Consider the following 55809-nt stretch of genomic DNA (forward strand, 5'->3'; position numbering starts at 1 on the left):
TAATAGCGGGAGGTGGGGTGGGTTGCACTGATTGTTTTTAGATACAGGATTTTTGGGGATCAGCCTTTGATTGATGGCATCAACTCAATCCTTGATCCTGACACCTAACTCCGCAGCAACAAACCGGTCAATGCGATCCCCGTCACTCTCGCCTCAGCCGCTTCACGGTCAGATACAGCGATTCAGTGAAAGCCTCGCTGTCATTTGAGTGGTGGCAGCGTCGATGGCAGTTTGGGCAGAGCGCCACAGCATTGCTGGTTCGATCAGACCCTTTATTTGCCAAGTGCTTAACATGGTGGACTTCAAGATAGGGTGAGTCATTTTTGGTGAACGGCGCAGGTTGCTTACATCCCTCGCATATACCTTTAGCCTTCTTTCGAACCCAAGCTCTAACTTTCGGGTCACGGATGTAGGCAGTGCCTGGTGATTGAGCACGCTTGGGCTTCAGAATCCCAGCCGGTTCATCTCCAAGTGGCAGTTTTTCCAGTGCTACCGCCCTTTGCTCCAGCGTTTCCTCGTCAGCAGTAGGAGCTGTCGGGTCTCCAGGCTTCACACCCTTTTCAATCAGCACAGCTCGAATTGACTGCTCAACATTTGAGCCAACGTTTCGGGCGGGTTTATATCCTTTGATAAATTCTCGATGCATTTTCATCAGAACGGCGGAGATGTTCTGCATCCGGAATTCGACCGAGCCTTTTGTTCGATTCGGTAGTGACGTTTCACGCAGGGCAAGATTCTCTGCGGTCTTAACAAATTTTTGACCGCGTTTCTCTAGCGCGAGCATTCTCAGATAGGCATCTACAGCGGCCCTAACCTCAGCAATGCTCCAATCGCTATCTTTGTTCGTTGTGCTCATAAAATCGCCGAGGGCTAAAAACCCTCGGACGATACTGAGTGGCCATCACTGCTGTCTAGGAAAACTCCTACAGATGTTAGCGATAGATCTCGCAAGCGATCCTACAAACACAACACCTAGCCCATCGAATGCTTTGACGACTGAAACATCTGCGAAACCTTTCGCCACCAAGGCTTAGGAACCGTTGCTCGCTTCTGTGTCTGATTTTGCAACAGATACGGCATGTCTCGGAGTCGAATCCAACTCTCATCCTGCCAGTGCAGGAGACTCACTGACATCTCCGGCCAATTTAGAAGACTCAACATAGGTCGATCCGAGTTCTCTGAGGATGCGGAATCGCGTAAGGCTGGCACCACCTGATGGGTCAGCCATTCGCGCAGCAAACGATTCCCAGGGACGTAGTGGTACACCAACAGTGCATACACGCCGGATTCACTGAGCATTAACTGCTTGTCAGGTTGCCGGTAATACTCAATCCACAAAAAACGATGCTGGTCCTTGTCCAGTTTGCTGACCATGCGATCACTGAGATGGACGCCCATCAAACGACCGATATCGCGTGCGCAAAACCATGGCTGGTTTTCGAGGAGGAGGGCGTGGAGAGAAAGCTTGTGTAGGGTGAAGAGTTTTGAATTGTGGGGTTCAGACATGGCGGGCCTCCTGTGCTGGAAGCATGCAGTCAGTGCTGATGTTGAAGCTGATTTCCTTCGTGCCGAAGGAGACATTCTTAGGCATATCCTTTTACCTCTGTGTGATGTCAGCTTTCTTAGGGCTGGGTGCCGGGAGCTAAGAAACCCCACACAGAGGGCCGGACATATTCCCCTTTCGGGTCTTGTATTCGCCCACTCCCGGCATAACAGAGTTTTTTATGCGCACGGGGAAACCGTAGGCACAAAAAAGCCGCGACTATCGGGTGCGGGCAATCCGCTGTGTGAGGTGTTTCTTAGGCACCTACGTGAAGCCTATGGGGGTAAGCAGGCGAGGTCAATCTTCAAATAGATTTAAAATTCTGATGTCCGGAATTTGACGATTTTCAGCGACTCTTCGTAGGTTGAAACCACTGGCGGTTGTTAATCAGACAGGAGCGCTTGTCAGCATCGCGGTGTACTTATAGAGACGTTTCCTATGCTTTTCGCTGAGGATGGTAGGCGCGCAGAGAAATGTAGAACGATTCGGGTCCGAAATGCTGATTTTTCCAAATCAAAATCTGCGACAGCACCATAGTGGCACAAGAGTGGCGGCTCAGTGTATTCTCGTCCAAAGATCACAGGATCTAAAAGCTCACAGGGAGAGGGCGTTATGTAATTAGCTCAATGATTGCTGTAGAAGCACCTTCGTTTTTAGTAATTGGCGAGTTTCTTGACAGGAGTGAATGTATGGATGCGATTATCGAGTTTTTTAAATCTGACCTTGGTGTGTCTATTTCTTGGATCTGTACTGTGGTTAGCACCGGTTTCTGTTTTTTTAAAACTAAAGAAAATAAGTCCTTAAAAGTTCAAATAAAAGGTTTGGAGATTAAGGTGAATAATTTAGGGGATGATACTGTTACCCAGTCCGGTGATGGGAATGTTTATACTAAGCAGAATTCTGGCGGAATGAAAATTAATATGTGATGTTACAGTGCTTTGGGGTTGGCGATGAGTGGCGTTACGAAAACAGTAGCTATAACACACTTGGCTGGGAACGTTAATATAGGCGATGCGCCTGAGTATCAGATTAACTCTGCTATTAATGAGTTGCTTATATGCCTCGCAAGTAAGGCGTCTCCATACGTTCGGCTTGACAGAAAGCCAACTGCGGAGACGGTAAGGAAAATTCAACATAATAACCTTCGTGCTAAATCTAATATAATAAAGCAGTACCTTGAGCACTCCTCAAAAATAGAGGAGGCATATGTGGATGTGGATGTGCTCATCCCTTTTGGCAAGGATATGATCCTGCAGAACCTTAATGGTTTTTATTGCTCTGCACTGGATGAGTTGAATATAGAGTATGTGTGTGAGTCTGTTGATATGGATAAGATTCGTGTCAACTCTATTTTCATTATTGACTTTGTGATAAGTAAGTTGCGTAACTTTGTTTACGAGTCGATGAATAAGCCGGCGTATAAAGAAAGCGTGGAGTTGGGGATTAATGTGGTTGTAGCTCACGCTTTTATTGAATGCGTAGTAATGGAGAATCCTGATGCTCCCTAGTCCAGGCTGTGATCCCGAAATTAACGTAGTGGTACTTGGTGCAAAGGTTTTAAAAAAGATCTCATTTGAGAGTGTAGAAATTGACTGGTTGTTAGAGAGTTTTTCTACTGAGGTTGGGGTTTCAGTAGATCATGTTATTTTAAGTCTAGATTGGCTTTACATGATTGGTGCGGTTTATATCGAAGGTGAAAGGATTCGCGCATATGAAATTAATTAGTATCGAGATAAAGGTTGATGGTGAGTCTAGGAGGATAGTTAATTTTCATGACGGGCTCAATCTTGTAACGAATCGGAGAGGTATAGGGCGGTCAGGGAATAGCGTGGGTAAATCTACGCTATCAAGAGTCTTTGATTTTTTGTTTCTAGGTTCAATTGACTCAATTTATATAGATGAGGAGTTTAAGCGTCCGAATCAAGAAATTGAGGATTTATTTGCCACGCATGATGTTGTTGCAGAGCTGGCATTTTTAGGGGTTGATGGAAAGCTACATCAGTTGGAGCGAAATTTTTCAATTGGTGATAAAAATTCTCGCTACATCTTTGATGGTGAGATGGTTGATGCGAAAGAGTATGAGAGCAATATACAAAAATATTGTTTCGATATTTTTACGCGTAGGCCAACCGTGCGATCTGTTGCTGCAAAGTTTGTCAGGAATGATAGCCATCGCATGCTCAATACAACTCACTTTTTAGATGTGCGTGCTGCTGGTAAAGAATACAGTGAGTTGTATTTGTATCTTTTTGGTTTCCAAAATACGGAGTTGCTTACTCAGAAGCGGGATGCAAGTAACGCGGTTGGCCGGCGAAAGCGGCAATCTCAAGCTCTCAATGCTTTGGTCAAAGAGCAAAAGCCGGCGACTGAAATTGGCAATGTTAAAAAGCTGGCAATCAAGTTGGAGGATGAGCTTCTCAAGTTTGATTATTCGCCTGAATATTCAAACCCGGTAGATCTTTTGCAGGAGATTCAAAGGGCAGAGGATGACGCTTTAAGTCGGCTACTGGCAGTTGATAGGAAGTTATTAAATATCGCTAAGACTGTCGAAATGCTAGATGCTGAGGAAGGTGGGTATCTAGGCTCTGAGTTGAGGGCGATTTATGAATATGCGGGTGTTAATGTTGATGGTGCGATTAGGGATCTAGAGTCAGTTGTCGGTCTTCATGAAACACTGGTTGGCCGGAAGAAGCAGTTTTTGGAAGTTGGTTTGTCTGGTTTGAAAGATGAAAAAGATGACTATAGTGATATTCTTAAAGTTCTTCAAGAGAGGAAGTTGAGAGTTTTTTCTGATATGAGGTCTACTGACAGCATAGCAAATATCACAGAGAAGTTGCGGGAGCTGGGAAGGGTTAAAGTAGAACTCGGAAAGCTTGAAGGATTGATGCTTCAACAAGGAAAGGCTAAAAGCGAATTGGCATTGGCGGAAGAGTTGCTGTCGTCAATTGTTGAAGAGATTGTTAAAGAGCTTAAAACTGTTTACGAGTTTGAAAGGGTTTTGGATTTAGAGTTTAAAGCTATCACTCGGGTCGTTCATGGAGAAGAGTATGGGGTTGACTTTGAGTTTGACGAGACCTCAGGTACTAGCTCTGTAGTTATAGAAAATGAAGTGACGAATCCAGAGGGGGGTAAAAAGAAAGCAGAAGTTATTGCTTTTGACTTTGCTTATATAAAAGCTGTTAATTTGTTAGGTGTAAAGCGTCCTAAGTTTGTGTTTCACGATAGTATTGAGGATATTGATCAGAAATAAATAGAAGAAATATTTATTTTGTCGAAGCAATTGCCAGGTCAGCAAATACTTTCCATGCTTTCTGATAAGTTTAGTGATGAAGTTTATAAGAGGTACGAGAGGGATGTGGTTCTATATTTGGATGATGGCGATAGATTTTTCAAAATATAGTATATAAAAAGGGGCTCTTAATGAGCCCCTTTTTAGATGATTAGTTCTGGCTTATTAATCCCAGCTCAACGCACCACCAGTTTGGTATTCAATCACACGAGTCTCAAAGAAATTCTTCTCTTTCTTCAAGTCCATAATCTCGCTCATCCAAGGGAACGGATTAGTGGTCCCTGGGTACTCTTCCTTCAAACCGATCTGCGACAGACGACGGTTAGCGATGAACTTCAGGTAGTCCTCCATCATCGCTGCGTTCATGCCCAGTACGCCGCGAGGCATGGTGTCACGCGCGTATTCGATTTCCAGCTGAGTGCCTTGCAGGATCATCTGCGAAGCTTCTTCCTTCATTTCGGCATCCCACAGGTGTGGGTTTTCGATTTTGATCTGGTTGATCACGTCGATGCCGAAGTTCAGGTGCATGGATTCGTCGCGCAGGATGTACTGGAACTGCTCGGCGACGCCGGTCATTTTGTTGCGGCGGCCCATGGAGAGGATCTGGGTGAAGCCGCAGTAGAAGAAGATGCCTTCCAGAACGCAGTAGTAGGCGATCAGGTTGCGCAGCAGTTCTTTGTCGGTCTCGACGGTGCCGGTGTTGAATTCCGGGTCGGAGATGGCGCGGGTGTATTTCAGGCCCCAGGCGGCTTTTTTCGCGACCGACGGGATCTCGTGGTACATGTTGAAGATCTCGCCTTCATCCATGCCCAGCGATTCGATGCAGTACTGGTAGGCGTGGGTGTGGATCGCCTCTTCGAAGGCCTGGCGCAGGATGTACTGGCGGCATTCCGGGTTGGTGATCAGGCGGTACACGGCCAGGGCCAGGTTGTTGGCAACCAGGGAGTCGGCGGTGGAGAAGAAGCCGAGGTTGCGCATCACGATGCGGCGCTCGTCGTCGGTCAGGCCTTCCGGGTTTTTCCAGAGGGCGATGTCGGCGGTCATGTTGACTTCTTGCGGCATCCAGTGGTTTGCGCAGCCGTCCAGGTATTTCTGCCAGGCCCAGTCGTACTTGAATGGCACGAGCTGGTTGAGGTCGGCGCGGCAGTTGATCATGCGCTTTTCGTCAACGGCGACACGGGCGGCGGAGCCTTCGAGTTCGGCGAGGCCTTCGGCGACGTCGAGGGAATCCAGTGCAGCCTTGGCGCGGGCCACGGCGGCCGAGTCTTCGGCGGTCACGGCGCGGGCTTCGAGGGCGGCGGCACCGCCGGCGCTGTCGAGGCGGTCCATGTTGGCTTCGCTAGCGTGGCCGGCGTTGGCGCCTTTCACTGCTGCTACTTCACTGTCTTCTTTGTCGAATTCGTCCCAGCTCAGCATGACGTGTCGTCTCCTGCGTGAGGGCCTGTGCCCGTGTGAAAACTGATTGTTGGTTTTTCACACGGCCGTACAGGCCGCGTTGGATGTCGTTTTTTGCAGCGGTGCTACGCAGGCAATAAACAGAAAATTTTTACGGGTTTCCGAGAGCCTCTGACGGGCGCAGGTCAGCGTTGTCGCTGCTGCGGGGCTTCAGAATGGCTTTGATCCCTGTAAGGGAATATTGCTGACCCGATTAGGGCGGCATTATAGGGAAAAAAACACGGGCGTGGGGGAGGGCGAAACAGCGCAGGGCGGTCGAGCGCGCGGGTGATTTCGATCGGAGCGAGGGTTTACAGGGCTTTCGCCGGGATTGGCCCCGGAGAAAATTTTTTCATTAATTTTTTGGCGTGTGATTGATTGCTCAAAAAACGAGCAAAAAACCGCGTTTTTCACTATATCTTGTGTTTTGCAACCCTTTTGCGCCGCTTCAAACACAACTGAGCCCGACCGAAGCCGGGCTGGAATCGACCCTCGATGTAGCGCTGAGTGATCCGATTCGGTGCAGTCTCAACGCATCAATTGGTGCAGCCGTTGCCCATGATGCTGTAACGCAGGATGTGACGCTGACCCTTGGAGTCGTCGTATTCCATTTTCGCCGGAACAACTTCGCAGACATTCGGAACTTCGCTCATGGAAACAACTTTGGCGATGTCCAGGTGAGTGGAGTAAGTGTATTCCTCGATAGCCGGTTGTTGCTGGGCGACATCAGTCGGAACCTCGTCTGCCATGGCGGTTGCGCACAGACTGCTGAGGGCCAGAACCAATAAAGCTTTCATTTGAAATTTACCTTCTTGAGGTCGAGTGGGGTCACGCAACCTTTTTGGGGTTGCGTGTGGAACTTCATCGTTTTGCTTTGTTACTTCAGAACTGGATTAACGGCCTTCGTGGGGGCTGTAACCTTGTTAATCGCTTTGCCTTGTCGGCGAGGTGAATTTTAGGGAGGTGGGGCAGGGGTAAACAGACCCGGTTTTGATAAACACCTTTGGCAGATTTGGTAACAATCCTTGGAGATGGTGTTACCAGCGCTGCGGCTTTCTCGGGAAACCGGGTCGTCTGAATCGCTGGCAGGCCAGCTCCCACGAGGGTTGCGGGGTTTGCTTCAGGGGTGTCTGTGGCATTTCTGGATGTTTTGTAGGGGCTTGTTACTACCATCGTCGAATGGTTCTATACGGGCGCCCCGGCTACAACAGGGTCATACAAAAACAACTATTACACCGAGGTAGGAAAGATGAGTGCGGCTTCCCTGTATCCCGTTCGTCCCGAGGTTCTGGCCAATACGCTGACCGACGAGGCGACCTACAAAGCCATGTACCAACAGTCGGTCGTCAACCCTGACGGCTTCTGGCGCGAACAAGCCAAGCGCCTCGACTGGATCAAGCCTTTCACCACGGTGAAACAGACTTCGTTCGACGATCACCATGTCGACATCAAGTGGTTTGCCGACGGCACCCTGAACGTTTCCTACAACTGCCTCGACCGTCATCTGGCCGAGCGCGGCGATCAGGTCGCCATCATCTGGGAAGGCGACGATCCTTCCGAAAGCCGCAACATCACCTACCGCGAACTGCACGAACAAGTGTGCAAACTCGCCAACGCCCTGCGTGGCCAGGACGTGCACCGCGGCGACGTGGTGACCATTTATATGCCGATGATTCCCGAAGCCGTGGTCGCCATGCTGGCCTGCACCCGGATCGGCGCGATTCACTCGGTAGTATTTGGCGGTTTCTCGCCGGAAGCCCTGGCCGGTCGCATCATCGACTGCCGCTCGAAAGTGGTGATCACCGCTGACGAAGGCATCCGTGCCGGCAAGAAGATTTCCCTCAAGGCCAACGTCGACGACGCCCTGACCAACCCGGAAACCAGCAGCATCCAGAAAGTTATCGTGTGCAAGCGCACCGGCGGTGACATCAAGTGGAACCAGCATCGCGACATCTGGTACGAAGACCTGATGAAAGTGGCGGGCACGGTCTGCGCGCCGAAAGAGATGGGTGCCGAAGAAGCGCTGTTCATCCTTTATACCTCCGGCTCAACCGGCAAGCCGAAGGGCGTGCAGCACACCACTGGCGGCTACCTGTTGTACGCAGCGATGACTCACGAGCGCGTGTTCGACTACCGTCCGGGCGAAATCTACTGGTGCACCGCCGACGTCGGCTGGGTCACCGGTCACTCCTACATCGTCTACGGCCCGCTGGCCAACGGCGCGACCACGCTGCTGTTCGAAGGCGTGCCGAACTACCCGGACATCACCCGGGTGGCGAAGATCGTCGACAAGCACAAGGTCAACATCCTCTACACCGCGCCGACCGCGATCCGCGCGATGATGGCCTCCGGCACCGCCGCCGTTGAAGGCGCGGACGGCAGCAGCCTGCGTCTGCTCGGTTCGGTGGGCGAGCCGATCAACCCGGAAGCCTGGGACTGGTACTACAAGAATGTCGGCAAGTCCCGTTGCCCGATCGTCGATACCTGGTGGCAGACCGAAACCGGCGGCAACATGATGAGCCCGCTGCCGGGCGCTCACGCGCTGAAGCCGGGTTCGGCGGCACGTCCGTTCTTCGGCGTGGTGCCGGCGCTGGTGGACAACCTCGGCAACATCATCGAGGGCGAGGCCGAAGGCAATCTGGTGATTCTCGATTCGTGGCCGGGTCAGGCGCGCACGCTGTACGGCGACCACGACCGTTTCGTTGACACCTACTTCAAGACCTTCCGTGGCATGTACTTCACCGGTGACGGCGCGCGTCGCGATGCCGACGGTTACTACTGGATCACCGGTCGCGTGGACGACGTGCTCAACGTCTCCGGCCACCGCATGGGCACTGCCGAGATCGAAAGTGCGATGGTTGCTCACCCGAAAGTCGCCGAAGCGGCGGTGGTCGGTGTACCGCACGACATCAAGGGGCAGGGCATTTATGTCTACGTCACCCTGAAAAATGGTGAAGAGCCGAGCGAGCAACTGCGCCTGGAGCTGAAGAACTGGGTGCGCAAGGAGATCGGCCCGATTGCTTCGCCGGATGTGATCCAGTGGGCGCCGGGGCTGCCGAAGACCCGTTCGGGCAAGATCATGCGCCGTATCCTGCGCAAGATCGCTACGGCTGAATACGAAGGGTTGGGCGACATCTCTACCCTGGCCGATCCGGGTGTGGTGCAGCATCTGATCGATACGCACAAGACTATGAACGTCGCGTAAGCGGCGGGTCTGAAGGCTGAAAAGCCCCGTCCGGCATTGCGCCGGGCGGGGCTTTTTGTTGTCTGGAGTTTATGGGTTGTTAGTGCTGGCCCCTTCGCTGGCAAGTCGAATCGTCGCACCGCAGCTCCCACAGGTTTTGTGGTGTGTTGGAGGTTGCGCGAGCAGCGTAGATCCTTGTGGGAGCTGGCTTGCCAGCGAAAGCAGTTTGTCATGCAAAGGTGCAATTCTTTGATGTAACACAAAACCCGCAGCCAATAATTATCGAATTGTTCCGTCAGCCCATTCCCACTGTTACCTGTCAGTCTTCAAGTAACCGAATGTGTAACCGCCCGCCCCGCAACGGGGCAATGAGAAACGCATCGCCCCGTTTTAGAGCCTCAAAACCCCCGGTGAAAAATAAGACATAACCCCGTGCTTGCCGGATTAGAAGGGTTTGCGAATAATAGGCCCGCAATTTGCAGCATAGATCGGTTCACTGTCTTTCGCTCTTGCATGAAATTGCAGGGCTGTCAATGTGCTCAAGCGGGTTTCTCGGTGCATCTGTAATTAGTTGTCGCATTGAAGAAATATCGGCTTCGGGCCTGTCGTTAGAATGCCGATCACTCGCTCGTCGTGGCTTGCGTTGAAGCCGTCGCGGTTTTGACTGGAACTGTCCCACGCACGCAGCAACCGATTTCGTTACACCCATTCGCATATTGGGCTGTCGCTCACTCTGCCGTTTTTGCCCTTTACCGATGGAGTCCCAAGATGAAGAAACTTGTGCTGCTTGGCGCCCTGGCACTGTCCGTGCTGTCCCTGCCGACGTTCGCCGATGAAAAGCCTCTGAAAATCGGTATCGAAGCGGCTTACCCTCCATTCGCATCCAAAGCCCCGGACGGCAGCATCGTCGGTTTCGACTACGACATCGGCAACGCGCTGTGCGAAGAAATGAAGGTCAAGTGCCAGTGGGTCGAGCAAGAGTTCGACGGTCTGATCCCGGCACTGAAAGTGCGCAAGATCGACGCGATCCTGTCGTCCATGTCGATCACTGACGACCGCAAGAAGTCCGTGGACTTCACCAACAAGTACTACAACACCCCAGCCCGCCTCGTGATGAAGGAAGGCACTCAGGTCAGCGAAGGTCTGGCTGAGCTCAAGGGCAAGAACATCGGCGTACAACGGGGTTCGATCCACGAGCGTTTCGCCCGCGAAGTCCTGGCCCCGCTGGGTGCCGAGATCAAGCCGTACGGCTCGCAGAACGAAATCTACCTCGACGTGGCCGCCGGCCGCCTCGACGGCACCGTGGCGGACGCTACGCTGTTGAATGACGGCTTCCTGAAAACCGACGCCGGCAAAGGCTTCGCGTTCGTCGGCCCGGCGTTCACCGACGTCAAATACTTCGGCGACGGCGTAGGCATCGCGGTACGCAAGGGCGACGCCCTGAAAGACAAGATCAACACCGCCATCGCGGCCATCCGCGAGAACGGCAAGTACAAGGCAATCCAGGACAAGTACTTCGACTTCGACATTTACGGCAAGTAAAGACGTCGCTCGACCCGTCCGAAATGGCGCAAGCAACAGGATTTCTGCGGTTTGCGCCATTTTTTCATCCCAACTTTCGAGGACCTGAATCATGTTGAAAGGCTACGGGGCTGTCATCCTCGATGGCGCTTGGCTGACGCTTCAGCTCGCCTTGTCGTCCATGGCCCTGGCCATCGTTCTCGGGCTGATCGGCGTCGCGTTGCGCCTGTCGCCGGTGCGCTGGCTGGCGTGGCTGGGCGATCTGTATTCCACGGTGATTCGCGGGATTCCCGACCTGGTGCTGATCCTGCTGATCTTCTACGGCGGTCAGGACCTGCTCAACCGCGTCGCGCCAATGCTCGGCTATGACGACTACATCGACCTGAACCCGCTGGCCGCCGGTATCGGCACCCTCGGTTTCATCTTCGGTGCGTACCTGTCGGAAACCTTCCGCGGCGCGTTCATGGCGATCCCCAAAGGTCAGGCCGAAGCCGGCATGGCGTACGGCATGAGCAGCTTCCAGGTGTTCTTCCGGGTGCTGGTGCCGCAGATGATCCGTCTGGCGATTCCGGGCTTCACCAACAACTGGTTGGTCTTGACCAAGGCCACCGCGCTGATTTCCGTGGTCGGTCTGCAAGACATGATGTTCAAGGCCAAGCAGGCGGCCGACGCCACCCGCGAGCCTTTCACCTTCTTCCTCGCAGTGGCGGCGATGTACCTGGTGATCACCAGTGTCTCGTTGCTGGCGCTGCGTCACCTTGAGAAGCGCTACTCGGTAGGCGTAAGGGCGGCTGATCTATGATCTTCGACTACAACGTCATTTGGGAGGCCCTGCCGCTGTACTTCGGCGGTCTGGTCACGACCCTCAAGTTGCTCGCGCTGTCGCTGTTCTTCGGCCTGCTCGCGGCCCTGCCGCTGGGGCTGATGCGTGTGTCCAAGAACGCCGTGGTCAACGGCGCGGCCTGGCTGTACACCTACGTGATTCGCGGCACGCCGATGCTGGTGCAACTGTTCCTGATCTACTACGGTCTGGCCCAGTTCGAAGCGGTGCGTGAAAGCTTCTTGTGGCCGTGGCTGTCCAGCGCAACGTTCTGTGCGTGCCTGGCGTTCGCGATCAACACCAGCGCCTACACCGCCGAAATCATCGCCGGCAGCCTGAAGGCCACGCCGAACGGCGAGATCGAAGCGGCCAAGGCCATGGGCATGTCGCGCTTCAAGATGTACAAACGCATCCTGCTGCCATCGGCCCTGCGCCGGGCGCTGCCGCAGTACAGCAACGAAGTGATCATGATGCTGCAGACCACCAGTCTGGCGTCCATCGTGACCCTGATCGACATCACCGGCGCGGCCCGTACCGTCAACGCGCAGTTCTACCTGCCGTTCGAGGCGTACATCACCGCCGGCGTGTTCTACCTGTGCCTGACCTTCATTCTGGTGCGCCTGTTCAAGCTGGCCGAGCGTCGCTGGCTGAGCTACCTGGCCCCGAGGAAGCACTGATATGGAACGCATCGACCACACTCTGCCGTGGAGTCATTTGGGCAGCGAGCGCCGGATTTCGGTTTTTCGTTTCGGTAGCGGCGAGCGCAAGGCCTACATCCAGGCCAGCCTCCACGCTGACGAACTGCCCGGCATGCGCACTGCCTGGGAACTGAAAAAACGCCTCGGCGAACTCGAAGCCAAGGGCCTGCTCAACGGCGTCATCGAACTGGTGCCGGTGGCCAACCCGCTGGGTCTCGGCCAGTTGTTGCAAGGCAACCACCAAGGGCGTTTCGAGGCCGGCAGCGGCAAGAATTTCAACCGTGATTTCGTCGAGCTCAGCGCCCCCGTAGCCGCCAGGCTGGAAGGACAACTCGGTGATGATCCGCACGCCAATATCCGTCTGATCCGTCAGGCAATGGCCGATCACCTGGCCGCATTGCCCGAGGCCAGCAGCCAGTTGCAAGGCATGCAGCGCATCCTGCTGCAACATGCCGCCACCGCCGATGTGGTGCTGGACCTGCATTGCGACTGCGAAGCCGCGCTGCACATGTACGCCTTGCCGCAACACTGGCCGCAGTGGCGTTCGCTCGCCGCGCACCTGGACGTGAAGGTCGGTTTGCTGGCGGAAGACTCCGGCGGCAGCTCGTTCGACGAGGCCTGTTCGCTGCCGTGGCTGCGCCTGTCGCGGCTGTTCCCGGACGCGCAGATTCCACTGGCGTGCCTGGCGACCACCGTTGAACTCGGCGGTCAGGCTGACACCACGCCGACGCAGGCCGAAGCCTGGGCCGAAGGCATTCTGGCGTTCCTCGCCGAGCAGGGCCTGATCCGTGGCGAGTGGCCGAGCGCGGCGCACGAGCCGTGCGAAGGCATGCCGTTCGAGGGCACTGAATTGCTCCTGCCGCCGCATCCCGGAGTGGTGAGTTTTCTGCGCAAGCCCGGCGAGTGGGTTGAAGCCGGTGACAAGATTTTCGAAGTGATCGATCCGCTGTCGGATCGGGTCAGCACGGTGTGTGCTGGTACGTCCGGGGTGCTGTTTGCCATTGAGCGGCTGCGTTACGCCCAACCCGGTTTCTGGCTGGCCAAAGTGGCGGGGCGCGATGCGCTGCGCGACGGCCCTTTGCTCAACGACTGACTGTTTTTGTGAGAACCGACCGCATGTACAAACTTGAAGTCCAAGACCTGCATAAACGCTATGGCAGTCACGAAGTGCTCAAGGGCGTTTCCCTGAAAGCGGCCGCCGGCGATGTGATCAGCATCATCGGCTCCAGTGGCTCCGGCAAAAGTACTTTCCTGCGTTGCATCAACCTGCTCGAGCAGCCGCACGCGGGCAAGATCCTGCTCAACAACGAAGAGCTGAAACTGGTGGCGAACAAGGACGGCGCGCTGAAAGCCGCTGATCCGAAGCAGCTGCAACGCATGCGTTCGCGCCTGTCGATGGTGTTCCAGCACTTCAACCTGTGGTCGCACATGACCGCACTGGAAAACATCATGGAAGCGCCGGTTCACGTGCTGGGAGTGTCCAAGGCCGAAGCCCGCGAGAAAGCCGAGCACTACCTGAACAAGGTCGGCGTGGCTCACCGTAAGGATGCGTTCCCGGGGCATATGTCCGGTGGCGAGCAGCAGCGTGTGGCAATCGCCCGTGCGCTGGCGATGGAACCGGAAGTGATGCTGTTCGACGAACCGACTTCGGCCCTCGACCCGGAACTGGTCGGCGACGTGCTGAAAGTCATGCAGGCCCTCGCTCAGGAAGGCCGCACCATGGTGGTGGTGACCCACGAAATGGGCTTCGCCCGTGAAGTGTCGAACCAGTTGGTGTTCCTGCACAAAGGCGTCGTCGAAGAAAGCGGCAACCCGCGTGAAGTGCTGGTCAATCCGCAATCGGAACGTTTGCAACAATTCCTCTCGGGCAGCCTCAAGTAATCGCTCCCGTTATGCACCAGATTAGGTCATGCTGCGCAGCGCGCCAGATGGTCTAATTTGGTTGCAGCCGATTTCGGTTTTTCCCTCTGTTTACGTTTCGGATCGCCCGCCATGACTGCCCATCGAATTGGTTTCCTGATTTGGCCCAGCACTAAAGCTCTGACTTTGGCGCTGGCGGAGGAGGCCTTGCGTGTTGCCCAGCGTGTGCATCCGGATGTGGTTTACGAATTGTCGTTCCTGCAGGCCGAAGCACCGATTGACGGTGAGTGGCAACTGCCCGGCGAACCCTGGGCCGGCAAACTCGAAAACTTCCAGAAACTGTTCCTGCTCGCCGATGAGCCACCGACGACTTTGGCGCCGGCACTCAGCAGCGCGCTCAAGCAATTGGTACGCGCCGGTTGTGTGATCGGTGGTTTGTCGGCTGGCGTGTATCCGCTGGCGCACCTCGGTCTGCTCGACGGCTATCGCGCAGCGGTGCACTGGCGCTGGCAGGACGATTTCGCCGAACGCTTCCCGAAAGTCATCGCCACCAGCCATCTGTTCGACTGGGATCGCGATCGGCTGACGGCATGCGGCGGTATGTCGGTACTCGATTTGTTGTTGGCGGTACTGGCCCGTGACCACGGCGCGGAACTGGCCGGTGCAGTGTCCGAAGAACTGGTGGTCGAGCGCATCCGCGAAGGCGGCGAGCGTCAGCGCATTCCGTTGCAGAACCGTCTCGGCTCCAGCCATCCGAAGCTCACCCAAGCGGTGTTGCTGATGGAAGCCAACATCGAAGAGCCGCTGACCACCGACGAAATCGCCCAGCATGTGTGCGTGTCCCGTCGCCAGCTGGAGCGGATCTTCAAGCAATACCTCAACCGCGTGCCGAGCCAGTATTACCTGGAACTGCGCCTGAACAAGGCCCGGCAGATGTTGATGCAGACCAGCAAGTCGATCATCCAGATCGGCCTGTCGTGCGGTTTCTCCTCGGGGCCGCATTTCTCCAGCGCCTATCGCAACTTCTTCGGCGCCACGCCGCGGGAAGACCGCAACCAGCGGCGCAGCAGCAGCCCGTTCGAGCTGTCCTCGGTGCCGCCCGAGCGCGGTTGATTCCGGGTATCAGCGCCTCGAGGGCGCTGATACTCCAGGTCTTGCTCAGTCTTCGATATTGACGACGGGCCGTATGACCTGGGGCGGATGATCGAGAATGCCGTCGACGTTCAGGGTGTTGCCCGTCTCCTGGAAATAGGCTCGGATGCGGTTCATCGCACGCATGGAAAAGGGGTTGCCACGTAAATCGTAGCGATCACCGACATAGGCCGGTACCTCCATCAGTTCGTCCGGCATTTCGCTGATTTCATTACCTGACAGATCGATTTCCATCCAGTTGAAGTTGCCAAGCGCACCCTTGGGAATTTCGCGGATGCCGGTCGTGCTCAAGTCCAGATCGGTCAGTGCCTGCAGGTTGCTCAGGTCGGGAGCCAGTCCAAGCGGGTTGTCTTGCAGGTGCAAGAGCTCGAGAGTGTGCAGCCCCGCCAGGCCGTGCACATCGTTTGGCGTCAGGGTGATGTTGCATTCCGGCAGGCTCAGCGACGTCAGACGCCCCATCCTGAAGATGGCTTCGGGGACGGTTCTCAGGTCGTAGCCTCGGATATCGAGGCTATCAAGACTGGGGAACGCCTCCAGGAAACGGCCGATGCGCGGCGAGTGATCGCTGACACTGAGCAGGTACAGATCCGATACGTGGCCGAATTGCGCCGTCAGTGTCGGCAGTTCACCTCGTAGCGGCAGGCTCGACGCGAAGCGGTGATCTTCGATATCCGCGCCTTCCAGCGGTGTCTTGCGCCAGCAGGTCAGCAATTCCTCCTTGAAACGCGCACGGTTTTGCTCTTCTTTCAGGCGCTCCGCGGCGTCGAGTGGCTGGCCGCTGATGTCATTGACCGGCAGGTCGGCCTCCCATGCCGCAAGATCACCCAGCAATGTTGCCAGTTCGGTTTCAAGACGTGTCAGTTCGCTCCGCCCATCCGCCAGCGAGCCGTCCAGTCGGTAGACGAAGGCGCTCGCCTGTTCGTCGTCGAGGGCGGGGTACAGGGTCTGGACTCGGATCAGGTCTGTCATTTCGGCCATGACCCCAAGGTCTTCGCCGTTACGGCGATAGTAAATCTTGATCCGGTCACGGGTGGCGGCATTCAAGGGATTGTCGCCGAAGTCATAGCCATTGCCGACGGCTGCCGGCAAGGCGAAGACATCTTCGGGAAGCTCGGTGATGCGGTTGTTGTTGAGTACAACCGTTTCAAGCGCGGGGTGGTTCAACAGCCCCGCGGGAAGTTCGGTGATGGCCGTCGCCGACAGGTCGAGGTACTCCAGTGCTCGCAGGTTGCGCAAGTCAGGCACCATGCCCAGTGGATTGCGATACAGATCCAGGCTTTTGAGTCGGGTCAGCATTCCAAGAACGGTGTGGCCTTCGCTGTCCAGCACCACGTCGCAGTCGCTCAATGCCAGCTCCTCGAGTGCAGGCATGCGGGTGATCGGTTGTGGAATGCGTCCGAGCGCCAGTTCGCGCAGCTCCAGGGTTTCGAGGCCGGGAAAACAGTGCAGAAAGCTGTCATTGATCCGCAGTTGTGAATTGCCATGAAGCGACAGCGCCGTGACGTGGCTGAAGTCAGTGCTCAAGGTGGGCATGTCGCCGATGAACGCAAGATTGAGGCTCAGCGTCACAGCTCGTGTTTCCGGATTCTCCTCCAGACGCTCGCGCCAGAACGCCTCGAGTTCCAGGCGAAAGGCCTCGCGTTCGGCACGCTCGGTATCGCGTTCGATTTGACTGAGTACTTCATCGGTAGCGGGGAAACGCTCGGGAATATCGCCCACCCAGCGGTGCAGGGCTTCGACCAGTTGCTGCAATTCCGATTCCCAGCGGGCAATCTGCGCACGCCCTTGCTCGATGGTTCCAGGCAGCAGGTACAAGACGCGTTCGGCATCCTCGCGATCCACTGACGGGAACAGTTCTATGAGCCGGTCCAGGTCTTCGTTGGGCATGGAGACGCCGAAGTTTTGCCGGTGCTCCTGGAAGCAGACTTTGACCCGATCGCGAGTGGCCGGGGTCAGCGGGTTGTCGGCGAAGGTGAATTGTCGGGGGGTATTCACCGGAATATCGAACAGGTCTTCGGGCAGTTCGCTGATCCGGTTGCGATCGAAGATTGCGACAGTCAGGCGCGGGTGTGTGAGCAGGCCGTCCGGCACGCTGGTCAGTTGGGTATCGACCAGACGCAAATGAATCAGTGCCGGCAGGCTGTCGAGAGGCGGAGGCGTACCCAGCGGGTTGCGACTCAGATTCAGATACTGCAGGGCATTCAAAGAGGAAAGGATGGTCTGGCCAGGCGAAGTCAGTGACAACCTGCAGTTTTCCAGGATCAGGCGTTGCAGCGAAGGCATTCGTGCGCAGGCTCGCGGGATCTCTGCGAGGTTGAAATCATGCAGTTCCAGATGATGTAAGCCGGTGAAAGACCCCAGAAAGGCGTCGGTGGCGCTCAGGGTCGTACTTCCATGCACTGACAACTCTGCAATATGGCTGAAGTCCGCCGACAACCGAGGCAGCTCGCCGATGAACGTAAGCGTCGTTATCAGGGTGTCGTGCCGCTGCCTGGGGTTGTCCGAAGACCGCATGTGCCACAACCGCTCCAGTTGGTCGGCAAAGGCTGTTCTCCTGGTGTGCTCGACGAACATCTCTGTCGGGCTCAACGGTTGACCGCTGACCGGATGAGAGGCGGGAATCGCGGTCTTCCATTGTTCGAGGTCCGCGACCAGTTGTTCGATTTCCGCCTTCCAGTGCCTGAGCAGGATGCGGCCCTGTTCCAGGTCGCCGGGCAAACCATAGAAGACGTCGCTGGCTTCCTCGGTGTCCAGGGCGGGGAACAGGGCTTTGGTGGCTGCGATATCTGCTTCATCGGCAGGTATGCCGAAATCCGGACCGATTTCCCGAGAGTAGGTCTTGATGCGTTCCCGGGTCTCAGCGCTCAGCGGGTTGCCGGAAAAATCAAATCCTTCGCTGACGGTGGCCGGCAGTTGAAAAAAATCCTCGGGAAATTCGCTGATCCGATTGTCACTGACGATGGCCGTTTTGAGGTTCGGATGGCGAGTCATGCCGACTGGCGCTTCGTTGATTCCCGTGCTGGAAAGATCGAGGTAGTTGAGTTGGCTCAAGGCGCCGACATCGGGTGAATCGCCCAATGGGTTGCCGGGCAACTCAAGGGAGTCCAGCGCGGGCATGGCGGCCAGTGCCGCTTGCGCTTCGGCACTGAAGGTCACGCCGCAATTTTTCAGGACCAGCGCTTCGAGAGCTGGAAGGCGGGCGAGCGTTTGTGCAGTCCGGTCAAGGGTGAAATCGCGCAGAACCAGCGTAGTCAACCGCGGGAAGCTGGCGAGGAATGAAGATGTGGAGGTGATCGATTTGTTGCCACTCAAGGACAACGTGCGGATGTGACTGAAATCCGCGCTCAGCACGGGCATGTCTCCCATGAAGGTTGCCTGCGCATTCAAGGTTTCGGCCCGTACCAGCGGCTGAGTCGTGGAACGGTGGCGCCATAGCCGTTCGAGGCGCCCGGCGAACGTTTCCCTGGCAAAGAGTTCTTCCAGTCGTTCATTGAGGGTCAGTGTCTCGCCACTGAGTGGATTGCGGTCTGGAATGTCCCGGACCCATCTGGCCAGATCTGCGGTCAGACGGGTTATTTCGGCTTCCCATCGTTCCAGCTGAAGCCGGCCTTGGGCGAGAGAGCCTGGAAGTCGGTAAATCAGCTCGCTGGCCTGGCGATCGTTGAGGTCGGTGAACAGCATTTTGGTCCGGTCGATCTCGGGTTGCTCTGGCCGCACGCCCATGTAATTGCCGGTGCGGTTGAAATAGACTTTCACCTGTTCACGCGTAGCACTGGAAAGTGGATTGCCGGCGAAATCGAATGTCGCCCCGGTGCTGGGCGACAGCTCGAACAGCACACCGGGCAGCGAAGTGATCTGATTGCCGGCCAGCCAGGCGCTTCTGATGCGCGGATGATCCAGCAGCCCGCTAGGCAGTGCGGAAATGCCGGTATCCATGAGATTGAGATAGGTCAGCGCAGAAAGGCCGTTGACGTCCATCGTGATACCCAGCGGGTTACCCTGCAGATCGAGCGCCGTCAGTTCGTTGAGTGACGACAGCAGCAGCTGGTTTTGTGGGGTGAGAACGACGCCACATTGGCGCAGTCTCAGTTGTCGCAGCGAGCGCATCGTCTGGAGACTTTGCGGCAGGTCGTCCAGGTCGAAATGGTTCAGGGCCAGGCGTTGCAAGTTTGGAAAACGCTGGAGAAATGCGTCGACGCTGCCGGGATTGTCTGTGCCGGTCAGTTCCAGGTTGGTGATGTGATCGAAACTGGCGCTCAGGACGGGCAAGTCTCCCGGCAGTGGCTCTGAAAACAACAGACGGAAACCGGTCGCTTCCGGGGTTTCTCTGCGCCAGCATTTACGCAGAAGATGGGCGAACAGTTGGCGGTCGCGCAGGCTGGCCATCTGCCGGGCGAGGGACGCAGAGCCCCCTGTCTCCGGATTGTTGGGAACAGCGGCGTGCATCCACTGATTCAGGTCGCTGTCGAGCTGGGCGTATTCGAGGCTGAGCCGCGACAGTTCTGCATTCGCCCCGTGAGGGTGGGCTTGCAGTCGCGCGACCATGTCCTGCAAGTCGCCCTGCAACAGGCTCGGGTACACCTGCCTGATGCGGTTTTCCAGAGTGCGCGGGGTGCGCGGCGTTTCTCGGGCGTAACCTTGTGCCCCGGTTAGGCGCAGAGTCTCGATGGCCGGCGGGGAAGGGGGTTCGTTGACAATCGTCAGGCGCAGATCACTGCGTGGCAGCGGATTGTCACGCAGGGCCTGCCTGAGCTTTTCACCTTCACCGATGTGCAGGTTCAATGCCTGGCGCTGGGCGTCCGGCAAGGCTTGCAGAACACAGGTGTAGAAATCGGCGGTCCCCTGCAACTCCAGACCGTGCTGGTCATACGGCTTCCATCGACCGTTGGCGTCGAGTACCAGTACCCTCCTGATGGCGGCCGATTCGGGACCCGTGCTGTCGAGCAGTAGTCCTTGCGGGGATCCGGAGCGTACCTCCAGACGCACGTCGCCAGACCAGCCCGGTAATCGCTGGAGGCTGTGCAGCGCCAGGGTGTCGGAGTCGGGGTTGCTCACCGAATCCAGCTCCAGCCCTTCGTAGGCGCGAGTCACCCGCAGTTCATGCCGGGCCTCTTGCGCCAGTTCCTGTTGCCGAGCGGGCCAGTTTCCGGCTTCGATCTCCAACAGTTCCGAACCCGTGGCGGTATTGAGCAGCGCTTCGCTGATTTTTGCGGGCAGGCGGGGTTCGTGCAGGGCCACGGTTCTTGCCAGCGGTTCATCGCGGTGTTGAAGCGTCTGATAGCGCGTCTCGAACAAGGCCGTGCGTTCAGTTGTCGCGATCTGCGTCAGGCGGGCACGCAGGTTTCGGGTGCGTACTTCGAGGGCGATCACCTGGCCGAATTCCTCTTCAAGCAGCGTATTGATTTCGTGGTTGTCGAGGGTCTGCAGCAGAGTCTTGAGCAAGTCGCCGTCGGTCAGTCTGTTCTCATGGATGTCCGTCAGCGGCAACTGTTGATCGGTGGAGGATTGCCAGACGACGTCGCCCTGTTCGCTGAACAGGCGCAGTCGTCTGCCGGAGGGCCACAGGTGCTGATCCTTGAGAAGCTGGAGTTGAATCAGCGGATCGGCAGTGAGGTAATCCTCGGCCTTGCTGCTGCCGATCCGGTCGATGAAATCCTGCAAGTCCCGATCAATCAGAAAACGCTGGAGACTGTCGGCCAGCAAGGGCGGCATGGGCTCGCGGTTCATGTGCATCCTGCGCAGGACGTCTTCGTCGCAACCGCTGACCTCGAGCAGCCGTTCGCGTCGCGTCGGGGGCAACGATTCAACACTTGGACCCAGGCGCTGCAATACCGTCGCTCTGTCCCATTCCAGCGGGCGCTCGAGTTCGGTATGGAAGGCGCCTTCACCGTTATGGAAAACGGTCGGGCGATACGCGTCCGGTCGGCTCGGATGTTCGATGTATAACTTGTCCGGCTGTCCCGAATGGCTGACGGCGTAGTGCCCCTGTTCGGCCGGCAGCCATTTGCGGCCTTGATACTCATGCAGGCCGGACGGGTCCGGCACGCTGCGGTCGGGCGGCAGGGCCTGCTGTTCGTAGGGCTTCAGGTCCGGCTTCCAATACAGCGTTTTGCCATTGCGTAACTTGACCGGCCGGAAACGATCGATGAAGGCCACGACGGGGGCCGGCAGAACCCTGGGAAGTTCGGCCAGGGCGATACTGCCGCCAATGCCGAAAGCGCCGAGTTGCACCAGGGATTCCAGCGCGGCGAAGAGCTGCTCTCCGGCCTCGGTGGCCAATCCTTGAGCCCAATCGACAATGCCCTCGAATACCTCGTCGAGAAACTGATAGGCCATGTAAGCCATCATCATTTCACCCAGGAACGGTATGAAGGGCAGCACGACAAACGCGGCAATCTGGAGAATCGATGTCGCCACGCTGACAAAGTAATCCCATCGTGCCCAGCGGGCATTGCGGTCGACAATCGCGGTCGGGACGGCAAGGGTGGCGGCATCGTTGAGTATTTTGTTCAGCTTGCGTTGATAAAGGTGTTCCGACAGGTCGCCAGCGATGGCGCTGATCGCCAGCTGCAACTTGGGGTGCTCAATGGGGGTATCGCGCCAGGTGGGCTGCGGGTTGCCGGCTTCGGGGGCGTGCCATTTCACATGGCTCAGGCGCCGGTTCAGCTCGGAGAAGAATTGCCCCCGCTGGGCATGGGCGACGAATCCGCTGAAAAATTGCTGGTACTGCGGGGAGCGCAATTGACGGGTGAGTTCCTTCTCCAGTTCGGCGGTCGAGGCATAGTATTTGACCGGGTGCTCAGGGTCGCCTGGCACGTAGGCCACCACGCCTGCCGGTGTGCCTGCCTGTTCCAGGTCTGGCGCAAAAATCACGATACCTGCCAGCTCCGCCGACATCATCGTCAGATCGTGACAGCGCAGGGTCTGGCCGTTCACCCGCATGCCCTGCAAACCGTCGCTCAGGCCACCGATCAGGCGATACCAGCGTTCGTCGATATCCCGGTTGAGGCGCGCCAGCTCAAGCGCGGCTTTGAGACCTGCGATCTGGGTCGCTTTGACCTTCGGGGTCAATTCAGCGGCCACGACCGGATCGGAGATGCCGAGGCTGGTTTCAAGGTAGCGCTTGTAGCCTGCGCCGATATCCAGCTCCCGGCACAGGCGAGTGAAAGCAGGTATGCCGATTTGTGCGCCGAGCGCCGGCCGTGTCTCGAACTGTCCTGTGGCCGACGGTTTGCTGATGAAGCAGGAGTCGCTGTCGTAGGCGTCGGCTCGTGTTTCATGTTCTTCGAAGTTGTGCAGCGCCGCGTCCAGCAAGGAAACCGTCCAGACCCGTACGCCGGTGCGGATGGAAAGGCCGGGCGGCGTGATCGGAATATAGAGGCGCAGGAAAGTTGCCCTCACGTCCAGCTCAAGTCCGTAGCGTGATTTCAACCCGGTTTTCAGCAAGGGTTCGGCAAAAGTGTGGGCGTCCTGCACGCCTTCCAGCAACTGATCGACACTGTTTTGCACCTGCATGTGATCTGCGATGGCGGCGCGTAGCGCGAGGTGTTGTGCCCGTGGTGCCAACTTGAATGTGTCGGGAATTGTGCTGCGCGCATTTTTCAGTGCGTCGCGCCTGGTTTGCGAGGACTTGCCCAGCCATTCAGGGATGCCATTGAGAAGGGGTTGATAGTGTGGCGGCGAATGAAGCGGGGCGTACTCGGAAGCCAGAGGAGGCACGGGTGGTTTTTCGGTCGGTGATTGCATGGTGATTGCGCCTTGGCGTCTGGAAAAGTGCCAAGCGAATCAAAATGCGCACGATGAAGTGCGGTACATAGTTATCGCAGCGACACGCTGTGGAATTGATATCCTCGCAGGCCTGCTGCAATTGTCGTCGACGGTTTAAACTGCGCCTTTGCGACGGTATATGTCGCATTGCCGTAAACCCGGGAAAATCCGGGGTTTGCGCTATAAGAAGTTGTCGCTTGGCGGCAAGGCCGGGCTGAAAACTGTCCTTACAATCCCCCCATCGCTCGCCAGTTTCAGGCGGGTGGCCCTCATCAGGAGACTCCGATGTCCGTTGAGCACGCTGCGGTACAACGCGCCGATTTCGACCAGGTTATGGTTCCCAACTACGCGCCTGCCGCTTTCATTCCGGTGCGTGGCGCCGGTTCCCGCGTCTGGGATCAGGCCGGCCGCGAGCTGATCGACTTCGCCGGCGGTATCGCCGTCAACGTATTGGGTCACGCGCATCCGGCGCTGGTCGGTGCCTTGACCGAGCAAGCGAACAAGCTGTGGCACGTGTCCAACGTGTTCACCAACGAGCCGGCCCTGCGTCTGGCGCACAAGCTGATCGACGCCACCTTTGCCGAGCGCGTGTTCTTCTGCAACTCCGGCGCCGAAGCCAACGAGGCCGCCTTCAAGCTGGCCCGCCGCGTCGCGTTCGACCGTTTCGGCACCGAAAAGTACGAAATCATCGCCGCGCTCAACAGCTTCCACGGCCGTACTTTGTTCACCGTGAACGTCGGTGGCCAGTCGAAGTACTCCGACGGTTTCGGCCCGAAAATCACCGGCATCACCCACGTGCCGTACAACGATCTGGCAGCGCTGAAAGCCGCTGTTTCCGACAAGACCTGCGCGGTCGTTCTGGAGCCGATCCAGGGTGAAGGCGGCGTGCTGCCGGCCGAGCTGGCTTACCTGCAAGGCGCCCGTGAACTGTGCGACGCCAACAACGCGCTGCTGGTGTTCGACGAAGTGCAGACCGGCATGGGCCGCACCGGCAACCTGTTCGCCTACCAGCATTTCGGTGTGGTTCCGGACATCCTGACCAGCGCCAAGAGCCTGGGCGGCGGTTTCCCGATCGCCGCGATGCTGACCACCGAAGCGCTGGCCAAGCATCTGGTCGTCGGCACTCACGGCACCACTTACGGCGGCAACCCGCTGGCGTGCGCCGTGGCTGAGGCAGTGATTGACGTGATCAACACCCCTGAGGTGCTGAACGGCGTCAACGCCAAGCACGACAAGTTCAAGACCCGCCTGCAGCAGATCGGCGAGAAGTACGGCCTGTTCACCCAGGTGCGTGGTCTTGGCCTGCTGATCGGATGCGTGCTGAGCGATGCCTGGAAAGGCAAGGCCAAGGACATCTTCAACGCCGCCGAACAAGAAGGCCTGATGATTCTGCAGGCCGGCCCGGACGTGATCCGTTTCGCCCCGAGCCTGGTGGTTGAAGACGCGGACATCGACGCCGGTCTGGACCGCTTCGAACGTGCTGCGGCGAAACTGACGCAAGCCTGATAGCCCCTTCGGCGCCTGACTTGATCAGGCGCCGAACCCAATTTTGATGCCGGGCAAAATCAAATGTGGGAGCAGGCTTGCTCGCGAAAGCGGTGGTCAGACAGCGAAAATGTTGACTGACAATCCGCTTTCGCGAGCAAGCCCGCTCCCACACTGATCTCTGTGTATGCAGTAACTGCCCGGTTATTTTTCTGTGAATTGATAAGAGAAAGGAGTGACACCATGCTGGTGATGCGCCCCGCGCAAATGGCTGATCTGGGCGAGGTACAGCGTCTGGCTGCGGACAGCCCGATTGGTGTCACTTCCTTGCCGGATGACGTTGAACGCCTGAGCGACAAGATCGCCGCGAGCGAAGCCTCGTTTGCCGCCGAGGTGAGCTTCAACGGTGAAGAGAGTTACTTCTTCGTCCTCGAAGACACTGCCACCGGCAAACTGGTGGGCTGCTCGGCAATCGTCGCGTCGGCCGGTTACTCCGAGCCGTTCTACAGCTTTCGCAACGAGACCTTCGTGCACGCCTCTCGCGAGCTGAAGATCCACAACAAGATCCACGTGCTCTCGCAATGCCACGACCTGACCGGCAACAGCTTGCTGACCAGTTTCTACGTGCAGCGCGAGCTGGTGGGTTCGCCTTGGGCCGAGCTCAACTCCCGTGGCCGTCTGCTGTTCGTCGCCAGCCACCCGGAGCGGTTCGCCGATTCGGTGGTGACCGAGATCGTCGGTTACAGCGACGAGAACGGCGACTCGCCATTCTGGGATGCCATTGGTCGCAACTTCTTCGACCTGAACTACGCCGAGGCCGAGCGCCTGTGTGGCCTGAAAAGCCGTACGTTCCTCGCCGAGTTGATGCCGCATTACCCGATCTACGTGCCGCTGCTGCCGGACTCCGCTCAGGAAGCGATGGGCCAGGTACACCCGCGTGCGCAGATCACCTTCGACATCCTGATGCGCGAAGGCTTCGAGACCGATCACTACATCGACATCTTTGACGGTGGCCCGACCCTGCATGCGCGTGTTTCGGGGATCCGTTCGATCGCCCAGAGCCGTGTGGTGCCGGTGAAGCTCGGCGAGCCGGTCAAAGGTGCCGGTCGCCAGTATCTGGTGGCCAATGCCCAGTTGCAGGATTACCGCGCGGTATTGCTCGAGCTGGATTACGCGCCGGGCAAACCGGTGACCCTGGATCTGGAAGCGGCCGAAGCCCTGGGCGTCGGTGAAGGTGCCAGCGTGCGCCTGGTGGCGGTTTAACGCCTTAGCGAGTTTCACGGGTGGCCACGGCGGCCCGTTTGAGGAGATAGCATGATTGTTCGTCCCGTACGCAGCAGCGATTTGTCCGCTCTGATCGACCTGGCCCGCAGCACCGGCACCGGCCTGACCACCTTGCCGGCCAACGAAGAGCGCCTGACCCACCGGGTCGGCTGGGCCGAGAAGACCTTTCGCGGTGAAGCCGGCCGTGGCGACGCGGACTACCTGTTCGTGCTCGAAGACGACAACGGTCGCGTGGTGGGGATTTCCGCCATCGCCGGCGCTGTCGGTCTGCGTGAGCCTTGGTACAACTTCCGCGTCGGCCTGACCGTCAGCGCCTCGCAGGAGCTGAACATCTATCGCGAGATCCCGACGCTGTTCCTGGCCAACGACCTGACCGGCAACTCCGAGCTGTGCTCTCTGTTCCTGCACGCCGATTACCGCACCGGCCTCAACGGCCGCATGTTGTCCAAGGCGCGGATGCTGTTCATCGCCGAATTCCCGCAGCTGTTCGGCAACAAGATAATCGCCGAGATGCGCGGCGTGTCGGATGACGCCGGCCGTTCGCCGTTCTGGGAAAGCCTGGGCCGGCACTTCTTCAAGATGGAATTCAGTCAGGCCGATTACCTGACCGGCGTCGGCAACAAGGCGTTCATCGCCGAACTGATGCCGAAATTCCCGCTGTACACCTGCTTCCTGTCGCCGGACGCGCGCAACGTCATCGGCCAGGTGCACCCGGACACTGAGCCTGCGCTGGCGATGCTCAAGAGCGAAGGCTTCAGCTATCAGGGTTACGTCGACATCTTCGACGCCGGCCCGGCCATCGAGTGCGAGACCAGCAAGATCCGCGCGGTGCGTGACAGCGAGGCGCTGGTGCTGGCCATCGGCACGCCGGGCGACGACGCCACGCCGTTCATCATCCATAACCGCAAACGCGAAGATTGCCGCATCACGGCTGCGCCGGCCCGTCTGGCCGCCGGCACCCTGGTGGTCGATCCGCTGACCGCCAAACGTCTTCAACTCAACGCTGGCGATCAGGTGCGCGCCGTGGCGTTGTCCGCTGCCCGGGAGTCGAAATAATGAATTCGCTATACATCGCAGGTGAGTGGCTGGCCGGTCAGGGCGAGGCCTTTCAATCGCTGAACCCGGTGACCCAGCAAGTGCTGTGGTCGGGGGAGGGCGCCACCGCCGCTCAGGTCGAGTCGGCCGTGCAGGCTGCGCGTCAGGCATTCCCAAGCTGGGCCCGTCGTACCCTGGAAGATCGCATCAGCGTGCTCGAAGCGTTCGCCGCCGCGCTGAAAAACCACGCTGATGAGCTGGCCCGCACCATCGGTGAGGAAACCGGCAAACCGCTGTGGGAAGCCGCGACCGAAGTCACCAGCATGGTCAACAAGATCGCGATCTCGGTGCAGAGCTACCGCGAACGTACCGGCGAGAAGAGCGGCCCGTTGGGCGACGCCACCGCCGTGTTGCGCCACAAGCCGCACGGCGTAGTCGCGGTGTTCGGCCCTTACAACTTCCCTGGCCATTTGCCGAATGGCCACATCGTGCCGGCGCTGTTGGCCGGTAACAGCGTGCTGTTCAAGCCAAGCGAGCTGACCCCGAAAGTCGCCGAGCTGACGGTCAAGTGCTGGATCGAAGCCGGTCTGCCGGCCGGCGTGCTGAACCTGCTGCAAGGCGCCCGCGAAACCGGTATCGCACTGGCGGCGAACCCGGGCATCGACGGTCTGTTCTTCACCGGTTCCAGCCGTACCGGCAATCACCTGCATCAGCAATTCGCCGGTCGTCCGGACAAGATCCTTGCGCTGGAAATGGGCGGCAACAACCCGCTGGTGGTCGATCAGGTCGCCGACCTCGACGCAGCGGTGTACACGATCATTCAGTCGGCGTTCATTTCCGCCGGTCAGCGTTGCACTTGCGCCCGGCGTCTGCTGGTGCCGCAAGGCGCATGGGGCGACAGCCTGCTCAAGCGCCTGGTGGACGTCAGCTCGACCATCGAAGTCGGCGCGTTCGACCAGCAGCCAGCGCCATTCATGGGCTCGGTGGTTTCCCTTGGCGCGGCGCAAGCGTTGATGGATGCCCAGGCGCATCTGCTGGCCAATGGCGCAGTGTCGCTGCTGGCGATGACTCAACCGCAGGCGCAGTCGGCGCTGCTGACTCCGGGCATCGTTGATGTGACGGCGGTTGCCGATCGTTCCGACGAAGAACTGTTCGGTCCGCTGCTGCAAGTGATTCGCTACACCGATTTCGAAGCCGCGATTGCCGAAGCCAACAACACCGCCTTTGGCCTGGCCGCTGGCTTGCTGTCGGATTCCGAAGAGCGCTATCAGCAGTTCTGGCTGGAAAGCCGTGCCGGGATCGTCAACTGGAACAAGCAACTGACGGGGGCTGCGAGCAGCGCACCGTTCGGCGGTGTCGGCGCTTCGGGCAACCATCGCGCCAGCGCCTACTACGCGGCGGATTACTGCGCGTACCCGGTGGCCTCGCTGGAAACCCCGAGCCTGGTGTTGCCGGCGGCCCTGACGCCTGGCGTGAAGATGGCGTGATGCTAATCGCTGGCAAGCCAGCTCCCACAAGGGCAATGAGATCCCTGTGGGAACTGGCTCGCCAGCGATGGCCGCGCCGCGGTCTCAAAGAATAGTTACTGAAGCCTATAACAACAGATTCTCGTGGAGCCTCGCTGATGAAATCCTATGAAGTCAATTTTGACGGTCTAGTGGGGCCGACCCATAACTACGGTGGTCTGTCCTACGGCAACGTTGCGTCCCAGAGCAACAGCCAGCAATCCTCGAACCCCAAGGAAGCGGCGCTGCAAGGTCTGGCGAAAATGAAAGCGCTGATGGAAATGGGCTTTCAGCAGGGCGTTCTCGCACCGCAGGAACGTCCGGACGTGGCTGCCTTGCGCCGTCTGGGTTTCAGCGGCACCGACGCTCAAGTGATCGAGCGCGCCGCCAAAGAAGCGATGCCGCTGCTGGTCGCCAGTTGCTCGGCGTCGAGCATGTGGGTGGCCAACGCCGCCACGGTCAGCCCGAGTGCCGACACTGCTGACGGTCGCGTGCATTTCACCGCCGCCAACCTGAACTGCAAATACCACCGCAGCATCGAACACCCGACCACCAGTCGCGTGCTGGGCGCAATGTTCGCCAACCAGCAACACTTCGCTCACCACGCCGCATTGCCGGCGGTGGCGCAGTTCGGCGACGAAGGCGCAGCGAACCACACCCGTTTCTGCCGTGAGTACGGCGAGGCCGGCGTCGAGTTCTTCGTGTTCGGTCGCAGTGCGTTCGACACTCGCTACCCGGCACCGCAGAAATACCCGGCGCGCCAGACCCTCGAAGCGTCGCAGGCGGTTGCCCGTCTGCACGGCCTGCGTGATGACGGCGTGGTCTACGCGCAGCAGAATCCGGCCGTTATCGACCAGGGCGTGTTCCACAACGACGTGATCGCGGTGGGCAACGGCGAGGTGCTGTTCTATCACGAGGACGCGTTCCTCGACACCGATCAGATGCTGGCCGAACTGCAAGCCAAACTGGCCAAGGTCGGCGGCAAGTTCCAGTCGGTCTGTGTGCCGCGTTCGGCGGTCACCGTGGACGACGCCGTGCGTTCCTACCTGTTCAACAGCCAGCTGCTGTCGCGCCCTGATGGTTCGATGCTGCTGATCGTGCCGGAAGAATGCCGTGGCAACGAGCGCGTGTGGAATTACCTTCAAGGCCTGACCAGCTCCGGCGGCCTGATCCGTGAAGTGAAAGTCTTCGACCTCAAGCAAAGCATGCAGAACGGCGGTGGCCCGGCGTGCCTGCGACTGCGCGTCGCGCTCAACGAAACCGAGCTGGCGGCCGTCAACCCAGGGGTTATCATGACCGCCCCGTTGTACGGTTCGTTGACCGCATGGGTTGAAAAGCACTACCGCGACCGCCTGACCGAAAGCGATCTGGCGGATCCGCAGTTGCTACTTGAATGCCGGACGGCACTGGATGAACTGACGCAAATCCTTAAACTGGGCGCGGTTTATCCATTCCAGATCAATTGATGGCCGGCGCGCCGCCTGAACGCGGCGCGCGGCTTTTCTCCCCCAACAGAGCGTAAAAAAGACATGAGCGATTCCCTGCGGCTGATCCTTGAAGACACCGACGGCAAGCAACTGGAAACTTCCTGCACCCGCGTCGCGGTCATGTGGCAAGGCAAAGAGCTGTGGATCCAGCAGGACGGCCGTGGCCAACTGCTGATCGGCGTGGACGTCGAAGAGGGCGACGAAGAGTACGCCAACCTGCTGTTGCGCCCATTGGCGACTAATCTGGTAAGTCTGCAACTGGAGATGGAACCGGCTGACCTCGGCGACGACGACGGCCACGTGCACGGCCCGGATTGCAACCACGACCACTAAGGAAACCGCTCTATGCTCGCCCTCGGCAAACTGCTTGAACTGACCCTCGCCGGCCGCGAACCGGCGGAGAAGACTCAACTGACTGTCGAAGGCGTGCGCATGCGCTGGTTGAGCGAGGGTGCGCTGGAAGTCCGGCCACCCGAAGCGCGCGATAACGGCTTGGACCTGCTGCTGTCGGCAGGCATCCACGGTAATGAAACGGCACCGATCGAATTGCTCGACCGGCTGCTGCATGACATCGCTCGCGGCGACCTGAAGCCGCGTGCACGTATTCTGTTTCTGTTCGGCAACCCGGAAGCGATTCGCAAGGGCGAGCGTTTCGTCGAGCAGGACGTCAATCGGCTGTTCAATGGCCGTCACGAACAAAGCAGCGGTTCCGAAGCCCTGCGTGCCTGCGAACTGGAACGGCTGGCGGCGAGTTTCTTCAGCCTTCCTGGCCGTCAGCGCCTGCACTACGACCTGCACACGGCGATTCGCGGTTCGAAGATCGAGCAGTTCGCTTTGTATCCGTGGAAGGAAGGTCGCCAGCATTCCCGTCTTGAACTGGCCCGTCTGCGCGCCGCCGGCATGGAAGCGGTGCTGTTGCAGAACAAGCCGTCGATCGTGTTCAGCTCCTACACCTACGACAAGCTGGGGGCCGAGTCCTTCACGCTGGAACTGGGCAAGGCGCGGCCATTCGGGCAGAACGCCGGGGTCAATGTGTCGCTGCTGGAAACCCGTCTGAAGCAGATCATCGAAGGCACCGAGCCGGAGATGGCCGAGCAGGGCCTGGACGGTCTGCAACTGTTCAGCGTGGCCCGGGAAATCATCAAGCACAGCGATGCGTTCCGCCTGAATCTGCCGGCGGACATCGAAAACTTTTCGGAACTGGATGTGGGTTATGTGCTGGCCGAAGACCTGGCCAATACCCGCTGGATCATCGAAGAGCAGGGCGCGCGGATTATCTTCCCCAATCCCAAGGTCAAGAACGGCCTGCGAGCGGGCATTCTGATCGTGCCGACCACTGACGAAAATCTTGCCTGAAACTGAATCTCCCCCGCGCAGCGCGCGGGGGAGATCGTTATTTCATCAGACCGCTACAGCACGCGGCTCGGTGCGGCGCAACGCACGCACTTTCTGCAACGTATCGGCGCAGGTCTTCGCCGCTTCCTGACCCTTGTGCACGAAATGCTCGAAGAAGAACTTCTGGTGTTCTTCGCCGGCATGGAAGTGGTGCGGGGTCAGCGACACCGAAAACACCGGTACTTCGGTTTCCAGCTGCACCTGCATCAGGCCGCTGACCACCGACTGGGCGACGAACTCGTGACGGTAGATCCCGCCGTCCACCACCAGCGCCGCCGCGACGATACCGGCATAACGACCGGTCTTGGCCAGCAGCTTGGCGTGCAGAGGCATTTCAAAGGCGCCGCCGACTTCGAAGAAATCGATGTCCGATTCCTGATAACCCTGAGCGATCATTTCGGCGAGGAAGCCTTTACGGCTCTGGTCGACGATTTCCTTGTGCCAGCAGGCCTGGATGAACGCGACGCGCTCGCCGTGAGGGTGTTTGCTTTTGCTGTCGATAGCGGTGGGTTGCATGTTCTGACTCCTGTTTGTGTGAAAAACAGGGCGTTATGAATCGAAAGGGATTCAAGGGGACGCACGCTCGCGCATACACGGCGGACGGCCCTTTGGCGTCAATCCCGTTCTCTCTTCATCCGGACTGTGACCGTCGGCCCCGGAATCACACCGGGTCTGCTGACCTTGCCGCCGCTCACGGCTTTTGCCGTGCTCGTCACCAAGCGCTCGCGGGCTATGCGCATTGCGCGCAATTACCGCCGGTGGGGAATTGCACCCCGCCCTGAGAACGTTTCGCCGCCCTTTATCGGGCGGCGCAGCGTTTTTAACACAGATTGCCAGGCCGTGCATTGCGCCTTTGTGATGATTGCCATCGGATTATTCGAAGCGTGAAAACGACTTTTCCTTGCGCAAGGGTTGATTAATCCGCGCCATGCCCGCAGTAATTCGTCTTCGAAAAGGGATTTTCCCTGCTGACTTGAGGCCAGGTTCATGAGCGTTATCGATCTTCGCAGCGACACCGTCACTCAACCGACCCCCGCCATGCTCGACGCGATGATCCGCGCCGACACCGGCGATGACGTGTATGGCGAAGATCCGACGGTCAATCGTCTGGAAGCCGAATTGGCAAAACGGCTGGGTTTTGCTGCGGCGCTGTTTGTCCCGACCGGCACCATGAGCAATTTGCTGGGCTTGATGGCGCACTGCGAGCGCGGTGACGAGTACATCGTCGGCCAGCAGGCGCACACCTATAAGTACGAGGGTGGCGGCGCAGCGGTGCTCGGCTCGATCCAGCCACAGCCGCTGGAAGTGCAGGCCGATGGTTCGCTGGACCTGGATCAGGTGGCAGCGGCGATCAAGCCTGATGATTTCCACTTCGCCCGCACCCGCCTGCTGGCGCTGGAAAACACCATGCAGGGCAAAGTGCTGCCGCTGGACTATCTGGCCCGGGCCCGTCAGTTCACTCAAGACAATGGCCTTCAGCTGCATCTGGACGGCGCGCGGCTGTATAACGCGGCGGTCAAGCTCGGAGTCGATGCACGGGAAATCACCCAGTATTTCGATTCGGTCTCGGTGTGCCTGTCCAAAGGTCTCGGCGCGCCGGTCGGTTCGGTGTTGTGCGGTTCGTCGGCGTTGATTGCAAAGGCCCGGCGCCTGCGCAAAATGGTCGGTGGCGGCATGCGTCAGGCCGGACTGCTGGCGGCGGCGGGGCTGTATGCGCTGGATCACAACGTGGAGCGTCTGGCCGATGACCATGCCAACGCACAGTTGCTGGCTGAAGGCTTGCGCGAGGCCGGTTTCAGTGTCGAGCCGGTGCAGACCAACATGGTTTACGTGCAGATGGGCGACCGTGCCGAGGCGATCAAGGCATTTGCCGCCGAGCGCGGGATCAAGTTGAGCGCTGCCGCCCGGCTGCGGATGGTCACGCACATGGACGTCAATCGCTCGCAAATCGAGCAAGTGATCGCGACATTCGTCGAGTTTTCGCGCAAGTGACAGCGTTAGCGGCCCAATTGACCGTTTCTATCGTATAAACACGCTGTACCCCGCGCGCAGGGCCGATATAATGCGGCCCTTTGCCGTCGTTTCGTCTGTTGACGTTTCGTACAGGCCTTTGGCCGCAGCCTCCGTGGAAGAACCTAATGAAAAGCGCAGAAATCCGTGAAGCCTTCCTTCGCTTCTTCGAAGAGCAAGGCCACACCCGTGTAGCCTCCAGCTCTTTGATTCCGGGCAACGACCCCACCCTGCTGTTCACCAACGCGGGGATGAACCAGTTCAAGGACTGCTTCCTGGGCCAGGAAAAGCGCGCGTATACCCGCGCCGTCTCCAGCCAGAAATGCGTGCGCGCCGGCGGCAAGCACAACGACCTGGAAAACGTCGGTTACACCGCCCGTCACCACACCTTCTTCGAAATGCTGGGTAATTTCAGCTTCGGCGACTACTTCAAGCGTGATGCCATCACTTACGCCTGGAACTTCCTGACCTCCGAGAAGTGGCTGAACCTGCCGAAGGAAAAACTGTGGGTCACCGTCTACGCCAGCGATGACGAGGCCTACGACATCTGGACCAAGGAAGTCGGTGTGCCGGCCGAGCGCATGGTGCGCATCGGCGACAACAAAGGCGCGCCTTACGCGTCCGACAACTTCTGGACCATGGGCGATACCGGCCCGTGCGGTCCTTGCACCGAGATTTTCTACGATCACGGCGCCGACATCTGGGGCGGCCCACCGGGCTCGCCGGAAGAAGACGGCGACCGTTACATCGAAATCTGGAACAACGTGTTCATGCAGTTCAACCGCACCGCCGATGGCGTGTTGCACCCGCTGCCAGCGCCGTCGGTGGACACCGGCATGGGTCTTGAGCGGATCAGTGCCGTGCTGCAGCACGTTCACTCGAACTATGAAATCGACCTGTTCCAGAGCCTGCTGGCCGCATCGGCCAAGGCCATCGGCTGCAGCAACGACAACCAGGCGTCGCTGAAAGTCGTGGCGGACCACATCCGTTCCTGTGGCTTCCTGATTGCCGACGGGGTGCTGCCGTCCAACGAAGGTCGCGGTTACGTGCTGCGCCGGATCATCCGTCGCGCCTGCCGTCACGGCAACAAGCTGGGCGCCAAGGGCAGCTTCTTCTACCAGATCGTTGCCGCACTCGTGGCCGAGATGGGCGAAGCGTTCCCGGAGCTGAAATCCCAGCAGGCGCATATCGAGCGTGTACTGAAGGCCGAAGAAGAGCAGTTCGCCAAGACCCTGGAGCAGGGCCTGAAAATCCTCGAGCAGGATCTGGCCGAGCTCAAAGGCGACGTGGTGCCGGGCGACGTGGTGTTCAAGCTCTACGACACCTACGGTTTCCCGATGGACCTGACCGCGGACATCGCCCGCGAGCGCAGCCTGACCATCGACGAAGCCGGTTTCGAGCGTGAAATGGAAGCCCAGCGCGTCCGTGCACGTTCCGCCAGCTCGTTCGGTCTGGACTACAACAGCCTGGTCAAGGTAGACGTCGACACCGAATTCACCGGTTATCACGCCACCAGCGGTTCGGCGAAAGTCGTTGCTCTCTATAAAGATGGCCAGTCCGTGGACGTCTTGAGTGAAGGGCAGGAAGGCGTTGTGGTTCTGAACCAGACCCCTTTCTACGCCGAATCCGGCGGTCAGGTCGGCGATTGCGGTTACCTGCAGGCCGGCGACAGCCGTTTCGACGTGCGCGACACCACCAAGACCGGCGGCGCGTTCCTGCACCACGGTGTACTGGCGTCGGGCAGCCTGATCGTTGGCGCACCGGTGGAAACCCACGTCGAAGCCGACGTGCGTCACGCCACTTCGCTGAACCACTCGGCCACTCACTTGCTGCACGCTGCGCTGCGCAAAGTGCTAGGCGACCACGTTCAACAGAAGGGCTCGCTGGTCGACAGTCAGCGCCTGCGTTTCGACTTCAGTCACTTCGAAGCGATCAAGCCTGAGCAGATCAAGGCGCTGGAAGACATCGTCAACGCCGAGATCCGCAAGAACTCCGCCGTTGAAACCGAAGAAACCGACATCGAAACCGCCAAGCAGAAAGGCGCGATGGCGCTGTTCGGCGAGAAGTATGGCGACAACGTGCGCGTGCTGAGCATGGGCGGTGATTTCTCCGTCGAACTGTGCGGCGGTATCCACGCCAACCGTACCGGCGACATCGGCCTGCTGAAAATCATCAGCGAAGGCGGTGTGGCATCGGGCGTGCGTCGTATCGAAGCGGTCACTGGCGCTGCGGCGCTGGCTTACTTGAACGCTGCTGAAGAACAACTCAAGGAAGCGGCCAGCCTGGTCAAGGGCAGCCGCGACAACCTGATCGACAAGCTGTCGGCGGTGCTGGAGCGCAACCGTGCGCTTGAAAAGCAGCTCGAGCAGTTGCAGGCCAAGGCTGCCGCCGCTGCGGGCGATGATCTGTCGGCCTCGGCTGTGGACGTCAAGGGCGTGAAAGTGCTGGCCGTGCGTCTGGATGGTCAGGACGGCAAGGCGCTGCTGGCGCTGGTCGATCAGCTGAAAAACAAACTCGGCCGCGCAGTGATCCTGCTCGGCAGTGTCCATGAGGAAAAGGTCGTACTGGTCGCAGGCGTGACCAAGGACCTGACTGGCCAACTCAAAGCCGGTGATTTGATGAAACAGGCTGCTGCGGCAGTGGGCGGGAAGGGCGGTGGTCGTCCGGACATGGCGCAGGGCGGCGGTGTCGACGCCGGCGCACTGGATAGCGCACTGGCGCTGACCGTTCCATTCGTCGAGCAGGGTTTATAAGACGGCCCGTCGGGCCCGCAGTCTAGTGGCGGGCCCGGCGGCTGTTCGAGTGATTATTGGGCGCCCTTCATGGGCAGAGGCGGCTTTGAAATGGCTTTGATCGTACAGAAATTTGGAGGCACCTCGGTCGGCACTGTCGAGAGAATCGAGCAGGTCGCCGACAAGGTTAAGAAATTCCGCGATGCCGGCGATGACCTGGTGGTTGTGCTGTCTGCAATGAGCGGCGAAACCAACCGTCTGATCGATCTGGCCAAGCAAATCAGTGGCGAAGATCAACCGGTTCCGCGCGAACTGGATGTGATCGTTTCCACAGGTGAGCAGGTGACGATCGCCCTGTTGGCCATGGCGCTGATCAAGCGCGGTGTGCCGGCGGTGTCGTACACCGGCAACCAGGTGCGGATCCTGACGGACAGTGCGCACAATAAAGCGCGTATCTTGCAGATCGATGACCAGAAGATTCGCGGTGACCTGAAAGCAGGTCGCGTGGTGGTGGTCGCCGGTTTCCAGGGCGTCGACGAGCACGGCAACATCACGACCCTGGGTCGTGGCGGTTCCGACACCACCGGCGTGGCGCTGGCCGCTGCGCTGAAGGCTGATGAGTGCCAGATCTACACCGACGTCGATGGTGTCTATACCACTGACCCGCGCGTGGTATCGGTTGCTCAGCGTCTGGACAAGATCACCTTCGAAGAGATGCTGGAAATGGCCAGCCTCGGTTCCAAGGTGTTGCAGATCCGCGCGGTGGAGTTCGCCGGCAAGTACAACGTTCCGCTGCGCGTACTGCACAGCTTCAAGGAGGGTCCGGGCACCCTCATTACTATTGATGAAGAGGAAACCATGGAACAGCCGATCATTTCCGGCATCGCTTTCAATCGCGATGAAGCCAAGCTGACCATCCGTGGCGTGCCAGACACCCCGGGCGTGGCGTTCAAGATTCTCGGCCCGATCAGTGCCGCGAACATCGAGGTCGACATGATCGTGCAGAACGTCGCGCACGATAACACTACCGACTTCACCTTCACCGTGCACCGCAACGACTACCAGTCCGCGCAAACCGTGCTGGAAAACACCGCTCGCGAGATCGGTGCCCGTGAAGTGGTTGGCGACACCAAGATTGCCAAGGTCTCGATCGTCGGCGTCGGCATGCGTTCCCACGCAGGCGTGGCCAGCCGCATGTTTGAATCCCTGGCAAAGGAAAGCATCAACATCCAGATGATCTCGACCTCGGAAATCAAGGTTTCCGTGGTGATCGAAGAGAAGTACCTGGAACTGGCCGTGCGCGCCCTGCACACGGCTTTCGAGCTCGACGCTCCGGCCCGTCAGGGCGAGTGATGCGTTGTCTGAAGGGCGCGGTCTGACCGCGCCCTTTATTTTTTGAATGGCGCGAGTCCCCGAACTGTTCTTTTGCTCGCGCTGGTCAATACTCAGGCATGTAGGGCTACGATCGCTCCGGTTGTAGGTCGGGTGCCTTTTTTTTGCAGACTGTTGTCCCTGAAATGATTCGCGTGAGGAGAAAGGTATGCTGATTCTGACTCGTCGGTGCGCAGAAAGCCTGATTATCGGTGATGGCGAAATCACCGTGACCGTGCTCGGCGTTAAAGGAAATCAAGTGCGTATCGGCGTCAACGCCCCGAAAGAGGTGGCCGTGCACCGTGAAGAAATCTATCTGCGTATAAAGAAAGAGAAGGACGAAGAACCAAGCCATTAATTTTTATCGATTTTTATGTTTGCAAACGGGGAAGAAGGTGGTTAATATACGCCCCGTGTTGCGGAGAGCTGGCCGAGTGGCCGAAGGCGCTCCCCTGCTAAGGGAGTACACCTCAAAAGGGTGTCGGGGGTTCGAATCCCCCGTTCTCCGCCATTATTTGCTTAGTACGTTGTAATCTGGCTTTTTCTGTAAGTTCTTGAATTTATTAGAAAAAGTGGTTGGAATAGAGATTAGACGGGCTATAATGCGGCGCAACAAATGCACTCGTAGCTCAGCTGGATAGAGTACTCGGCTACGAACCGAGCGGTCACAGGTTCGAATCCTGTCGAGTGCACCATTTAAGAGTTAATTGCAGCGATGTAAATGACTCGGCTTCAACCAGTTGTGATCTGGTCTAAAAACACAAAATGCACTCGTAGCTCAGCTGGATAGAGTACTCGGCTACGAACCGAGCGGTCACAGGTTCGAATCCTGTCGAGTGCACCATTTAAGAGTCAGTTGCAGCGATGCGGATGACTTGGTTACAGCCAGTTGTGGTCTGGTCTAAAAACACAAATTGCACTCGTAGCTCAGCTGGATAGAGTACTCGGCTACGAACCGAGCGGTCACAGGTTCGAATCCTGTCGAGTGCACCATATACCGAAAAGCCCGCGTTTAACGCGGGCTTTTTGCTGTCCTGGATTTGGCTTTTCCTGTCACGCATCCTTTCTCATCAAAATCGATTTGAGCACTGCGCCCTCGCTTGAGGTCGTAACGATAACTCGTTGCCGAATTGCGGATGCTCACCTTGTCGGGTTTGCCCAAAGCGCTTTCAACATCCTGTTGGCTCATGCCGGCGATGATTCGTTGATTGATGATCGCCTCGCGCTTCTGTCGTGCATCGATCAGATCTCCGCATTTGTCCTGGGTGCGCCCAACGACGGCCATTTCTCGTTTTCTGATATTCATACCGGATATTTCTTCGTGCCGGGCTTCGGGTATCAGGTTGACTGTCGAGCCTGGCGAGTAGGGGCGAACTTCCTGCAACGAAAGGTGCTCGTCGTTCGCACAGCTCAGCGTTGTGAACGTGACGCTACCATCAGAGGCTTCGCAACGATGAAGTGTCGTTGCGCTCCCGATGGCGGGCAGGCAGAGCAGGGTGGTCAGCATGAATCGGGATGTTTTCGATGGCATTCGGTGTCCTCCATGACGATCTTCCTCAAGCGTAGCCGGCAGTTTTTTCACCGCAGGTGTGTTTTCTTTTCAGGATGAGTCGTCGCACTGTGAAGGATCAGGACAGCGCTCAGCTTTGTCTCGCAAGCGCTTGTTTCAGCCACGATTTTTTAACGTTTAAAACCGTCAGGCGGTGTATCATTGCGCCCGTCAGCCCCGCCGGGGCTTATGGAAAACCTCCATGGACTTACCCAGTAGTTATTCAGTAACCCGTTTCACCAATCATGAATTGACTGATTGATCCTTCCGGCGTGCCCCGCTGCTGGGAGTGGAGTTCGCCTATGTCCGAAATCGAAGTAAAGAAAACACAGGAAAGCCTGCAGGATCGCCTGGCTCAGGTCGTCGAGCTGCTGCAGCGCCAACGGGTCGTCGAAGACCTGACTCATCGCCAGGAAGGCCCGCATCATGACCGGGTCGAGAACCTGGTCCACCGGCAAAACCTCGTCGAGTTGCAACGCAAGCTCGATGATCTGCACTCCGCCGACGTCGCCTACATTCTTGAAGCTCTGCCGCTGGACGATCGTCTGACGCTCTGGCAACTGGTCAAGGCCGATCGCGACGGCGACATTCTTCTCGAAGTATCCGATTCCGTCCGTGAAACGCTGATCGCCGACATGGACGATCACGAGCTCCTGGCTGCGGCCAAGGACATGGATGCCGACGAACTTGCTGACCTGGCCTCCGAGCTGCCGCGAGACGTCGTCCATGAGCTGATGGAGACTCTGGACCAGCAGCAACGCGAACGTGTGCGTTCTGCTCTCTCCTACGACGAGGAGCAGGTCGGTGCGCTGATGGACTTCGAGATGGTGACCATCCGTGAGGATGTCAGTCTTGAAGTGGTTCTGCGTTACCTGCGCCGCCTCAAAGAGCTGCCGGGCCATACCGACAAACTGTTCGTGGTCGACTACGACGGCGTGCTCAAGGGCGTGCTGCCAATCAAGCGTTTGCTGGTCAATGACCCGGAGAAGCAGGTTTCCGAAGTTATGGCCAGTGACCCGGTGAGTTTTCACCCGGATGAAGACGCCTACGACGCCGCTCAGGCGTTCGAACGTTACGACTTGATCTCGGCCCCGGTGGTCGACAAGAACGGCAAGCTGATCGGCCGTCTGACCATCGACGAAATGGTCGACCTGATTCGTGAGGAGAGCGAAAGCGAAGTCCTCAACATGGCGGGTCTGCGTGAAGAGGAAGACATCTTCGCCTCCGTCTGGAAGTCCCTGCGCAACCGTTGGGCGTGGCTGGCGATCAACCTGATCACGGCGTTCGTCGCCTCGCGGGTGATCGGCCTGTTCGAAGGTTCGATCGAGAAGCTGGTGGCCCTGGCGGCGCTGATGCCGATCGTGGCGGGCATCGGCGGTAACTCCGGCAACCAGACGATCACCATGATCGTTCGCGCCATGGCCCTCGATCAGGTCAGCACCGGCAATACCTCGCGCCTGATGCGCAAGGAGCTCGCCGTGGCGTTGATCAACGGCCTGGTCTGGGGCGGGGTGATCGGTGTGGTCGCTTACTTGCTCTATGGCAGCTGGTCGCTGGGCGTGGTCATGACGGCTGCCATGACATTGAACCTGCTGCTGGCAGCGTTAATGGGGGTGTTGATCCCTATGACCCTGGCGAAGATGGGTCGCGATCCGGCGATGGGCGCCAGCGTAATGATCACGGCCATGACCGACAGTGGTGGCTTCTTCATCTTCCTGGGGTTGGCGACGATCTTTTTGCTCTGACCGACTGCATAAAAAAACAGCCCGCCGATTTGCGGGCTTTTTTTCGTCCTTGGAAAACTCAAATTGCAGGCAAAAAAAAGCCAGCATTCATGCTGGCTTGAGATGTTCGGTTTGGCTCAGGATGCGTCTGCGGCCATTTCGGCGTCGTGGGCGATCAGAGACACCAGCGCGTTCTGCTGGCGATGGGAGAGTTGGCGGAAGCGTTGCAGCAGCTCGCGTTCGTGCAACGACAGCTCAGGGCTGTCCAGGCGCATGCTCAGTTCTTCGCCCAGTGCACCTTCCTGAATAAGACTCTGCTCAAGGCGCGCAATGATCTCGGAGTTCATGCTGCGGTGATGATTGCGAGCCACCTCGGCAATGCGTTCACGCATTCCGTCTGGCAGACGTACGACGAACTTGTCAGCCGTACGGCTGGAATAAATTGCCTGTTTCAATGGGCGCATATATTTAACCGGTTAGTTCAGGGGAGCGGTTCTCGGGATTGGCCGCAGGATGTGTGGTAGGACAAGCATCCGCGCCAAATGGTTCAACCTGAATTGTTAAGAGGCGCGCATCATGCCTCAAAATTGCCAGATCATTGGCGTCAATTCTGTGACAAATATTGATCCGGGTAAAGGCGTAATGCCAGCACCAATTATCAGAAATGCGGACTGGTTTGAAAAGAATGCATCGGCCCGTATCGCTGACCGCCTCCTGAAGCACGTCGGCTGATGTCCGAAGGCCTCAGAACGTGCATGCTATGCGGGTTGAATCGTTGTTCCTTACCTTGTACAGGATAGTGGCAAATGGCCGATTTACTAGGGGCAACTGCCCGCCGGAGGGCGTTTTCAGGATGGATGGCAATTTGATTTATCTCATGGGACCTTCCGGCTCCGGCAAGGACAGCCTGATTGAGGCTGCGCGCGAACCTTTGCGGGCGTTGAATTGTGAAGTCATGCGCCGGGTCATCACCCGTTCGGCCGAATCCGTGGGTGAGGATGCGATCGGCGTAACGCCGCAGGAGTTCGAACGACTTCAGCGCGCTGGCGATTTTTCGCTGGCGTGGGAGGCCAATGGTCTCGCCTACGGGATACCGGTGGAAATGGACCAATGGTTGAAAGCCGGTAAACACGTCCTGGTGAACGGTTCTCGGGCGAACCTCAGGCAAGCGCTGGAACGCTATCCGACGCTGGTGCCGGTGTTGCTGACGGTGCGAGACGACGTCTTGCGTGAGCGCCTGCTTCGGCGTGGGCGGGAGACGCTGGAACAGATCGATGCGAGGCTGTCCCGCAACACGCTGTTCAAGGACAGGCGTTCAACCGACAGCCCTGTACACCTGATCGACAACTCGGGCGACCTGGCCGTTGCCGTCAATCATCTGCTGGAGCTGGTCAGGTTCAGCGCAATACCGGATCAAACTTGATCTTGCGTCCGGCCACCAGTGCCAATACGAACAGCGCCGAAAAGACGCCGCAACCGATCAGGGGCAGGGATATTTCGGTTTCCTCGAACAGCGAAAAATGCCCGAGGCCACTCAATAAGGCGAGGATCAGAAATCCTGCAGCTGACTTGGACATGCTGTACTCCTGAAGATATTTCAAAAAACCAGACGTTCAGTCGAATGCGTCGGCAACGCCTGTTCAGACTCGCTGACTGCTTGCGGGGCAAAGCTCTTATCGCTCAACACCGCCCATTGCGGCGCCTTCTGCACTTGCAGGTAGTGCGGCATGCGTCCGGCCACTTTTTCGTTATCCGCGGGGGCGAAGTGAAAGCCGACCAGAACGGCCAATGCGATTGCATTTGCGAACACGAGGGCGCTGTTCATGAGACGAGTCTCCGATTGTTCTTGTATAAGAACCGGTAAAGCAGCCGTCGTGCCAATAGTCTAACCGCTGTTAAGTCCTTTAAAAACAAGCATTTAACAGGGTTTTTCGGAGGTGGAGCATTGCATTTTGCAATGGTGGCTTTTTGCGGCGATGCAAATTGCACGGTAAAACGTCGGGCACCCTTGCAAGGCGCCTGCCTACACTTAAAAAGCCCTGCGGACGACATGACAAAACAGGGCCCGGCCGTTAACATGCACGCCGTCTGTCGCACCGACAGATTTGTGTCCCAGTAGCTCAATTGGATAGAGCATCCCCCTCCTAAGGGGAAGGTTGGCAGTTCGAACCTGCCCTGGGACACCATCTTCTTCAAGGTTTCCAGCAGTTTCGTTGTTTTTCCTTTCTGTGCCATGGGTGCAGCATGGGTGCAAGTGAGAATGCCGGTGACACTTTGCCGGCTCGTTCATCATGGAGGAGCCACCTCATGGCGTTGTTCGATATTTTCTCAAAGCGTCAAAAGAAACTTCGAGGTGAGACCTCGGACGTTTATCAATATGATCAACTGCCAGAACCTCTCCGCGTCCAAATCGTGCACGTGATGTGCGACGCTCTGGGCCGGCCTGGTGAGTGGGCTCAGGTAGATTGCTGGAAGTTTATTTCCGACACCCTTTGCAGGGAATACGGGATGTTTTCTCTGCCCACGGCAAAAGCAGGCAGGCAACGGAAATTCTTCGAAGAAGTCGCGGATTTGCTGTTACAGACCGACGATCTTGAGCAGGCGTTAGATATCGTCGAGCTGTGCTTCCGCGCAGTTGATACAGCGAGCCGTGACTACTCTTACATGGGGCGACATCGGGCGAATGAGATCGCAGATCAGGCTATCTCCGAGCTGAATCAGCGGTTCAAGGAGCATGCAGTTGGTTATCAGTTCGTGAATGGTGAGATTTTACGAGTTGACTCGCAGCTGTTACACGCCGAGGTGATTAAACCAGCGTTTCGTCTTTTGGAAAGCAAATCTTACGCTGGACCTCAAGAGGAATTCTTGAAAGCGCACGAGCATTACCGGCACGGGAATTCTAAGGAAGCTCTGAATGAATGCTTGAAGTCTTTCGAAAGCTTGATGAAGGCGATTTGTGCAAAGCGCAAGTGGACTGTCACTGGTAAGGAAACGGCCAGTTCGTTGATCAAGGTCTGCATGGATAACGGATTGATCCCGGCTTTTTGGCAGACTCAATTTACATCGCTCAAAAGCTTGCTTGAGGCAGCGGTGCCAACTGGGCGGAATAATCTCGCAGGGCACGGGCAAGGAGCTGAACCAACCGTTGTTCCGGATTATCTCGTGGCTTATATGCTTCACATGACAGGAGCTTGCCTGGTGTTTTTAGCAACTGCTGAACAGCATCTGTAAACATCAACGCCCGGCGTCTCTGATTCGCAGTACGGTAGTAGTCGAGCAACTGGCGTGCCGAGCCGTTGCGCGAACGCCCAGGCCGGCGCCCAGCAGCTCCTTGACTCGTTTGTGCAACTCTTCGTCTACTGGGCGGCCCTGATACTTCCCGGCAGCTTTCGCTTTCTCTATGCCCTGCGCCTGGCGTTCTCGACGCTGCTCGTAATCCTTGCGCGCGATCGCCGCCATCATCTCCACAAGCATCGAATTGATCGCGCCGAGCATCCGGCCGGTGAACTCGTCGCCCTTGGTGTCTTGCATTCCTTGATGGCTGGTTGGCAGGTCGAGCGCGACAATGCGCAAGCCCTTAGAGTCGATCGCTGCCTTGAGCTTTTGCCAATCCTCCACAGGAAGGCGTGAGAGGCGGTCTATCGACTCCACAAGCAGGACGTCACCCTTCCGAGCATCTTTGAGCAGGCGCAGCAACTCAGGCCGATCTGCCGACGCGCCGCTGGCGTTCTCCAGGTACACGCTCGCGATCACCTTATTGTGGTCGGTGGCGAATTGCTCGAGCGATGCCCGGGCGCGGCCTGCGTCCTGCTCTTCAGTTGATGCTCGGAGGTACGCTCGGATGAACATGATGTGCTGTCCGTATCAGTTAAGGTGTTCTACTAATACTGTTGCACTATGAGTGTCACTTATCAAGCGGGAAGGACAAATAAACCCGAATCTGCGCGTATCAGCTCAGGCATACTCAAAAGGACGGACCAGCGGAAAAGGCGGTGACAACCGCCCCTTCACAGCTCAAACCTTAAACTCCAACCTGAATTTTTGTTTTTGAATTTGTTTTGAATCTATTTCCAGAAATTGGAGATTGGTAGATATCTTCGTCTAAGAAACGGAGGAGTTCCTTTAGCCTACGCTTGTCTTCAGGAAATGTAAGTTTGTGCTGTTCCCCAAACTCTTCTATATCTACAGTTATTCCGAAGCCCGCTGCAGCGGTTCTAATGTCGCTAGGGGTGCAGCGCTCAAGAATTCCCTCTTGATTTATAAAGGTTACTTTTTTGCGAATCCAATTGTCTAGATTGGCATTAAGCCATTCCTCATTGAATCCGTGAAATTTTTCCGCGTTAAAGAAATTATTAACCTCTTCCTGGGTGCTTTCGTGGTAGTAAGCATCCATGTCAAAAAGCCTTCGTACGTTGTGGAGGCTAACAAAACGCAACTCGGCTGGGTCGGTGGCAGCGCTATTCTGACTTAGAACAGCTGTAGGTTTGTTGTCTAGTGTCATGCCCACGCCGGTCAAACGACGAAATGTATTCTGATCGTAAAATAAAGAAAATCTACCTGCGGTAATAGCTTGTCGTTTATCGAACGCCTGTAACATAACAGTCGTTTTTCCATCTATGGTCACGCCCGCGAAAAGCGCCTTTACCGTTGACAGCCCTTCCTCTGTTGGCTCCCAAATGCCTATATCTTGGGGGCTGCGTACGGCAGACAAGACCCCGTCAATGTCATCGAAGTTTCGAATGATGAGTAACTCGTCATCGAGTGGTCTGTAACGTGCGTCAAAATCAATTTCTTCCTTGTCTGTCGTGAAGAAGTTGATTTGGCGGCGAACCTCGATTTCTAAATCGTCTTGCAAAGGCGCGGTTGTTATAACGCGCAAAATTCGTGGCGTGGTTTGAAGTAGTACGAATAAATCCATTTCATTGCTCCTTGCTCGCATCAAGAACTGTATGAGAGGTTACATATCGCACGTGAGTTACTTCGGAGGGGACGTGTATTTTTGATCTCGTGATCAATAAGAGATTGGCGCCGTTGCTCAATTGAATTTCAAAAAATTTGTAACCGCATAGCGCGAGTATGGGGTTTGCATAGGAGGCTTTTGAAACCCAGATGAAAACAAAAAATGTCGCTGCAAAAAAAGAAAATGTGGCGGCGTCTACGAAGTAAGATCCACCGCCAAGAATCGGGAGCATGTATGCGACGAAATATCCTGAGATTTCTTTGTCTGCTGGCTTGGTAGAACTCACTGTTATTGTGGTTCGATTAAGCCGTTTTGAGCTAGCAACTATGATCTCTAAACATATACCGCAAAGAACCAGCGAGACTGCGGCGATTAGTAGTGCTTTCAGGCAATCTTGTTGTACTTTGTAAACTAAGAAAGCCAGCGTCAATCCAATCGGCGCAATGGTGGTCGCGACAAGTGCAAATTTCATCAAAAAACCTAGCATTCAGCGATCCTTGAGCTGTGGGATTTCCGTGCATTTGAAAATGCGCTAAGTCGTAATGATAGATCCTTGTCACTGGTTTTATGTACAGTGTTTGTTGCCGTTCGTCCGTATTCCGTAGGTTGACGGTAGGTTTCATTTGAGAGAAGTCAAATGCTGAACTCCTATGTTTTGTCTTCAGCATAGATCGAGGCCGAGATAATCATCCCACCCCACCGGCGTTCGCCGATGCAGATCGGCACCGGGTTGCCGCTCGCCGTAGTGTTCTTTGCGCTGCCGAATGCATAGGACGGAGCGTTCTCAGGGGAGCTACTTTGCTTCAGGCCAGTAGCTTGAGGGCTCAGCATCTGGATGACTCCGCCGGCGGCAAGTGCAATCCCTGGTGCTAAGGTCGCGCCGTTCGTTACTGAACTCATGGCTATCAGAACCACGCCAAGTACAGTTTGAAACAGACCTGCCCGCTTGCTCCCAGCGATTACCGGGACGATTCGGATTTCCTGGGCGCCACCCATCTTCAGCTCGCGCTCGCCGATGTTCTTGCGGTTCCGGAACACTGCGAATTCGAGACCTTTCCGTTTTGCATCAGCGAGATACTTCGCGAACCCAGGGTGATTGACGTCGATCGCTTTCACAGCTTCCCGCGTGTCGCCGGTGGAGAGTTCGTAAATGTGTTCACGCCCGAACAGCTTGCCGGCCGATCCGCTCAGCAGGATTCGGGTTTTGGTGCCGTGGTTGGTGGCCATAGCCATGATTTACTCCTTGGCGCCCCGGGCGCTGTTGTGGGGTACCGAAACACCCAATCGGATGGCGAGTAGCGAGCGCGACATTTGCGCCTGGTCGACAGTCACCTGTTCGTGACGCGGGTCGTAGTTCCAGATCCGGTCATAGATCCCCTGGTAGGCCCTGGCACCGCGGAAGGTGCCGCGCAGAAGATCGGCCGACACCCTGGCTTCATCTTCGGTGAAGAATGGCCCGTCAATCGTCACCTTCTGGCCGTCGCGGACGTGCTGGACATCCCACACCACGTAGCCGGAGTCAGGACCTTGTTTGAGTGGGTAGGACGCAAAGCAAGTTGTCTTGCACGCCTCGGCGAAGCGCTGTTGGTAGGTGGTCAAGGTCGTTGCTCCTAGTTGGCGGCCGCACTGTGACGACCGCACGCCGGACGGCTTACGCGGCTTCGGATTCTTCTGCTGCTGCTTTTGGTTTTCCTCGGGCCGGGATCTTGTCCAGCCAGGCGCGCAAAGCTTCGGAGCCCTCACAACCGGATCGCCATTTTTCGAATCGGCCGGCATAGCCTGCGGAGTTGGCAATCATGCCGCTAAGTGACACGCCGACCTGCGAAGTGGTGGCGAGCACATCGTCGTAGACGGCCAGCATTTGACGGAGCGCGTCAATGTCATCTGCGCGAGAGGCGGCGATGCCCGCCCGGGAAAGGCTCGCTGCTGCTTCAGAGTTGAGGCCAGAGAGCATCGGATTTGCTCTTAGCACTGCTTCGACGATATCGGGGTGGCCACCCTGGCGCGCTTCTGACATGAGGTTGCGGCGTTCTTCCGGACTGAGGCCTCGCACAAGGGCTCTCAGTTCTTGGTCTGCGAGAAAGCCTGCGATATCGCTACTCGCGCGCGGAGTGACAGGAGAGAAGCCTTGGGTGACGGTTTCGGCCAGGGTGAGCATATCCTTCGCGACCGACTGCATTGCAGGAAGTAGGGCGTCTGTCACGCCTGCGATTTTCTCTTTGCTCAAGCGCTCGATCGCGGACGAGTTGAAATCTTTGTTTTCCCGGATTGAGACGATTTCTTCGCCGAAGTCTTTGAAGGTCTCCAGCGCCAGTGTCTGAAGCTGGCGAGCGGACTTCATCAAACCACCGGCTTGCCATACGCCTTTGGTCCCGTCCGGACGCTGGATAGAGAAGGTGTGAGACTCAATGCGGGAGTGCTCGTATTCGGAGTAGTGGAGGTTGGCCAAGCCGACCTTGAGAACTGAACGTTTGCCGATTTTCATTGCGTTACCTTTGGATTGTTTGGGATAGGGGTAGGGCGGTCGGAGGACGAAGAGACGTTGAAAATTTCGAGAAGAGAGGCTTCCCCGGTGGCGGCACCGCCGACGGCTTCGGCGCTCAACTCGTCCATCAGCTGACTGATCTGCCGAACGTCGCTGCTAAATTGCGAGTCGCCGGCGGTCTGCTTCAGGCGGGCGATTTGGTTACGGATGTTCATTGCGTGCCTCCACGATCCGCTGGTATTGCTCTGCGGCGTGCTGCTCAACCGTGATCCCTTCAGGAGGCCACGTAACGATCCACGCCCCTTCCTCGGGCGCAGCGCGCATATTGAGTACGCCGACTTGGGGTGTCCGGCCGGCCCGTTCTGTCTGCCGGGTGTGGAGAATGATGGCCTTCGCCATTTGCTCACCCTGGTCGCTATCCATTTCTGCGAAGGGGAAGAAAAGCGATACGTTTTGTCCCTGAATTCGATAGTCGACCTGGTGCCCAGCGGTTTTCGGAAAGTCTTCTTCCGCTTGGGTCTCTCTGGTATTTGCTCGGATCACCGCGAGCACAATCAGCAGTACAGTTTCATCTGCGGCGCCGATCTTCTGGGCGATCCTTTGCAGTTCTGCTTTCAATGACTTGATGCTCATTGCTGCATCCCCTCCATTTGCGTGCGGAGTTCTTCGACGGCTTTTTGAAGCTCAGCGACCTCGATCACCCGGGCGACGGCGCCCAAGCCTTCGATGAGCGACTTGCCCTGGTCGGGCGCGAGTTGTCCGCCGGCAACAGCACGCATGATTGATTTGGCTGCGCTCGGCAGGTCCGTGTCGTCGAGTTCGAATTGCACCGGCTCAGAGGTCGGTTTGATTGGCGGGACAAGGCGCTCGAGGATCAATCGGCAGGCCTGCATATCGCCCTTCTTGGCAGCAGCGAGCACCTTCTTGGTAACTGCGTCAGCACCCTCGGCAAGTCGAGCGCGAATCTCCTGTGTTTGCCCGGAGCGTCCACCTGGGTTGCCTGACTGCCCGGGCTTCCATTTCCCGCTTCTGTCGCGTTCAGTCATGCGGCGGGCGATTCCATGGCAATGACCGGTTTGTTTTCCGCAAGTGCGATGAGGAGGGCGGATGCTTGGATGCTTCCTTCGCTGGCAGCGTCGCGCAGGCGGCCCCACGCCGCGGCCACCTCTGAGCGAGTCGGTTTATGTTGTCGACCTCGAGCGGTCTTGGCTGTGTTCATGGGATGGCCTCAAGTGGATTTGAATTGGCTTCAAACCCACATTAGGCATGATCTGGTCTTATATCCAGTGTTTTTTGAGTGCACCTAAGGTGCTACACGCAACCGGATTAAACGGGACTGAAATAGTTGGTTTTGCCTGATAAGAAGGGGGGATTTTTGTTGCAATAAGTCGTAGGTAGGCAAAGTGATACACGGCTGAGATTTCAGCCCAGTCATTCGTCCTGCGGTGCAGGTTGGGAAATTACCGGAGAGTTGCGGGACTTCCTCAATTTGAGGAACACCCCCCACTGGGGGAAGTTGAGCGACCCAACCCCCACTGGGGGCCGAACCTGGCATTCCATTTCGGGAGGGCAGGTGTCGCGACACGTTTTGCGAATTATGAAAACGTGTCGCGTACTGATAACAGGCCTCTGAGCTCGCGAGGGAAAGGTTTACTCCGTCGGTGGAAACCTTCCCTCAATAGGCGTGATCCCCCAATGGGGAAATACCCCTGAACGGTGGGAATTTCGAAAACCAGAGAAATCCTCGGCGGCTCGTCGCCAAGGCAAAGTGGGGGAGTCTCACTTTGGTCCGGAAGGCTCAAAGGTGAGCCAGAATCACAATTAAATGGTCCTGCTCCAGCCTGCTGTCAGGTTATGTTGTCTTATTAAAATTGATAACTTACTAGGTCTTTCAGTCGAGATAAAGTTGATAACTTTAACTTTGGGTTGGCGCTCTCATCAAAATATCCTATAGCTAGATAAACGTGCTCCGGCACTCTTGATATTTCAAATTTTTGAAAGGATTTTATTATATCGCTAGTTGCTATGTCTTGGCTCGGAATTAGGAAGATTGTGGTTGTTGTGAAGTTTGAAGATTCACTGGTGTTAATTGCATGTTGGCAGATTTTTGATATGACAGTTGAGTGTAATTTTTCAAGGAATCTTACATCGTATGCATGGTTTTCGCTACCGTTATTAGCTATGAAATCTATATAGCCTTGGAACGATTCCTCCAGCATTGGGTGAGTATCAAGAATCCATTTTGCGACTTCGTTATAGAGGCTGGATCTTGGGTGCGCCGGATCAAGAAGGCTAAACGAATTTTTGTTGGCAGATGATATCTCCCTAACTTCGTTTAGTGTTTGTTCAGATATGTTGGTTTTTAGATAAACCTGCGATTGTTTTAAAAAACCTTCAGGTTTGTACATTAGAAAAGTATTTAACTTGCCTACTCTGAATGCTTCGTCGACCAATTCTACTCTAGGGCCAATTGTCTTAGGGCCTTCCATGTCGATCTGCAGCCACCAATCCTCTTTACTGTCATCGGTAATAAATATTATGTTTTTTAATTCGCTGTTTGCAGTGTGGGTTAATAGTTGGTTCCATACAAAATAGTCGCCGAATTTCTTCTTGTATGTAATCCCGTTGTAAATAAATTCGTCAATTTCTTCTTTTTCCTTTGCTTCGTCCTTGTACCCCGGAGGTGTTTTGTTTTTGTACCTTTCCTCCGCTATCTTACTGGCGCTATTTACCTCTTCTTGATCAGAAAAGGCGGGGCCAACCTTTCCCTCAAAAAGATCTTCAATGCGCTCTTTTAAAGGGTCTGGTGCTGTAAGGGTTTGCTGGGCCTCTTGCAATGTTTCAAGTTCGCGAAGGAAATCATCTGCGAGCTTTTCGAAACCGCTCACCAACGGCTCAGGGTTTATAAGGGCATGCCTTTTCTTTAATCTGAGCTTTTCAATGTCTCTTGAAAGATTTAGTTTTGATGTTTCTATTACTCTTCGTATTTCGGAAAAGCGCTTACCTTGTCCTGCAATTACGGATAGTCTGTTTCTTTGGAATTCGAGTGCGACGTGGTGAGGGATCCAAATTCGATTTTCTAATTTTGATATTACGTTTAATAACTCTTCCCTAGTACTTTCTTGGTAGCGATAAAGATTGAGTAGAACATTCGTATCGAAAACGAAGGTCGCGGTTTTCCATGCCTCAGCATGGTCGACTTTGCTCGAGTGATCGTATTGAGGAAAGAGTCCCTTCATGTGCCCTCCAGGCGCTTGACACCCAGGCAAGTGGGTGGCCATTGAAATGGCATCATCTTGCAGGCTTTTCTTACGATTGTCTAAAGCCTCCGCTGCAATGATTCCTTTTCGGTTCGACGATCAGCCAGAAACAGTAAGCTCTGACATTTCGCTCCTGATGAAGTCTAGGTTCTCGTCCAGTGAGGAAATTGCCCCGCGCGCATTCTCAGCTACGTCGGCCGAGCCGCGTTGTTCCACCCAATTGAAAAGCTCCTCTACGGCAGGGCCAAGCGCGATCGGCATGTTGATAATTTCATCCTTCCTATACATCGATAGGGGAATAGGCGCACTCTGATACGCTAGGTTGTAAATTTCTGGCAGATAGCTGAAGGGAATATCGCGAGGAGGGCAGGATGTTGTCGCGTGTAATTGCTCTAAAAAACACCATCTGCTGCGCAGCTTGGTGTTTTAGAGTCTAGCTGAGAAAGGAGTTAGGCCGCGATGTCCCGATTGAGATTATCAACTTCTTGGATGCGGAGCTTGCAGCGCTCAATGTGTGAGGTTGCATCTGCCGCCGTAATGCCTTCATTCAGATTGTAGTCTGCTCTACAACGTAGGTCGTGGAGTTGTTTTAGGCAGTATCCAAGTTTACGGAACCTCAATCGTAACGATTTGTCACTATGAAAGCTGTCTTCAAAGTAAAGTGATAATTTTCTGTGAGTTGGGCCGCCAGTGGCGCTAATAGGTGGTGTACTAATAGAATCAGCAAAATTTAAAGCGGAATGGTAGACGCCATAATAAGATCTCGATATCGCGCACCGATAACTGATTTCTGTAGGATGCGGAAGCGAGAGAATGTCGCAGGCTTGCTTAATAAAATCCGTGTAGTCTGTGGCCACAGCTTAACTCCCTAGGCGACCGCATCCTGCGAGTCATAATTAATTACATTCAAAATCAATCTGTTCCAGCACTCAAGGTCTTCCATGCTGATAACTTCGTCCGCTAAGCGTTCGTTAATCTCAAATAATTTTTCTGGTGAGTCTAAGTAAACACGAATGAAAACAGAAACGTGCTTCACACCGTCAAATGATGAAAGGTCAACATCTAGGTCTTCTATGCTGAGATTGTACTTCAGAAGTACATTGCTTAGCGTTGAAAGAATTTTGGTGTATTCAGACTCTTTTATACTACTCTTTGCTAGGCATTCGCGTATGTGCAATATGTTCGCGTATGTATCGATGTCGTACAGGTCAAAAGAGGGATTTGCACGTTTGAATCTGTTTTGAGCTTCGTCAATAATAGAGAAGTCGCCAGAAAATATTAAAGATAAGCATACTTCGTTGAATGTTTCTGGAGAGTTTGGCGCTTGCTCGAATGCTAAAAGCATGAGCTCTTGTGATTTGAGGAATTGACCGAGCCGTCGCATTGAGAGGCCATAGTTCATCAAATCAACTGGGTCCTTGGAAAGCTTTAGAGCCCTTTCATGATTTTCTACTGAAGATTGTAGATCTCCCCGAACGGCGTCCAACATACCCAAGAGCATGTAATACTCATCTGCATTTACGCCTTTTAGTGCCTCGACTTCCTTGCGAAATAAGCGCATTTCAAACTCAGATGGATTCCTTTTTTTTGCAAGGATATTCAACTGAGATGTTAAATCGGCGCTATTCGTTGCTTTTACGGGCATTGCCCCTCCTGGCACCGGTCATCCTGACCGTCGATGAAACACACAAATGTATTCCGGAATTTCAGAACCATTCTATCTGAGGATTACCTCACGGTACCAAATCCATGTCAATGGCTCCTACACCTCATGCTCTGTCACCAAACCTTTTCATTTTGCGTAAATGAGAGGTGAATTCCGGTGGGGTACAGGTAGGATTATTTCAGTAACCTACTGACAGAGAAGGTATTTTGAAAAAAGCTTTGACCGCTCAGTAGATATTTGCGCCGAGGCGCTCGCTTCCGTTGAGCAAGGCATAGCAAAAGGCGCCCACACAATTTTTCTCCTTCCAATTTTCATTCGTTTGGCTTGATGCGCCACCAGTGGAAGCAGACCGCCGATAGCCGGCGGCCTATCGTGTCGCATTAACCTCTAGCATCGCGCCCCGGCTCATCCTCCGCGACCCTGAAGCGCCAGTAGCGATCTGGCTTTACCCAGACAACAGTGTCTGGAGTCAGCTTGCGGAAGGCTGCCAGCACTTCCTTGCCAAGCACCAGGTTACCGTCAGCGTTTTCAATCAGCAGCTCCTCGTGGCCTGCTCTGATGATGTGATCAACCACGTCATCTTGGTAGATGCAGTCTTCACGCTCAACCTGCGACAGCATCCACTGCGCCACTGCGCCAGCGTCCATCAGTTGCCTCCTGATGCTTTACGCTCCAACGATGCCTCGTTGAATTGGCCTTTCTCAAGCTTCTTGCCCGCAAACCACTGACACCAGTACCGGTCATACTGCTTTTCATAGCTATGCACCGTCATGTCAGGCCCACCGGACTTCAGCTTGACGATATCACCGACCTCAAATCCTTGTTTAGCCATCTTTTCTTCCTCGTAAGCAGGGACCATCCCTGTTTAATGTACATGGGGACTGGCCATTTGCTTTCAAGATGTGTGATCCGCCCCTCGCGTATCGCAACCCCCATACCCACCCGAAACCCAGTCGGTTAGCCCTGGTCTTCTCTAGGTCTGCAATTATTTTTCATCCTTTCTCTTGCGTCAGCACTAACATCCTGACAATATACTTTCGCGTCAGCACTAACAGGGGGCGGGTATGGAAGATCAGGACAAGGGAAAGCGCACTGGGGCGGATCGCCAGAGAGAATTTGCGGAGCGCCAGAAAGCAGCAGGTTACAAACGCACCACAGTGTGGATTCACGAAGAGACGGCAAAGGAGGGAATCAGGGCGGCAAGGGCAGGGAAGCCGTTGGAACCCATGGGATCAAAAGACCCGCTGAGCTGGGCGGCGGGCTGGATCAGCGAAAAGGGCAAGCAGTAACCGGCTGAGGATTTAGCCGATTTAGAAGGTGGCCAACCCGGTGTTCGAGCACCGGGAGGGCCTATCACACGACGCAACTTGAAGGTGAACGTCATGCAATTTAAACAGAATACCATCCAAATTTTGGACGCGCACGGCCAGATCATCACCACCATGGTGCTGCCGGCCAACATCAAGCTGGCCCAGTTGGCGCCATTGAAGATCCTCGGTGACATCAGCGTGAAGGTTTTGCCAAGCGCCGCGCCATTCCGCGGAATCTGCGTAGGGGGTGCGCAATGAACCAGCCAGCCGCCCGTATTGCCGACGAAGCCCTTGAACTGCTGCGCGCCACGCACGAACGCATCAGTAATATGCGAGTGCTGTTCAACGCCATCACGAAGGACTTGAAGCACGGCAAGTCGCACGACATCGAAGAGCTGGCCAGCCTCGGCAGCTTTCTAGGCTACGACTGGGCGAACTACGTCGACAGCGAAGTCGATCAGATGCAGAAGACGCTCGACGCGGTGGAGGTGGCCCAATGAGCTCCGTGATTCGATCGCGGGACGATCTGAGCTTCACCCAGCGCGATGACGCCGGCCGGCTCATTAATTGGCCGCGGTACAACTACGGCGTGCCTGGAGACTGGGAAAAGGGCATCGCCTGCTTCGATGTCGAGATTGCCGAGCTGGCCACCCACGACGAGACTGAGGCGTTCCATGCGATCCAATTCGCGATCGTGGGAATGGGAGGGCGCTGCACAAGTCTGGAAACGGGCTTCATCGACAGAGTGGCCCGGGCGGCGGTTATTGGTCTGCGCTCACTGCGGGCTGGTGCTGAGCAGTTCGCTCCTACAGACATCGACTGACAAACTACGAAAGCTTCGTGGTATCCAAGGCACTACCCCGTTACAGGGTGGTGCCTTTTTCGTTTAAGGGCAGGCGACGACTATGTGCCTTTGCCCTTTTCAACTTGGTAGATCAAATCCTTCCTCACTTCTTCCGCACACGGGCGACACATACCGATCAGTGTCCAAGGAAGGAAGTCGAGAACAAGAAAGGTGAAGCCTCCAGCACCTTTGCATTTACCTGAATAACCATGGGTGCATCGCGCCTGCTGATACGTCTTAGGTCCCATTTTATAAACCCTGGTGGTGGTAATTTATAAAGGGTGGGATTTTTTCCTTCTGCATACCTCTCTGGAGGCCCCGGTTTTATTGAAAGGTACTGGGAAAAAATCCCAGTACTGCACCATTTTAGAAAAACAACGGGACGCAACCGGACAACGAGGGCTTGGTGACTGGGAAAATTTCCCAGTACTAGGCGGAA

General features: G+C 56.5%; 53 protein-coding genes, 5 tRNA genes and 1 riboswitch. Of the genes, 34 read left to right on the top strand and 24 right to left on the bottom strand.

Going from position 1 to position 55809, the window contains the following annotated elements:
- Positions 1-142 precede the first annotated feature (142 nt).
- Both L6D74_RS27635 and L6D74_RS27640 read right to left on the bottom strand, forming a co-directional pair.
- Positions 143-856: an HNH endonuclease gene (locus tag L6D74_RS27635; protein WP_236191272.1), complete on the bottom strand. Its 714-nt coding sequence runs from the start codon at positions 854-856 to the stop codon at positions 143-145.
- A 116-nt stretch (positions 857-972) separates the two neighbouring features.
- Entirely contained in the window at positions 973-1506 is a 534-nt protein-coding gene (locus L6D74_RS27640) for a BRO-N domain-containing protein (RefSeq protein WP_236191273.1), read from the bottom strand.
- Between the two features lie 726 nt (positions 1507-2232).
- Between L6D74_RS27640 and L6D74_RS27645 the strand changes: the two genes are divergently transcribed.
- From L6D74_RS27645 to L6D74_RS27660, 4 genes are read left to right on the top strand one after another with little or no spacing between them, the layout of a single operon-like run.
- Positions 2233-2469, top strand: coding sequence for a hypothetical protein (locus tag L6D74_RS27645; protein WP_236191276.1), 237 nt, complete (start codon positions 2233-2235; stop codon positions 2467-2469).
- Between the two features lie 24 nt (positions 2470-2493).
- The gene (locus L6D74_RS27650; RefSeq protein ID WP_236191278.1) at positions 2494-3051 is read left to right on the top strand and encodes a hypothetical protein; all 558 of its coding nucleotides are present in this window, start codon (positions 2494-2496) and stop codon (positions 3049-3051) included.
- On the top strand, positions 3041-3268 hold the full coding sequence (locus L6D74_RS27655) for an ABC-three component system middle component 6 (RefSeq protein WP_236191280.1): 228 nt from the start codon (positions 3041-3043) through the stop codon (positions 3266-3268). The genes L6D74_RS27650 and L6D74_RS27655 overlap by 11 nt, the downstream gene beginning before the upstream one ends.
- On the top strand, positions 3255-4793 hold the full coding sequence (locus tag L6D74_RS27660) for a V-type ATP synthase subunit I domain-containing protein (protein WP_236191282.1): 1539 nt from the start codon (positions 3255-3257) through the stop codon (positions 4791-4793). Before L6D74_RS27655 ends, L6D74_RS27660 begins: the two co-directional genes overlap by 14 nt.
- A gap of 204 nt (positions 4794-4997) precedes the next feature.
- Here L6D74_RS27660 and L6D74_RS27665 read toward each other — a convergent pair whose 3' ends face one another.
- Together L6D74_RS27665 and L6D74_RS27670 are read right to left on the bottom strand one after the other, a co-directional pair.
- Positions 4998-6248: a ribonucleotide-diphosphate reductase subunit beta gene (locus L6D74_RS27665; protein WP_007951068.1), complete on the bottom strand. Its 1251-nt coding sequence runs from the start codon at positions 6246-6248 to the stop codon at positions 4998-5000.
- A 554-nt stretch (positions 6249-6802) separates the two neighbouring features.
- Positions 6803-7063 (bottom strand): DUF2790 domain-containing protein, encoded by a 261-nt coding sequence (locus L6D74_RS27670; RefSeq protein WP_011335542.1) that lies wholly within the window; start codon positions 7061-7063, stop codon positions 6803-6805.
- 452 nt (positions 7064-7515) lie between these two features.
- On the opposite strand from L6D74_RS27670, the gene acs reads away from it, so the two are divergent.
- From acs to argR, 7 genes are all read left to right on the top strand, one after another.
- Positions 7516-9471 carry an acetate--CoA ligase gene (gene acs / locus L6D74_RS27675; RefSeq protein ID WP_007951065.1) on the top strand — a complete coding sequence of 652 codons (1956 nt, stop codon included), beginning with the start codon at positions 7516-7518 and terminating at the stop codon, positions 9469-9471.
- A gap of 747 nt (positions 9472-10218) precedes the next feature.
- On the top strand, positions 10219-10992 hold the full coding sequence (locus L6D74_RS27680; protein ID WP_011335541.1) for an ABC transporter substrate-binding protein: 774 nt from the start codon (positions 10219-10221) through the stop codon (positions 10990-10992).
- 91 nt (positions 10993-11083) lie between these two features.
- Positions 11084-11773 carry an ABC transporter permease gene (locus L6D74_RS27685; protein WP_007951063.1) on the top strand — a complete coding sequence of 230 codons (690 nt, stop codon included), beginning with the start codon at positions 11084-11086 and terminating at the stop codon, positions 11771-11773.
- Entirely contained in the window at positions 11770-12468 is a 699-nt protein-coding gene (locus L6D74_RS27690) for an ABC transporter permease (protein ID WP_039772064.1), read from the top strand. The genes L6D74_RS27685 and L6D74_RS27690 overlap by 4 nt, the downstream gene beginning before the upstream one ends.
- Before the next feature lies 1 nt (position 12469).
- A complete protein-coding gene (locus L6D74_RS27695; protein WP_236191284.1) occupies positions 12470-13582 on the top strand; it encodes a succinylglutamate desuccinylase/aspartoacylase family protein in 1113 nt (370 codons plus the stop codon).
- Positions 13583-13605: 23 nt separating this feature from the next.
- Positions 13606-14370, top strand: a complete 765-nt coding sequence (locus L6D74_RS27700) for an ABC transporter ATP-binding protein (protein ID WP_003227281.1) — start codon at positions 13606-13608, stop codon at positions 14368-14370.
- Between the two features lie 111 nt (positions 14371-14481).
- Positions 14482-15462, top strand: coding sequence for a transcriptional regulator ArgR (argR, locus tag L6D74_RS27705; RefSeq protein ID WP_236191286.1), 981 nt, complete (start codon positions 14482-14484; stop codon positions 15460-15462).
- A gap of 45 nt (positions 15463-15507) precedes the next feature.
- Here argR and L6D74_RS27710 read toward each other — a convergent pair whose 3' ends face one another.
- Entirely contained in the window at positions 15508-23247 is a 7740-nt protein-coding gene (locus L6D74_RS27710) for a dermonecrotic toxin domain-containing protein (RefSeq protein ID WP_236191288.1), read from the bottom strand.
- Between the two features lie 306 nt (positions 23248-23553).
- Between L6D74_RS27710 and L6D74_RS27715 the strand changes: the two genes are divergently transcribed.
- The 7 genes from L6D74_RS27715 to astE all read left to right on the top strand — a co-directional run bounded on the left by L6D74_RS27715 (position 23554) and on the right by astE (position 31420).
- On the top strand, positions 23554-24774 hold the full coding sequence (locus tag L6D74_RS27715; protein WP_064598809.1) for an aspartate aminotransferase family protein: 1221 nt from the start codon (positions 23554-23556) through the stop codon (positions 24772-24774).
- Between the two features lie 222 nt (positions 24775-24996).
- Positions 24997-26016 (top strand): arginine/ornithine succinyltransferase subunit alpha, encoded by a 1020-nt coding sequence (gene aruF / locus L6D74_RS27720; protein WP_064598807.1) that lies wholly within the window; start codon positions 24997-24999, stop codon positions 26014-26016.
- A 51-nt stretch (positions 26017-26067) separates the two neighbouring features.
- Positions 26068-27093: an arginine N-succinyltransferase gene (gene astA / locus L6D74_RS27725; protein ID WP_064598805.1), complete on the top strand. Its 1026-nt coding sequence runs from the start codon at positions 26068-26070 to the stop codon at positions 27091-27093.
- Positions 27090-28559: a succinylglutamate-semialdehyde dehydrogenase gene (gene astD, locus L6D74_RS27730; RefSeq protein WP_236191343.1), complete on the top strand. Its 1470-nt coding sequence runs from the start codon at positions 27090-27092 to the stop codon at positions 28557-28559. The genes astA and astD overlap by 4 nt, the downstream gene beginning before the upstream one ends.
- Positions 28560-28696: 137 nt before the next feature.
- Positions 28697-30043 carry an N-succinylarginine dihydrolase gene (gene astB / locus L6D74_RS27735; RefSeq protein WP_064598800.1) on the top strand — a complete coding sequence of 449 codons (1347 nt, stop codon included), beginning with the start codon at positions 28697-28699 and terminating at the stop codon, positions 30041-30043.
- 63 nt (positions 30044-30106) lie between these two features.
- Positions 30107-30397 (top strand): hypothetical protein, encoded by a 291-nt coding sequence (locus L6D74_RS27740; RefSeq protein ID WP_064598799.1) that lies wholly within the window; start codon positions 30107-30109, stop codon positions 30395-30397.
- Between the two features lie 12 nt (positions 30398-30409).
- A complete protein-coding gene (gene astE / locus L6D74_RS27745; RefSeq protein ID WP_236191290.1) occupies positions 30410-31420 on the top strand; it encodes a succinylglutamate desuccinylase in 1011 nt (336 codons plus the stop codon).
- A gap of 45 nt (positions 31421-31465) precedes the next feature.
- Here the strand turns inward: astE and L6D74_RS27750 are convergent, their stop codons facing one another.
- On the bottom strand, positions 31466-31975 hold the full coding sequence (locus L6D74_RS27750; RefSeq protein WP_039772077.1) for a 6,7-dimethyl-8-ribityllumazine synthase: 510 nt from the start codon (positions 31973-31975) through the stop codon (positions 31466-31468).
- Positions 31976-32077: 102 nt separating this feature from the next.
- Positions 32078-32249, bottom strand: a riboswitch (FMN riboswitch).
- Positions 32250-32446: 197 nt separating this feature from the next.
- Between L6D74_RS27750 and ltaE the strand changes: the two genes are divergently transcribed.
- The 8 genes from ltaE (at position 32447) to L6D74_RS27790 (ending at position 38565) form a co-directional block, all read left to right on the top strand.
- Positions 32447-33451 carry a low-specificity L-threonine aldolase gene (gene ltaE, locus L6D74_RS27755; RefSeq protein ID WP_236191292.1) on the top strand — a complete coding sequence of 335 codons (1005 nt, stop codon included), beginning with the start codon at positions 32447-32449 and terminating at the stop codon, positions 33449-33451.
- Between the two features lie 146 nt (positions 33452-33597).
- Positions 33598-36222 (top strand): alanine--tRNA ligase, encoded by a 2625-nt coding sequence (gene alaS, locus L6D74_RS27760; protein ID WP_236191294.1) that lies wholly within the window; start codon positions 33598-33600, stop codon positions 36220-36222.
- Between the two features lie 90 nt (positions 36223-36312).
- Complete coding sequence (locus L6D74_RS27765; RefSeq protein WP_007951048.1) at positions 36313-37554, top strand: aspartate kinase; 1242 nt, start codon at positions 36313-36315, stop codon at positions 37552-37554.
- A 187-nt stretch (positions 37555-37741) separates the two neighbouring features.
- Entirely contained in the window at positions 37742-37930 is a 189-nt protein-coding gene (gene csrA / locus L6D74_RS27770) for a carbon storage regulator CsrA (RefSeq protein WP_002554426.1), read from the top strand.
- A 62-nt stretch (positions 37931-37992) separates the two neighbouring features.
- Positions 37993-38083, top strand: a tRNA-Ser gene (locus L6D74_RS27775).
- Between the two features lie 107 nt (positions 38084-38190).
- Positions 38191-38267, top strand: a tRNA-Arg gene (locus L6D74_RS27780).
- Positions 38268-38339: 72 nt separating this feature from the next.
- A tRNA-Arg gene (locus tag L6D74_RS27785) sits at positions 38340-38416 on the top strand.
- A gap of 72 nt (positions 38417-38488) precedes the next feature.
- Positions 38489-38565: transfer RNA gene (locus tag L6D74_RS27790), tRNA-Arg, on the top strand.
- Between the two features lie 19 nt (positions 38566-38584).
- On the opposite strand, the gene L6D74_RS27795 is transcribed toward L6D74_RS27790, so the two are convergent.
- A complete protein-coding gene (locus tag L6D74_RS27795) occupies positions 38585-39103 on the bottom strand; it encodes a cell envelope protein SmpA (protein ID WP_236191295.1) in 519 nt (172 codons plus the stop codon).
- 320 nt (positions 39104-39423) lie between these two features.
- On the opposite strand from L6D74_RS27795, the gene mgtE reads away from it, so the two are divergent.
- Positions 39424-40866 (top strand): magnesium transporter, encoded by a 1443-nt coding sequence (mgtE, locus tag L6D74_RS27800; RefSeq protein WP_007960287.1) that lies wholly within the window; start codon positions 39424-39426, stop codon positions 40864-40866.
- Between the two features lie 116 nt (positions 40867-40982).
- Here the strand turns inward: mgtE and L6D74_RS27805 are convergent, their stop codons facing one another.
- The gene (locus tag L6D74_RS27805) at positions 40983-41309 is read right to left on the bottom strand and encodes an Arc family DNA-binding protein (protein WP_003178899.1); all 327 of its coding nucleotides are present in this window, start codon (positions 41307-41309) and stop codon (positions 40983-40985) included.
- Between the two features lie 389 nt (positions 41310-41698).
- Here L6D74_RS27805 and phnN point away from each other — a divergent pair, with 389 nt between their 5' ends.
- Positions 41699-42268: a phosphonate metabolism protein/1,5-bisphosphokinase (PRPP-forming) PhnN gene (phnN, locus tag L6D74_RS27810; protein WP_236191297.1), complete on the top strand. Its 570-nt coding sequence runs from the start codon at positions 41699-41701 to the stop codon at positions 42266-42268.
- On the opposite strand, the gene L6D74_RS27815 is transcribed toward phnN, so the two are convergent.
- A complete protein-coding gene (locus L6D74_RS27815; RefSeq protein ID WP_007960291.1) occupies positions 42243-42422 on the bottom strand; it encodes a PA3371 family protein in 180 nt (59 codons plus the stop codon). The two genes, phnN and L6D74_RS27815, sit on opposite strands and share 26 nt — an antisense overlap.
- Before the next feature lie 20 nt (positions 42423-42442).
- Complete coding sequence (locus L6D74_RS27820) at positions 42443-42670, bottom strand: hypothetical protein (protein WP_064598789.1); 228 nt, start codon at positions 42668-42670, stop codon at positions 42443-42445.
- A 284-nt stretch (positions 42671-42954) separates the two neighbouring features.
- Here L6D74_RS27820 and L6D74_RS27825 point away from each other — a divergent pair.
- Together L6D74_RS27825 and L6D74_RS27830 are read left to right on the top strand one after the other, a co-directional pair.
- Positions 42955-43031: transfer RNA gene (locus L6D74_RS27825), tRNA-Arg, on the top strand.
- 121 nt (positions 43032-43152) lie between these two features.
- Positions 43153-44076, top strand: a complete 924-nt coding sequence (locus tag L6D74_RS27830) for an STM4504/CBY_0614 family protein (protein WP_236191305.1) — start codon at positions 43153-43155, stop codon at positions 44074-44076.
- 3 nt (positions 44077-44079) lie between these two features.
- Here L6D74_RS27830 and L6D74_RS27835 read toward each other — a convergent pair whose 3' ends face one another.
- From L6D74_RS27835 to L6D74_RS27905, 14 genes are all read right to left on the bottom strand, one after another.
- Positions 44080-44694 (bottom strand): recombinase family protein, encoded by a 615-nt coding sequence (locus tag L6D74_RS27835; protein WP_236191306.1) that lies wholly within the window; start codon positions 44692-44694, stop codon positions 44080-44082.
- A gap of 172 nt (positions 44695-44866) precedes the next feature.
- Positions 44867-45763, bottom strand: coding sequence for a hypothetical protein (locus L6D74_RS27840; RefSeq protein WP_175553443.1), 897 nt, complete (start codon positions 45761-45763; stop codon positions 44867-44869).
- 1 nt (position 45764) lies between these two features.
- Positions 45765-46292 carry a hypothetical protein gene (locus tag L6D74_RS27845; RefSeq protein WP_175553444.1) on the bottom strand — a complete coding sequence of 176 codons (528 nt, stop codon included), beginning with the start codon at positions 46290-46292 and terminating at the stop codon, positions 45765-45767.
- Between the two features lie 161 nt (positions 46293-46453).
- Positions 46454-47038: a tail assembly protein gene (locus L6D74_RS27850; RefSeq protein ID WP_236191308.1), complete on the bottom strand. Its 585-nt coding sequence runs from the start codon at positions 47036-47038 to the stop codon at positions 46454-46456.
- Positions 47039-47041: 3 nt separating this feature from the next.
- On the bottom strand, positions 47042-47404 hold the full coding sequence (locus tag L6D74_RS27855) for a hypothetical protein (protein ID WP_236191310.1): 363 nt from the start codon (positions 47402-47404) through the stop codon (positions 47042-47044).
- 52 nt (positions 47405-47456) lie between these two features.
- A complete protein-coding gene (locus L6D74_RS27860; protein WP_236191313.1) occupies positions 47457-48290 on the bottom strand; it encodes a hypothetical protein in 834 nt (277 codons plus the stop codon).
- Positions 48287-48505 (bottom strand): hypothetical protein, encoded by a 219-nt coding sequence (locus tag L6D74_RS27865; RefSeq protein WP_236191315.1) that lies wholly within the window; start codon positions 48503-48505, stop codon positions 48287-48289. Before L6D74_RS27865 ends, L6D74_RS27860 begins: the two co-directional genes overlap by 4 nt.
- Entirely contained in the window at positions 48492-48923 is a 432-nt protein-coding gene (locus tag L6D74_RS27870) for a hypothetical protein (RefSeq protein WP_150731030.1), read from the bottom strand. The genes L6D74_RS27865 and L6D74_RS27870 overlap by 14 nt, the downstream gene beginning before the upstream one ends.
- Positions 48920-49336, bottom strand: coding sequence for a DUF5681 domain-containing protein (locus L6D74_RS27875; RefSeq protein ID WP_236191316.1), 417 nt, complete (start codon positions 49334-49336; stop codon positions 48920-48922). Before L6D74_RS27875 ends, L6D74_RS27870 begins: the two co-directional genes overlap by 4 nt.
- Positions 49333-49509 (bottom strand): hypothetical protein, encoded by a 177-nt coding sequence (locus L6D74_RS27880; protein WP_164486614.1) that lies wholly within the window; start codon positions 49507-49509, stop codon positions 49333-49335. Before L6D74_RS27880 ends, L6D74_RS27875 begins: the two co-directional genes overlap by 4 nt.
- Before the next feature lie 646 nt (positions 49510-50155).
- On the bottom strand, positions 50156-51529 hold the full coding sequence (locus L6D74_RS27885; protein ID WP_236191317.1) for a PIN-like domain-containing protein: 1374 nt from the start codon (positions 51527-51529) through the stop codon (positions 50156-50158).
- Between the two features lie 889 nt (positions 51530-52418).
- The gene (locus L6D74_RS27895; RefSeq protein ID WP_236191319.1) at positions 52419-53195 is read right to left on the bottom strand and encodes a tetratricopeptide repeat protein; all 777 of its coding nucleotides are present in this window, start codon (positions 53193-53195) and stop codon (positions 52419-52421) included.
- A 401-nt stretch (positions 53196-53596) separates the two neighbouring features.
- Positions 53597-53863, bottom strand: a complete 267-nt coding sequence (locus L6D74_RS27900) for a DUF6953 family protein (protein WP_236191320.1) — start codon at positions 53861-53863, stop codon at positions 53597-53599.
- Complete coding sequence (locus L6D74_RS27905) at positions 53863-54048, bottom strand: YodC family protein (protein ID WP_236191321.1); 186 nt, start codon at positions 54046-54048, stop codon at positions 53863-53865. Before L6D74_RS27905 ends, L6D74_RS27900 begins: the two co-directional genes overlap by 1 nt.
- 232 nt (positions 54049-54280) lie before the next feature.
- Here L6D74_RS27905 and L6D74_RS27910 point away from each other — a divergent pair, with 232 nt between their 5' ends.
- From L6D74_RS27910 to L6D74_RS27925, 4 genes are all read left to right on the top strand, one after another.
- The gene (locus L6D74_RS27910; protein WP_236191323.1) at positions 54281-54505 is read left to right on the top strand and encodes a hypothetical protein; all 225 of its coding nucleotides are present in this window, start codon (positions 54281-54283) and stop codon (positions 54503-54505) included.
- Between the two features lie 93 nt (positions 54506-54598).
- Positions 54599-54784 carry a hypothetical protein gene (locus tag L6D74_RS27915; RefSeq protein ID WP_236191325.1) on the top strand — a complete coding sequence of 62 codons (186 nt, stop codon included), beginning with the start codon at positions 54599-54601 and terminating at the stop codon, positions 54782-54784.
- Positions 54781-55026 (top strand): hypothetical protein, encoded by a 246-nt coding sequence (locus L6D74_RS27920; protein WP_236191326.1) that lies wholly within the window; start codon positions 54781-54783, stop codon positions 55024-55026. The genes L6D74_RS27915 and L6D74_RS27920 overlap by 4 nt, the downstream gene beginning before the upstream one ends.
- Positions 55023-55349, top strand: coding sequence for a hypothetical protein (locus L6D74_RS27925; protein ID WP_236191328.1), 327 nt, complete (start codon positions 55023-55025; stop codon positions 55347-55349). The genes L6D74_RS27920 and L6D74_RS27925 overlap by 4 nt, the downstream gene beginning before the upstream one ends.
- Positions 55350-55809 lie beyond the last annotated feature (460 nt).

Origin of the sequence: Pseudomonas pharyngis (assembly GCF_021602345.1) — a bacterium.
GTDB classification, from domain to species: Bacteria; Pseudomonadota; Gammaproteobacteria; order Pseudomonadales; family Pseudomonadaceae; genus Aquipseudomonas; species Aquipseudomonas pharyngis.

Coding starts and splice junctions, on each gene's coding strand:
- L6D74_RS27635 (WP_236191272.1), bottom strand. CDS start 856: ATGAGCACAACGAACAAAGATAGCGATTGGAGCATTGCTGAGGTTAGG.
- L6D74_RS27640 (WP_236191273.1), bottom strand. CDS start 1,506: ATGTCTGAACCCCACAATTCAAAACTCTTCACCCTACACAAGCTTTCT.
- L6D74_RS27645 (WP_236191276.1), top strand. CDS start 2,233: ATGGATGCGATTATCGAGTTTTTTAAATCTGACCTTGGTGTGTCTATT.
- L6D74_RS27650 (WP_236191278.1), top strand. CDS start 2,494: ATGAGTGGCGTTACGAAAACAGTAGCTATAACACACTTGGCTGGGAAC.
- L6D74_RS27655 (WP_236191280.1), top strand. CDS start 3,041: ATGCTCCCTAGTCCAGGCTGTGATCCCGAAATTAACGTAGTGGTACTT.
- L6D74_RS27660 (WP_236191282.1), top strand. CDS start 3,255: ATGAAATTAATTAGTATCGAGATAAAGGTTGATGGTGAGTCTAGGAGG.
- L6D74_RS27665 (WP_007951068.1), bottom strand. CDS start 6,248: ATGCTGAGCTGGGACGAATTCGACAAAGAAGACAGTGAAGTAGCAGCA.
- L6D74_RS27670 (WP_011335542.1), bottom strand. CDS start 7,063: ATGAAAGCTTTATTGGTTCTGGCCCTCAGCAGTCTGTGCGCAACCGCC.
- acs (WP_007951065.1), top strand. CDS start 7,516: ATGAGTGCGGCTTCCCTGTATCCCGTTCGTCCCGAGGTTCTGGCCAAT.
- L6D74_RS27680 (WP_011335541.1), top strand. CDS start 10,219: ATGAAGAAACTTGTGCTGCTTGGCGCCCTGGCACTGTCCGTGCTGTCC.
- L6D74_RS27685 (WP_007951063.1), top strand. CDS start 11,084: ATGTTGAAAGGCTACGGGGCTGTCATCCTCGATGGCGCTTGGCTGACG.
- L6D74_RS27690 (WP_039772064.1), top strand. CDS start 11,770: ATGATCTTCGACTACAACGTCATTTGGGAGGCCCTGCCGCTGTACTTC.
- L6D74_RS27695 (WP_236191284.1), top strand. CDS start 12,470: ATGGAACGCATCGACCACACTCTGCCGTGGAGTCATTTGGGCAGCGAG.
- L6D74_RS27700 (WP_003227281.1), top strand. CDS start 13,606: ATGTACAAACTTGAAGTCCAAGACCTGCATAAACGCTATGGCAGTCAC.
- argR (WP_236191286.1), top strand. CDS start 14,482: ATGACTGCCCATCGAATTGGTTTCCTGATTTGGCCCAGCACTAAAGCT.
- L6D74_RS27710 (WP_236191288.1), bottom strand. CDS start 23,247: ATGCAATCACCGACCGAAAAACCACCCGTGCCTCCTCTGGCTTCCGAG.
- L6D74_RS27715 (WP_064598809.1), top strand. CDS start 23,554: ATGTCCGTTGAGCACGCTGCGGTACAACGCGCCGATTTCGACCAGGTT.
- aruF (WP_064598807.1), top strand. CDS start 24,997: ATGCTGGTGATGCGCCCCGCGCAAATGGCTGATCTGGGCGAGGTACAG.
- astA (WP_064598805.1), top strand. CDS start 26,068: ATGATTGTTCGTCCCGTACGCAGCAGCGATTTGTCCGCTCTGATCGAC.
- astB (WP_064598800.1), top strand. CDS start 28,697: ATGAAATCCTATGAAGTCAATTTTGACGGTCTAGTGGGGCCGACCCAT.
- L6D74_RS27740 (WP_064598799.1), top strand. CDS start 30,107: ATGAGCGATTCCCTGCGGCTGATCCTTGAAGACACCGACGGCAAGCAA.
- astE (WP_236191290.1), top strand. CDS start 30,410: ATGCTCGCCCTCGGCAAACTGCTTGAACTGACCCTCGCCGGCCGCGAA.
- L6D74_RS27750 (WP_039772077.1), bottom strand. CDS start 31,975: ATGCAACCCACCGCTATCGACAGCAAAAGCAAACACCCTCACGGCGAG.
- ltaE (WP_236191292.1), top strand. CDS start 32,447: ATGAGCGTTATCGATCTTCGCAGCGACACCGTCACTCAACCGACCCCC.
- alaS (WP_236191294.1), top strand. CDS start 33,598: ATGAAAAGCGCAGAAATCCGTGAAGCCTTCCTTCGCTTCTTCGAAGAG.
- L6D74_RS27765 (WP_007951048.1), top strand. CDS start 36,313: ATGGCTTTGATCGTACAGAAATTTGGAGGCACCTCGGTCGGCACTGTC.
- csrA (WP_002554426.1), top strand. CDS start 37,742: ATGCTGATTCTGACTCGTCGGTGCGCAGAAAGCCTGATTATCGGTGAT.
- L6D74_RS27795 (WP_236191295.1), bottom strand. CDS start 39,103: ATGCCATCGAAAACATCCCGATTCATGCTGACCACCCTGCTCTGCCTG.
- mgtE (WP_007960287.1), top strand. CDS start 39,424: ATGTCCGAAATCGAAGTAAAGAAAACACAGGAAAGCCTGCAGGATCGC.
- L6D74_RS27805 (WP_003178899.1), bottom strand. CDS start 41,309: ATGCGCCCATTGAAACAGGCAATTTATTCCAGCCGTACGGCTGACAAG.
- phnN (WP_236191297.1), top strand. CDS start 41,699: ATGGATGGCAATTTGATTTATCTCATGGGACCTTCCGGCTCCGGCAAG.
- L6D74_RS27815 (WP_007960291.1), bottom strand. CDS start 42,422: ATGTCCAAGTCAGCTGCAGGATTTCTGATCCTCGCCTTATTGAGTGGC.
- L6D74_RS27820 (WP_064598789.1), bottom strand. CDS start 42,670: ATGAACAGCGCCCTCGTGTTCGCAAATGCAATCGCATTGGCCGTTCTG.
- L6D74_RS27830 (WP_236191305.1), top strand. CDS start 43,153: ATGGCGTTGTTCGATATTTTCTCAAAGCGTCAAAAGAAACTTCGAGGT.
- L6D74_RS27835 (WP_236191306.1), bottom strand. CDS start 44,694: ATGTTCATCCGAGCGTACCTCCGAGCATCAACTGAAGAGCAGGACGCA.
- L6D74_RS27840 (WP_175553443.1), bottom strand. CDS start 45,763: ATGGATTTATTCGTACTACTTCAAACCACGCCACGAATTTTGCGCGTT.
- L6D74_RS27845 (WP_175553444.1), bottom strand. CDS start 46,292: ATGCTAGGTTTTTTGATGAAATTTGCACTTGTCGCGACCACCATTGCG.
- L6D74_RS27850 (WP_236191308.1), bottom strand. CDS start 47,038: ATGGCTATGGCCACCAACCACGGCACCAAAACCCGAATCCTGCTGAGC.
- L6D74_RS27860 (WP_236191313.1), bottom strand. CDS start 48,290: ATGAAAATCGGCAAACGTTCAGTTCTCAAGGTCGGCTTGGCCAACCTC.
- L6D74_RS27865 (WP_236191315.1), bottom strand. CDS start 48,505: ATGAACATCCGTAACCAAATCGCCCGCCTGAAGCAGACCGCCGGCGAC.
- L6D74_RS27870 (WP_150731030.1), bottom strand. CDS start 48,923: ATGAGCATCAAGTCATTGAAAGCAGAACTGCAAAGGATCGCCCAGAAG.
- L6D74_RS27875 (WP_236191316.1), bottom strand. CDS start 49,336: ATGACTGAACGCGACAGAAGCGGGAAATGGAAGCCCGGGCAGTCAGGC.
- L6D74_RS27880 (WP_164486614.1), bottom strand. CDS start 49,509: ATGAACACAGCCAAGACCGCTCGAGGTCGACAACATAAACCGACTCGC.
- L6D74_RS27885 (WP_236191317.1), bottom strand. CDS start 51,529: ATGAAGGGACTCTTTCCTCAATACGATCACTCGAGCAAAGTCGACCAT.
- L6D74_RS27895 (WP_236191319.1), bottom strand. CDS start 53,195: ATGCCCGTAAAAGCAACGAATAGCGCCGATTTAACATCTCAGTTGAAT.
- L6D74_RS27900 (WP_236191320.1), bottom strand. CDS start 53,863: ATGGACGCTGGCGCAGTGGCGCAGTGGATGCTGTCGCAGGTTGAGCGT.
- L6D74_RS27905 (WP_236191321.1), bottom strand. CDS start 54,048: ATGGCTAAACAAGGATTTGAGGTCGGTGATATCGTCAAGCTGAAGTCC.
- L6D74_RS27910 (WP_236191323.1), top strand. CDS start 54,281: ATGGAAGATCAGGACAAGGGAAAGCGCACTGGGGCGGATCGCCAGAGA.
- L6D74_RS27915 (WP_236191325.1), top strand. CDS start 54,599: ATGCAATTTAAACAGAATACCATCCAAATTTTGGACGCGCACGGCCAG.
- L6D74_RS27920 (WP_236191326.1), top strand. CDS start 54,781: ATGAACCAGCCAGCCGCCCGTATTGCCGACGAAGCCCTTGAACTGCTG.
- L6D74_RS27925 (WP_236191328.1), top strand. CDS start 55,023: ATGAGCTCCGTGATTCGATCGCGGGACGATCTGAGCTTCACCCAGCGC.